A 57,671-nucleotide genomic window follows, 5' to 3' on the forward strand; every position below is an offset into this window, starting at 1 on the left:
TTAAGGGATGGTGTTCATCGTCGAATTCAAGGCTTTGAGCACCTTCCTCTAACTGATAAATTTTCTCATGGTAATTCACGAATTGTTTTCCATCTTTTTCAACGATGTATTCCCCTTCAGTATCATGATGAAATTCGCTAGACATAAAAGTAACTAAACCGTCTTCAGTCCAAAGAATAACAGGTAATGGAAGAGTAAAAGAATTATCACCTTCACCAAAAAAATGCCAACCATGGGAATCTCCAATATGATGCAGGATCATATCTGTTGGATTGAATTTTTCCTCCGTTTCATTGTCAACCGAATCGGCCGAGGCAAAAGCTAAAAAAGGAAGTAAGGCGAAGGCTAGTGTTAACGTCACTATAATCTTAAAAGATTTATGTGCTATCATAGTACCTGTTCTGCTTAAAAATTATGGGCTCTAAATTTCGCTGCAAAGGTATACTTTTAATTTTTATCTGAAAGCTTGGAATATAAAATTTTAAAGCCGGAAACCCATTTTAAGGATTTCATTGAGAGACAACCACTTATTTTAAATTAATTAATTTAACAACAGACATAGTCTCAAAAACCAGAAATAGAAAATAGGGTATGAAAAAAGCCATGATATTAAAGAAAACAGAGGGATTATCACTTAAAATCAGCGGAAGAAGAAAGACCACAGCTGCCAGCATCTTCAAGAGGCTAAGCGCCATAAAGGCAAAGCCGGTCTTATCCTGAAAATTTTGGTGAATCCAAACCAAAACCATGTAAATGATTAATGTAGCTGAAAAATGAAAAAGATAGATTGACCAGATCGGGTTAAACAACTTGCTTTCAAAAACGAATTTCAATAATACATATTGAATCAAAAATAGCACAATGCTAAACGGAATAAAAACTTTTAAAAATCCTATAAATTTATTCATCATCATATTAATCCTCATCGCTAAGGTCCTTTAGACCTCTAAAGACCTGGTAAAGTGCCACAAAAACTCCTAGCAGAGCAAACGAAATCGTAAAGGCAGAATACTTATTCGGAAATTTCTCATCAAGCCAAATTCCTAAGAAAACACCGGCAGCGATTATTATGCCCATTTGAAATGCAATATTCACATAGGCAAGGTACTTATTAGGCTGATTTTTTTTCATCTTTCTGCTTAAGCGATTTCACATCGCCATTCATGTGGCAGGTAGCATTAAAAGTTGCTCCTGGTTCGATGGCCAGTTTTCCTGCGCTTACATCCCCTTCAATGATTGCCGAAGTTCGAAGACTCAAAGTTCCTGTTACCTGCAGGTTTCCATCAATTTTACCCTCAATATCAGCATGTTGACATTCCAGTTTACCTCTCAAAAGGCCACCTTCACTAATTACCACCTTACCTGCGGTTATAAGATTACCTTCTAAGGTGCCTTCAATCCTGAATCCTCCTTTTCCACTTATGTCTCCGGTTATAGTTGTACCTGCAGCAATTCTATTTTGCTCTTTAGTATTTTCGGGTTTGGACTTGGATTTTTTTTGATCTGAAAACATAAGTAGGGTTTTAATTGTTGGAGGGTGAGTAAAGATCTATGTTTTTATGAATTTGTGCAATTCTATAATTTTCAGTGGATATAGCAATGGATTTGTAATTAATTTTAAATTCATCATTTCGAAGTAATTCTTCGAACCCCAAAGCTCTCTCTTTATTATCCAATCCATGAACTACCACAAATATCGTATCTGGATCATAGATGTCTACAGAAACTTCAAGGCTATAACCGAGCTTTTCAATGGCATCCTCAATTTGCTTTTTTAATGCAATTGACTCTTCTTTTTCAGAAGTTTTTAAGGTATAAACTAATTTAAAGTCAGTCTGTAGACTATCCTGTTTGAATTCCTTTCCAGGAAGCTTAGGAATTGTTTTAGTTATTATTTCCCGCGCTTTCTTACCCTCTGGATTTTGTGGATATTTCAAAGCAACATGCTGAAGCGCATCTTTATATGCCTCAAGACCAAGCAATCTTGCGGTGGTCATAGCCTTTAACAACTCGAATTTTGCAAGGATTTCTTCTCCCGAAAATTCATTGATATACTGGTTTGTTTTAAGGAGTACCTGATTATATTTCCCATCTTCAAAATCCCTGTAGGTTTTTGAATACAACGCTTCAGGAGAATTTTCATCTTCAGTGATGGCCTGGGGGTTTAAAATATAGTTAGCAAAGCGGGACCCTCGATAATTACTAAGAATATCCTGCTTAATTTCTTCCTGGTCCCTACTACGACCTAGGATTCCATATATTTCATATAGATTATATTTAGCGGGAAGAATTAGGTCCTTTTTTGTACTGTATTTAAGCAGTGCTTCCAGGTTCTCAGCAGCTCTTTCATATTGCTCGAATTTTTCTTTATAAATTATTCCCAGTTGATAAAGGGCTATATTTCGTTCACTGGTCAGGCTATCCAGTATTTGTGGGTCTACTGGAATCATATCTATGTAAGTATTGGGGTCAAAACGCGGATCATCCTCCATATTTACTTCAGCGTTTTCTCCTTCCACAGTAGTATCGCTCTCTTCAAAACCTAATTCCGCCCATCTCCAATTATCTACCAAAGATCTCCCCCCCCAGATCTCTTTAAAGGTCTGAAATCCTTTTTGCATTCTATTTTCGTTATAAAAATAGAAAGTCCGGGAACCTCCTGGAGATGGTAATGCATCGGGCTCCGGAAATGTAGTTTGTGGAAGATTCTCTACAAAGCTCCCTTCAAGCCTACCAGCATCCGCTTTTTTCCTTAAATTATCTATATGGGCCGTGAAATATTTAAGCTGTTCATCAGGAGGAAGACTACTCAGCCTTAAAATACTGTCATTTCTTGCCAGACTTTCTTCATATAAAATAACATCCTCCAGATTCTCTCGTTTCTTTTTTATCGTCCGATATTCCCTAAGTTGAGGAGACATCACAGCCAGGGTACTATCATAATATTTACTAGCTTCTTTAAACTTAGCATCCTCAAAATTCCTGTCAGCCAGTATCTCATAGTTAACGGATTTCAGGAATTTATCGCTAATTGGAGCTCGTAAGGATTTTTTATAATATTCAACCGCCAGGGGAATGGAATCGATGTTTCGGTAATATTCACCAATCTGAAAATAAATTTTATCCAGGTATGGTCGGTTTTCCCGGTCTTCCTCCAATTTGGCAAGAAGTTCCCTTAATTGATAATTATCGCCCTGATTGTAATCGAAATTCCGTGCTTTTTCAACGTAGGCATTAATCACATACACTCTGGGGGTCTTTCGGTTTAATTCTATAACCTGGTCGAAAGCATTATTAGCCTGATCATGAGAATCAATTCGGTTATATAATTGTCCCAAAATAAAATAATACCTCCCTTTGGCCTCGTTGATATCTGTAATTTCAGCGGCTTTTTCAAGAGGTGCTACAGCGCTATCAAGCATTTGAAGATTTATAAAAGCCTGGGCTAAAGTAGCGTTGGCGTCTGCATAATTCTGATTTTCCAGATTTTCCTGCTTCAGGATATTTTTCAGGTTTTTAATCGCAAGTCGGTTATTATCCAGTCTCATATTTGTTTTCTCACGCCAAATCTGAGCTGGATTTATATTATTACTTGCGGGATATTTGTGTAGAATATAATTGAAGGCATCAAGGGCTGGAATAAATCGTTGATCATAGTATCTTGCCTTTCCTAATAAAAGATAAGCTTCATCTATCTGGGGATTTCGCTCCTTCCCTCCAATAAGCATTGAATGTTTCTGAATAGCTTTTACCGCCTTCTCTTCAGCCCTACCAAAATTTTGATTTCTAATACTATCCGGTAGCAGAATCTGTTCATCAATTTGCATTCGTTCTATTGGAAGTATATCCCAGTAATTATCCTGGTAACTTTCAATGAGTTCCTCCCGGCCTTGATCAAGAGCGAGATTACCATTATAAAGCGTGTTATATTCGGAGGTAATGGCGTGATAGTTCCGGTTGAGAAATTTGTCTTTCTTTCGCGAACAGCCAAGCATACTGCCCACAAGGATAAGAAAGATAAAAAATTTAGAAAAAGTATTCAAAATCAACCGGTTCTAGGTAATATGATTAACTCAACTGCCGCTGTTTTTAGTATGTAAAAATACGCTTCTTTTTACAAACAAAAACCAGTTTTCAAATATTCTCGGGATGCTCCAGCATAGGTCCCCCAGAAAAATAATCTTCTAGCTCCTTCAATGTTGCTTCTGAAGTACGAATGTCTTTCACCACTTCTCCTTTATCCAGCACTACTATACGTTCACAAACTTCGGTAACATGATTCAAATCATGACTAGAGATAAGAAAAGTAGTTTCATTAGTTGCAGCTCTTTCTTTGATGATCTTTTTTAACCGAATTTGAGTAGTTGGATCCAGATTGGCAAAAGGTTCATCTAAAATCACTACGCGCGGATCACCTATAAGTGATGCCACAAGGCCTACTTTTTTCTGGTTTCCTTTTGAAAGATCACGCAAGTATTTTCTACGTCCCAGAATCTCACCATTAAAAAAATCTTCAAATTCATGCAGAAGCATATCAACATCGGCTTTATTTCGATTCCTCAACTCTCCCACGAAATAGAAGTATTCTTCTGGAGTGAGATATCCAATAAGAAAGCTTTCATCAATAAATGAAGCGGTAAAGCTTTTCCACTCTTGGTTTTGACTTACAGTAATTTCATGATTGAAAATATTACCAGTAGTCGGCTCAATAAGATCCAGCAACAAGCTAAAGAATGTTGTTTTTCCTGCTCCATTATTCCCTACAAGTCCAAAATTTTGGCCGTCAGGGATATCCAGATGTTCAATATTAAGAACTGTATTTCCATTATAAACTTTCGTGAGGTTCGTTGCGGTAATCATAAACTCTTTGTTTTATTCTCCTGTTTCCTTAAATCCATTAATCATAGCATATTTTCTTTCCTTATAACGTTTGGCTATACCATTAAGTAGTATAGACCTTAAAAGCAAGCCAATGATCCCAAGGACGGTTAAAATTGCCAGGGCTGATTTCATTCCTAAAAATTTAGCTGTGCTCCAATACACCAATACAGGTAAGATCATAAGGGGCAGACTTACCAGCCATTGCGTGGCTCCGGTTCCCTGATAATTCATAAAGGGACTTTTATCCAGATCTATTCTTCTTTTGTTAAAGGATCCTGAATACAATAAGATGGGAACGTTCACTCCTATATTATAAACTACACATACCATATTTATCATTAGAATTTCCCAGCCAAAGTAAATATAAGGGGTAGACAGAATGCCCAGAACTACCACGCTAAAACTCAAAAGCCCAGCCTTAGAGCTAAGATATTGTTTGATCGGGATGTTCTGAGACATTATCATGGGATAATAAGAGGCATCCCAGGCAGGCACAAACTGTCCGAAATTGATCATGAAAATACCTGTTATAAAAATTCCGACAAAAACATAAAACCACGGCATATCCTGATAAATATCGTTAGGATAAAAGAAAAGTCCATAACCCAGTAACAATATAGACATATAGATAGTGGTTTTAGGCCTTTTATTTCTCCAGATTAATTTCAGATCTAATTGCAAAAATGGAGCAATACTTCCAAACTTTCGCGTCCAGTCAAAATCACGGGTATCTTTACCGGTCTCCCTTCTCTTTAGACCACCATCAAGGAAAAATTTACTTTCCAGGTTATATTGGTTCCATTTAAAAAGCGAGATAAGAAAGACAACAGGTACCACAGCTAAATAGGGGTGAATCAAAACAGCATTCAATAATTTACCAAAATATAAGCTTATTTCAAAGACCTGAAAATATTCTAAGCCTGTTAAAACTACAATGAATAAAACCACTGGAACAAGTGCCTTCAAATTATCAGTAAAGCGTTTTTTAATGATAAAATTCCCGTAATTCACACACAGACTCATTCCTATCATGGCTATCATCCACCCAGAAACTGAAAATAAGGAATATTCATTTTTATAGATATTAAATATCCCAAAAGGGACAATAATAAGTAATGGCAGAAAATTATAGAAAGAATATAAGTTCTTTATAAGCACAAAGTTTACCACTTTACGCTTGGGCAGAGGCAGTAACATAAGTGGTTTAATATCCATCACAGGAAGAGTTTGAAGCATAAACCTCAATCCAAATTCGAATATCAACCATGGCAAAACAAATCTATTAACCAAATGAATCGGATCATCTTCAGGAAACATCTCCTGTAACAGTGGGTATAAGCTCAATCCTAAAAATAAGAAAACAGCAGAAAAATAAAGAGCCAGGAAAATCATCAAAATTCTAAGTCCCAGACTTTTCCCTAAACTTGCTGATCTGAAAAAAGACTTCCACTCCAGAGAGAGAAAACGAGTAAACATAATTGCTTATTTCCAATGTAAGTAATGAAAAATAGTCTTTTGTTACACTATAAAATAGCACATACTTTGTATTTTTGCACTCAAAATTATTTTTTGAATGCAAAAGTTTCATAAATTAAAGATTAAAGAAGTAATAAGGGAGACTCCACAAGCGGTGAGTTTATCCTTTATAATTCCTGAAGATCTAAAAGACGAATTCACGTTTAAGGCTGGGCAGTATATCACCATAAAAACGCAGGTGGATGGTGAAGAGATACGCAGAGCTTATTCCCTGTGTTCAGCACCGGGAAGCGGCGAATTTAAAGTTACCGTGAAGGAGGTTGAAGGAGGAAAATTCTCTGTAATTGCCAATAATAAGCTTCAAGCTGGAGATGAATTAGAAGTTCATCCTCCGGAAGGAAAATTTATCCTGGAACCTGGAGACGAACCTAAAAATTATGCAGCTTTTGCCGCTGGAAGTGGGATTACTCCGGTCCTTTCCATTTTAAAAACTGTATTAGCTGAAGAACCCAGAAGCCGATTTATTCTTACATACGGAAATAAGTCTCCGGAAGAAACAATATTCTTCAAGGAATTATTGGAATTACAGGCTAAATTCCCAAATAGGCTTTTTATCGAATTCGTATACAGCCGTACCCGTGAAGAAAAATCCCATTTTGGCCGTATTGAGACCAGTACGGTGAATTATGTGGTCAAGAATAAATTTAAAGATCACCCTTTTGCAGGCTATTACTTATGTGGCCCTGAGGAGATGATTGATCAGGTAAAAAAGGTTCTTAAAGAAAATGGTGTGTCTGAGGAAAATATTCATTTTGAACTTTTCACCACAGAAGAGACTGGGAGTATTGAAACCAATGTAGATGGACAGACCGAACTTACTGTGTTGGTCGATGATGAAGAAACCACCTTCAGCATGGCTTCTAAGGACACTGTCCTGGATGCTGCGTTAGCGAACGACCTTGATGTGCCCTATTCCTGCCAGGGAGGAATCTGTAGTTCCTGTATCGCAAGGATTAGAGAAGGAAAAGCAGAAATGCGCAAAAACCAAATTCTTACCGATGAGGAAATTGCCGAAGGGCTTATCCTTACTTGCCAGGCCCAACCTTTGACGCCCAAACTTAAGGTTGACTATGACGATGTATGATCGCAAAGAAAGAAGTTAAAGTAAGAAGGTAGCAATTGCTACCTTTTTACTTTAAAAAAGCAGCTCATTTATTTTTTCCAGAATCTGTTCAGGAGAAATTTCCCGGATAGCATCCTCATATCCATCTGGGTATTTTTGTCCGTAAATTGAAGTGGGTATATAAGGATATTTTTCACGACTGGGCAACAAACTATTGCTTTCTGGCTGTTTAAAAGGCCGGAAGCCGGCAAAGGGATGAGTAACCCCCCAAATACTTATTACAGATATGCCGAACATGGCTGCTAAATGTCCATTACCACTATCCATAGAGATCATGCCATCCAAATTAGAGATCAGGGCAAGCTCTTCTTCAAAACTTAACCTTCCGGCTACACTCATAGTATTTTTAAATCGCTTTTCCCAGGTTTCGAGTTGTGTTTTTTCAATTTCTCCACCTCCAAAAAGTAAGATCTTTATTTTTGGATTTTGAGAAAGTTGTTTTAAAACTTCCTCCATGAGATCGAAAGGGTAGGCCTTTGAACTATGTTGTGCGAAAGGAGCAATTCCCAACCATTTAATGGGCTCAGCGCCAACGATTTTTTTAATATTTTCTGAAAGTGGCTTTTTTATTGGAAATTGGTGTGAATCTAAGTCTATGGGGTAACCCAAATTGGAAAATACATCCGCATATCGCTGATGAGTGGATTTTAAGGGTTTAAATATCTTGTTTTTCTCCCGGGTTAGGGCTTTTTTTTCCTTACGCCCTTTATCTATCTGCTCCACTGGAATCCCAAAAAGAAAAAACACTGATTTCAACACATTGCTCCTTAAAACATTATGAAGATCTGCCACTACATCAATACCTTCATCCCGCAAATCTTTCGCCAGGCGGGAAAGCCCCAGAACTCCTTGGTGCACTCCACTCACATCAGCCTCATAAACCGAAACATTCGGTATATCCTGGAACATCGGTTTAAAAAAACTACGGGTCAGCATTGTGACCTTTAAGTCAGGATAAGTTGCAGTTAAAATTCGTAAAATTGGGACTACCATCGCGACATCCCCCATAGCAGAAAGTCTTATTACCAAAATATGGGTCTTTTTTACCTGAGGTATTGAAGCTGTCGTAGTTGTTTTCATTCTGTATTTAATTCCGGTTTGGATTTCCGGAGTGCTAAGCTCCAATTCCCCAGGGCCTACAAATAGGAAAAATGGTATCCGAGCTATTTAGATGAGGATTATTTCCCTCGCAATACGGGGTTAAGTTCATCATCATTATACATTTTCATCTGTTTGTATACTTTCATATATTTATCACCATTGGCAATATCTTCCAAGAGCTGATTGATAGCTGTAGAAAGATCTACTCTTTGGTCCAGTAAAACCTTTAATTTCGCATCGCATTTTAAACGGTGCTCTTTCGAGGCCTCCGCTCGATTAGCTTCCTCATTCATATGATAAATTTTCAAGGCGAGAATTGATAGACGATCAATAGCCCAGGCGGGGCTTTCAGAATTGATTGTAGCATTCTCCTTAGGCTTAACATCTTTAAACTTCTCAAGAAAATAACTGTCTATATATTCGACTGTATCGGTGCGATCCTGGTTTGAAGCATCAATCTGGCGTTTAAGTTTAAGGGCGTCTACGGGGTCTATGTTCCTATCTCTTATAATATCCTCATAATGCCATTGAACAGTGTCGATCCAGCATTTACGATACAGTAAGTGCTCGATCAGTTCATCGGTACTGTCATACGGGTTTGAAAAAGCCTGGTCCACAGTATCTTTTTCGTGATATTTCTCTATTACTTCCTGAAATATTTTGTTCGCTTTATCTGAAAACATAAATCTGCTATTTTCTTTATTGTTCGAGTAAGTAGTTGAACTTTTATTTGGTAGTTCTTTTTTCTACAGGCAAAGGTACCATAATTTGAAATAGTTATAAAGCATAAGCTATACCGCAGTATGGACTTCCAGATTTTTAGCTTAACAGCGGTACAATCAGTGGCATAAGAATGAGAATACCCAGTAAGATCTCTTTAAATGTTTTGTCTTTTTTTCGTTCAAACCAGGTGGAGGCAATAATACTCATGGGAACAAAAAGAAAAATAAGTTCACTTCCATCTTTTGTAGGTGAAAAAATGGCTATAGCAATTGAAGCTATGAGACTAAACAATACCAGGTTAAAGGAGGGACGTTGGCTAATACTGGCTTTTTGTATAAGTTTAAAATAATTCCCCAAGGTCCAAATTAATACTGCAAGGACAAAACTTAAAGGGATTAATAAACTAAGCTCACGATAATTGGTGAAATTAAAATTAATCGGTTCATACCAACGTGTAAATCCATAAACACTTTCATAGATAACTAAATGATAAGTTAGATTGAGAAGGTATACGGCCATGAAGGCAACCAAGGGAATTAACCAGTTCTTAAACTTAGGTAAATAAAAAAGAATTCCTGCAAAGACAACTAATAAATAAAAAATCGACCAGAAATAAAAAATCGAAGCAATAACAATCCAAAAGGTCGCATCAAAGACTTTTTTCTGCATGATTTTTTTCGAACGCAAACTTAGGATACGCCTAAAAGCAAATAATACACATAAATTAGCAAAAATAACCTGGGTGTTATTGAGCAGTTCTATAAAAGAGGTGGTGAAAACTGCAAAAAATAATATTTTATAGGCACTCCGCCGTGTGAGTTCATTTTTCTTGGCAATAAAATTAAGTACATATACACTTAGGAGAAAGGCTAGTAAAACGGCTAGTTTTTCGAAAAACCCGGCTAAGTCGAAAGAATGAATGCGCTCCCTGAAATTGGCGATCACGAAAAGCAACGTCATAAAAAGCGCTACTAAAATTCCGTTAAGTGGTTTTGATTTGCCAAAAAAGCTTGTTAGCATTCCTGTTTTTTATATTTTTGTACTCTAAACTATAACAAAGTTATCATTTGAGGGCCTTTTAGGCCAGAGTTATCAATTGGCCATGCTTTATAAACAGCTAAGCGCCATAAAAATTATTTAAATGAAAGATTTTTTTGAAGGAATCGCATGGCTTTTTGAAGAGGTGTTGTTTATTCCGTTAGACGCGCTTCGTGAATTGGAATTAAACTCCTGGTGGGCAGCCAACGCCGTTAATTTTATTTTTATCCTTATTGGATTTGCTGCTTTTTTCTATTGGATGAAACAGCTGAAAAAATTCAATGATAACAACGAAGAAAACCGGGATCCTTCAGCTCATTCATTTTTAGGTTAAGTCAAAACCTAGATCTTTTCTAAAATACATCCTATCAAAATGTAGTTTTTCTGCATTTTGATAGGATTTTTTTAGGGCCTCTTTATAATCTTTCCCAAAGGAGGTTATTGCTATAACTCTACCTCCACTGGTTACAATTTTCCCTCCTTCTTCTTTGGTTCCGGCATGAAAAACAATGCTTCCCTGAACTTCATCAAATCCGGTAATCTCTTTCCCTTTTTCATAAGCTTCAGGATAACCACCAGATACCAACATTACCGTAGTAGCAGCCTGTTCTTCTATTTCGAGCTCTGCCTGGTCAAGCTTTACCATAGAGACCTTATCCATTAATTCTACAATGTCAGATTTAATTCTAGGCAGGACAACTTCAGTTTCAGGATCACCCATACGCACATTGTATTCTATCACAAAGGGTTCCTCTCCCACTTTGATCAACCCTATAAATATAAAACCTTTATAATCTATATCCTCACTCTGTAGGCCCTTAACTGTAGGTTCTACAATACGCTTTTCAATCTTATTCATCAATTCCTCATCGACAAAAGGCACAGGGGATATTGCTCCCATTCCGCCGGTATTAAGTCCACTATCTCCTTCCCCAATTCGTTTGTAATCCTTGGCGGTGGGTAGAATTTTGTAATTTTTTCCATCAGTAAGTACAAAAACACTGAGCTCGATTCCATCCAGAAATTCTTCAATTACCACTTTAGCACTCGCTTCGCCAAATTTCTTATCAGAAAGCATACTTTCAAGCTCAGCCTTTGCCTCACCCAGATTATCGAGGATCAAAACCCCTTTCCCTGCAGCGAGACCATCTGCCTTAAGAACATATGGTGGTTTTAGACTTTCCAGGAATTTCTTGCCAGCCTCCAAACTTTCAACCGTAAAACTTTCATAGGCTGCAGTAGGGATTCCATGCATTGCCATAAACTCCTTTGCACGTTCTTTACTGCCCTCTAAAAGAGCGCCGCGTTTGGAAGGTCCAATTACCTTGACCGACTTTAATTCTGGATCTTCCGCAAAGAAATCTGTAATACCTTGAACAAGAGGGTCTTCAGGACCAACAATAAGCATTTCAATTTTCTGGTCCACCACAAAATCCTTTATTCTTTCAAAATCGTTAAGCTTTAAATCAACATTTTCTGCAAGGTGAGCGGTTCCCGCATTTCCAGGTGCTACAAAGAGTTTAGAGCATTTTTTACTTTGGGCCACTTTCCAGGCAAAAGTATGTTCACGGCCTCCTGAGCCAAGTATTAAAATTTTCATTTTGAAAGTCTTTTAAATGTTGTCCCAAAAATAATTGTTTGTAAATTGAAGCACCAATTTATTTCGAATAAAAACGCCATTTGCCTTTGAACTGGTTTAAGCTGTCCCTACAACTCAATAAATTTCCCATAAATCGGGCGCAAAAACTTTTGGGCAAGATAAGGGAAATCCCTGAAAACTATTATCAGGATTATCTAGATAGTAAGAAATTCGAGATCTTGGATTTTCATTTAAAACATAATTCGTTTTATCAGGAATTCTGCGAAAAAGATAAGTTTGAAAAATGGGAAGAAGTACCTGTCTTGAAAAAATCCCAGCTTCAACAGAAACTAAAACACCGACTCAGTAAAAATTTCAAAAAACGAAATACTTATATTGGAAAAACATCTGGAAGCAGTGGAGAACCATTTATATTCGCAAAAGATCGATTTTGTCATGCGCTAAGTTGGGCTGGTTTTCAGGATAGATATCAGTGGCATGGTATAGATCTCAATAAAAGTTTACAAGCCCGGTTTTATGGCATACCACTAGATCTTTATGGGAATCTTCAGGAGCGATTTAAAGACAGGATAAGCCTAAGAAGGCGTTTTAATATATTTGACCTTAGTGAGGGAAAGATGGAGATTTTTTTAAAGCGTTTTCAAAAATCTAAATTCGACTATATAAACGGTTACACAAGTGCGATTCTTCTTTTCGCAAAATACCTCAAAAGCAGGGATATTCAATTGAAAGACGTTTGCCCAAGCCTCAAACTTTGCATAGTGACTTCAGAACGCCTTTTTAAGGAGGATAAGGAGCTTATTGAAATGGCAACCGGAGTTCCCGTTGTGAATGAATACGGTGCAAGTGAAGTGGGTCTAATTGCCTTTGAAGACAAGAATAAAAACTGGATTGTAAATTCCGAAGATCTCTTTGTGGAGATTTTAGATGAACACGATAAACCTGTACCTAATGGACAGGAGGGTCGTGTGGTAATTACATCGCTATATAACCTGGCGCATCCTATGATAAGATATGACATTGGCGATACTGGAGTTCTTTCGGAAAAAAGCACTCCAAAAACCCCTGTTCTTCAAAAACTCATCGGGCGTACCAATGATGTAGCAAGGCTGGCAGATGGCAAGCTCGTTCCTGGCCTCACGTTTTACTATGTGACCAAAACTATAATTGAAGATACCGGAAACATCAAGGAGTTCGTAGTGATTCAGACTGCGCCAGATATTTTTAAAATTGACTATGTAAGTGAAAAAGCTTTTTCCGAATCACAAATTGAAAGGATACTCAGAGCAATTGAAAAATATGTTGGAAAAGATCTCAGGGTTCTTTTTGAGAGAAAAGAGGTTTTGGATCGCGATAAAAGCGGAAAACTTAAGCAGTTTAGCTCACGAATCTAACTGCTTCTTAATTGTTTTTTCTTTATGAAAAAATGTTCCTTCAGGAACATTAACATACAACGAAGACTATTGAAAAAACCAAAACCCAGCACTTTATAATATATAATGAAATTATAACGGAGCATTTTGAATTTATTCCTTGAGACTGAATTCTTTCTTAGCCGGTAAATGGCTAAAGGTTCTTTAATACTTTTTGCTATACGAGCCTTTTTTACGGCAGCAAGCCATAATCCCCAATCCTGTCTTTTTCTAATCTCTGGTCCAAAAATTTTACCTAATTCTGCAATATTATAGATTCCGGTAAGGTTACCGATATAATTTGATTTTAATAGTTTCTGATAAGTAACATATGGTAAGGCTTGAACCACCACCCTACGGATCTCTCCATTTTCTGTGATTTGTTCATAACTGGAAAAACAAATTGTAACGTCGTTTTCCTTCATAAAATTCAATTGAGTATGAAGTTTATGTGGCTTCCATAGATCATCAGCGTCCAGAAATGCGATATAATCTCCTTTTGCCTCTTTTATTCCTTTGTTTCTCGAGACCCCTGCACCTTGATTCTTTTCATTAAGGATGATTTTAAATCTTTTATCTTTTGCTGCATAGTCTTTTATTATTTCTAAAGTTTGATCTTCCGAGGCATCATCGATCACAATTAATTCCCAGTTTGAATAGGTTTGTTTGATAACCGATTCTATAGAAGCCTTAATAAATCGTCCGGAATTATAAGCCGGCATTATCACTGAAACCAATACATCCTGATCCATCATCTTCTAATATGTTTCGAAAAATCCTTATGCTCACTTTTTTTCAGATCCTCGGGACTTAGACTCTTGAAGTATTCATAGGTGATCTTCATTCCTATTTCACGTGAGATTTTGGGTTCCCACCCTAAGATGCTCTTAGCCCTGGTAATATCAGGCTGGCGTTGTAGGGGGTCATCTTGCGGAAGCTCTTTATACACAATTTTCTGATCTGTTTTGGTAAGTTTTATAATCTCTTCAGCAAAATTTCTGATGGTGATCTCATCTGGGTTACCAATATTGACCGGTTCGGAATAATCACTTAATAATAGCCTGTAAATTCCTTCTATTTGATCATCTACAAAACAAAAGGAACGTGTTTGAAGTCCATCTCCAAAAACGGTCAAATCCTCACCTCTTAATGCCTGACCGATAAATGCTGGGATTACCCGGCCGTCATTCAGCCGCATCCTTGGTCCATAGGTATTAAATATTCTGGCAATTCTAGTTTCCAGGCCATGAAACCGATGATACGCCATCGTGATAGATTCCATAAAGCGTTTTGCTTCGTCGTATACGCCACGGGGACCTATTGCATTGACATTTCCGTAATAGTCTTCATTTTGAGGATGAACCAGAGGATCACCGTACACTTCAGAAGTTGAGGCAATAAGGATTCTTGCATTTTTTTCTTTGGCTAGACCAAGACAATGCAATGTTCCAAGAGAGCCGACCTTAAGGGTTTGTATTGGAATTTTGAGATAATCTATCGGGCTGGCAGGAGAAGCAAAATGAAGAATGTAATCGAGATTACCCGGCACATGAACGAACCTGGTCACATCATGATGAAGAAACTCAAAATTTTCATTTCCAAAAAGGTGCTCAATATTCTTTAGATCTCCGGTGATAAGATTATCCATTCCAATCACGTGAAACCCTTCTTTTATGAACCTGTCACAGAGATGAGACCCCAGAAAGCCTGCCGCACCAGTGATAAGTATTCGTTTTGCCATATACAATTCCTTTCTTTTGGTAAATCACTTTATCTTCCACACCCTCTCATCGATCAAATTCTCAAGACTCTCGCGCCAGTTAAGTACAGGTATTTTAAAACTCTTGAGTAATTTGTTTTTACTTAACACGCTAAAAGTAGGGCGTTTTGCCCGGGTTTTATAATTCTTGCTTTTGTTTAATTTAATCTCCTTGCCTTTGGCTAAAAATTTAATTATTGCTTTGGCAAAATCATACCAGGTAGCCTCTCCCATATTGCTGAAATGGTATAATCCATAATGGGTTTCCTCTTCCTTGATGAGCTTTAGGACAAATTGAGCAAGATCATTGGCGTTAGTTGGAGTCCCCGTTTGTGAGGTGGTAATGTTTAGGCTAGCTCCTTCTTCTATTTTTTTCAAGATGGTATTAAAGAAGTTATGACCGAATTCAGAATACAACCACGAAGTTCTGAAAATAAAATAGGTGTCCATGCCATCAATAATATACCTCTCTCCTTTTAATTTTGAGGCGCCATACACATTGATGGGGTTAGTCTTATCTGTTTCCTTATAAGGTTCAGTGGTTTTCCCGTCAAAAACGTAATCGGTTGAGAAATGGATCAAAACGGTTCCGGTATTTTTACAGGCTTTAACCAGATTTTTAACTCCATCAGAATTAATTTTAAAGGCCATTTCTGTATCCTCTTCGGCCTTTTCAACATTGGTGTAAGCCGCACAATTAATACAGTAATCTGGTTTTTTTTCTGTAAATACTTCCTGAAGCTTATTTTGATCCGTAATATCAAGCTGCGAAGAATTAAGGAATATAAAATTCACGCCAGGATAATCCGTAGCGATTTTTTGAAAACATTGCCCCAATTGGCCTGAAGCTCCGGTGACTAAAACCCTTTTCATCGAAATACCTCTTTTAAAAGTGGCTGAGCAAGATCCTTATCTGAAAGGATCATTTTTTTCTCGGGAAATTCCCAATCAATATCCAGATCCGGATCATTATAGATAATCCCTCCTTCAGCATCGGGATGATAATACTCATCACACTTATAAGCAAAAACAGAAGTTTCAGACAAGGTTACAAAACCATGTCCAAAACCTTTAGGGATATAAAGCTGATATAAGTTAATATCATCCAAAATAGTTTTAAAAACCTGTTTGAAAGTAGGTGATTCAGGTCTAAGATCTACAACCACATCCAGAACTTTTCCATAAATGGCACGTACCAATTTGGTTTGACCAAAATCTCCATGTTGAAAATGCAAACCTCGCAGAACGCCGTAAGTAGAAATAGACTGATTATCCTGTACGAATTCCTTATTGATCCCCGTGAGATCGATGAATTTCTTTTTATGATAACTTTCTAAAAAAAGCCCTCTATTATCTCTATAAATATCCGGTTTTATGATAAAGCAATCTTTCAAAGGTGTTTTCTCTACCTGCATTTTTTTCTGATTTATTTTTCAAAGATCTGGTCGAGAATCTTTTCGGTTATCAAATAAGTAGGTTTTACACCGGTGGTTCCTAAGCCTCCTGAAGCCAGCGTACTACCGGTTTCAAGGGGATTATCAGATGCATAATAGGCATATCTTACCTTCACATTTTCATTTATGCTTCCGCGCAACTTTGAAGCGGCCTGGATGGCTTTTTGATAATGAGCACCCTCCATTTCGAGGCCGCTCACATTCCAGGTAGAATCATGAAAGAATTTTAGGATATCTTTATTCTGAAGAGAGGTTCCCAGTACCGTGATCATTGCACCGTCTACTATTTTAATACCGTGACCTTCCAAATCCTGTTTTTTCAAATCGTTTTGGAATGGATAATTATCGGCTGTTCCTTCAAAAACATGCGCAGTAGGTATCATGATATCTCCCTTCCCACCATCGAGAATCCCCGCCTTTCCCATAATGGAAATGGAGGATACGTTCATTTTAATTTCATTCCCTTCAAAATTAAAAGGTTTCAATAGCTCATCCATAGTTTCATAAGCCTGTTCCCCAAAAGCATAATCCATAACCACAATGACCGGCTGTTCATCCTTCATACTTCCAGGTTTCTTCCCATCATAACCGTTTGTGAGTTTTGCAGTATCAAACACCTGCACATCTATATTGGTACCGCTTTTATCTTCGATAAAATGCATTCCATTATTTAAAGCAGCTTTCATTACTTTATTTCTAAGTTTTCCATTTCCGCTGTCGCTCAATGCTTCATAAATTTCAAGTACTTTTTTCTTTTTTAGTTCTTCCTTTAAGGCAACAGGGGTAAATAGGGTGTTCATTACACTATGCATATTTGCACTAATAATGTGTACTGGGCGATGCATAAGGTTTTCCTTTAAGAGAAATTGCTTGATATTATCGGCCCAGATCTCTCCATGAATATGGTGACCTAATCTTTCTCTTAAAACAGGACTAAAAGTAATAATCCGCTTTTCATTTTTTATAGTCTCAGAGAGAGCAAGCTTACCAAGATTATAGATAATATGTAGAAAACGTTCGGGTTGACCGGAAGAAGCGAATTTTGGATATAGGGTATATACTTCGTTAAAGGTTCGGCCAAGAATATTTGATGTATGGGTCAGAGCCACTTCTCTTTCTTCTCTGCTGAGTTCGGAATCCTGGAGAACTGCTCTTTCGAGTTTCTCCCAGTCTCTGGTAACATTGCCTTCTTCATCAATAAGTACACGCCTCATTATTTTATGAGATTCTACAAAAAGAAAGGTAAGATGCGTAAGAATATCGTAGATCTCGGATCTTCCCCGTGTAATCTCAATATTCATTTGTTCTTGATCTATCCTATAACAGTTTCTTCTTCGTTTTGGAGGTACGATGGGTTGAAAATGTGAATTTCCATAACCTTCGTCACTGGTTAAATTTATATAGGTGCACTCCTCAATACCAATTGGGAGCCGGTCTACTACATAGAGGAGTCCGTTTAGTTCTACCTTATCTTCAGCGATTGATCCATAAATCTCAGGTCTAAGCGTAAGTAACGCTTCGCGTAAGGTTTCCCCCGATACCCCCATAGGTTTATAAAACCCCCGGTTAAAAAGGTGCCGCATTGTAATGTAAAGCCGCTCTATAGCATGGGTGCTCTCCTGTGCCCGGGTACGGCCTTGTAGTTTTAAATTCACCATATATTATTCTTTTATAATTTCTTCCAGAACACTGGCAATTTTCCTATCGTTAGCAAGTCTTGGAAGCTTATTCTGTCCACCAAGTTTACCAATGGATTTCATATATTTCTGGAATCCATTTAAAGGCACCCGGGTTATTTTCAAGGGTTGGAGTATTTTACCCTCAATAAGATCAAAATAATAAGAATTTTGTTCCTGAAGGGATTTATCAAGAATTTTTCTGAAGGCATTAAGATCCTCAGGTTCCTTTTCAAATTCGATGAACCATTCGTGGTAGGGCAATTCATCCTTTTCAGGCGTAATTTGTGGAGCCACCGTGAATTCACTTATCCGCGCCTTTGTTTGAAGAGTGGCTGTTTGCATGGCCTCCTCTACCTCTTTGGCGATAACGTGTTCCCCAAAGGCTGAGATAAAATGCTTAATCCTACCTGAAACAATCACGCGGTATGGTTTAACTGAAGTAAACTGCACCGTGTCTCCTAGATTATAGGCCCAAAGACCAGCGTTACTTGAGATTAGCATTACATAGTTTATACCAGTTTTTACCTCGCCAATGGTTAATCTTTTTGGATTCTCTTCAAAAAATTCTTCAGTTCTAATGAATTCATAGAACATGCCTGAATCCAATTGCAAGAGCATTCCTTTCTCGTTCTGTTTATCTTGAAAGGCAAAAAAACCTTCCGAAGCAGGATAAAGCTCGATACTATCCACTTTTCTTCCGATAAGATTTTCAAATTTTGCCCTGTAAGGTTCATAATTTACTCCCCCATAAATAAAAAGCTCAAAATTTTTAAAGAGCTCTCCAACTTTTTGTCCTGTTTTTTCTTGAAGGCGTTCGAAATACATTTGTACCCAAGATGGGATGCCGCTTATTACGGTCATATCCGCCTTACGGGTTTCCTCTACAATAGCATCAACTTTGGTTTCCCAATCCTCAATACAATTGGTTTCCCAACTGGGCATCCTGTTTTTCTGAAGATATGAAGGCACATAATGTGCAACAATACCTGAAAGCCTACCTAATTTTACGCCGTTTTTTTCATCGAGTTCAGGACTTCCCTGCAAAAAGATCATTTTTCCATCGACAAAAGAAGCATTCCCGGTCTCCGCGATATAACATAAAATCGCATTACGGGCTGCATTTATATGGGTAGGCATAGAGTCCTTGGTAAGTGGAATGTATTTAGCACCACTAGTAGTACCAGAGGTTTTAGCGTAGTAAAGTGGTTTTCCAGGCCATAAAACATCGGCCTCCCCGGCTACCATTCTATCTACCCAGGGCTTTAACTCCTCGTAGTCCCTTACAGGAACTTGCTTTGAGAAATCACGAAATGTTTTTATGCTCTTGAAATTATGATCATTGCCAAACCGGGTATTCCTAGCCTGGCTAATGAGGTTTTTAAAAACCTTTTCTTGGGTAGCTTCAGGTTTTGAGGCCCAAGCATCAATTTTTCTGCGTATAATTTTGGCAAATATCTTTGCGCCAATAGATTTTAAAGACATATTATTTTAATCAAAATCAATATAATCGGTTGGGTTAACAGGCAATCCTTCGTTCCATAATTCAAAATGCAAGTGTGGCCCACTGGAATATTCTCCTGTTGACCCTGCAGTTGCTATCACTTCACCTGTCTTTACGATATCTCCCTGTTCTTTTGTAAGGGAAGCATTATGTTTATATACTGAAAGAAGACCGTAATTATGTCTCACAATTATGACATAACCGGTTTGTGTGGTCCATTCCGAAAAAATAACTCTTCCGTCTGCCACCGATTTCACTGCTGAATTTTTTGGAACTACAATATCTACTGCAAAATGCCTGTCTTCCAGATTGAAACCTTCAGAAATAGAACCTTTTACTGGTGGAAATAAGGAAAATTCTACATTATCTGCTGCAGAAGCTAAGATATTGTACTTATCCTCCTGTGCTACTTCTTCACGTAAAAGAGAATCTGCCCTAGAAGGCTCAATAGGCTCTATTTCACCCGGGGATTGAGGGCTTTCCATAAGAGAATCCCTGTTAAGAGCATCGGTTTCTGCTTCCCCGGTTAAAACACTTTTAATAGAATTAAGGTATTGATCATTAAGCTTTAAAATTCTTTGTAAAGAATCTGATTTATAAGCGAGATCTACAGCTCTACTCTTTAATTCAGGAGAGGAGTATCCTGGAATATATTCTCGCAAGGGGGTAAAGGCAATTATAATGGTGGTAGCAGCAACTAAAAGAATAGCACTTAGTGTGATCGTTACAAAAACATTTAAACGCGTAAGTTTAAAGGATAGGCGCTCCTCAAAAGTATCTTCATTTAAAATTACCAGGCGGTACTTATGAAGTAGTTTTTTGGCGAACTTCTTTTTATGTTTCTTTTTGGCTGCCATAGATTTTAAAGCTTAGACAAAGATAAATTAAAAATATTCGGTGCCATGGAGATTTAAATACCAAAATGAATACCAAAATACTAAGGATTAACATATAAATTGGAGATCACTGGGTAATGTGCTTAATTGGAATTTCACTTAGAATGAAGCAAATAAAAAAATCTAACAAAATTAATTTGTGTTAATTAAGGTATATTTTAATGAATTCTTGTTAAGTTTGTGATATCTAAATTAAAGTTATGAATGCATTTATTTTACCATTGGCGATAGGAGCACCACAAATAATACTAATTGTAATTGTGGTTCTACTGTTATTTGGAGGTAGAAAAATTCCTGAATTAATGAGAGGATTAGGTAGTGGAATTAAAGAATTCAAGGATGCTTCCAAAGATGAAAATGACGAGAAAAAAATTCCCGAGGAAAAGAAATAACTACCTTAATTCATAAAGAAAAAGCCCAACTTTCCAGCTGGGCTTTTTCTTTATTTAATTTTAGCCGATTGTAAGATGGCATCCAGCTCAAATATATTATCTCGTTTCCCTCGTGCTGGAGAAAAAACAAATCCCTCTATAACTAAATAACGGTTGTTGGCTTCATCCTTAATTGCATAATTTACGAAAGGACCAGCCATAAAAGCATTTTTTACCTCCCAGGTACCTCGAGTTTCGTAGGCAAACTTTCCGTCAATTTGGGTTTCAAAAAGATAAGGGGCATAGGCTTCTTCAGTGATCATATAGCTGCCCTCTACTGGTCCAGGAATATAAGCTTTCCCAATAGAATCTCTCATTTTAATTATATTACCAATGATATTGGTGTCTTTTTCGATTTGGTTGATGGGAACCTCATAAATTAATAGTTCCATATTTCCTTTGGTGATCTCCTTTCTCAGCCAAATAAACCCATCCTCTTCCACTGCATATCGATAAATCGAGGGGAACTTAAGGGAAAGTCCGAACTCATCCTCCAGTTTTTCATCCTTTCCGAGTGATTTCCCAATTCTGCGTTGCTTCTCCTTCATTTCTGTATTTTTAAAAGCGGCAATCGCTTTCTCTGCTCCCTCGTTAATAGCATGAATAATTTCTTCTTCATTAGGTCCTGAAATAATTATCCCTGTTTGAGGACGAGCATACACATTATCCAAGATTTTTATTCCCGCTTCATTGGCCTTTTCTACCTTAATAAAAGATCGGTTCCTTCTAACAAAACCAGTAAAGGTTTCGGGCGGAATTTGTTTAAGGGAAAACATGGGTTCCTCTTGGGGCAAACCATCTACCGTAGCAGCAAAATTATTCCGAAGGGCTTCCCCAACGGGACCTTCCCAGAGATTATTTTCTATTATTAAAGTAATCTGATTGATGTTTCCTGAAGAATCTACCAGGATACGTTCCTGTTTCTCGTTCTGGTCATTACAGGAAATTAAAAAAAATAAGGTTAAAAGGAGAAATAATGATTTTTTCATTTTTGGCTTAATTTGATTTACAAATTTACCCTTTGGAAACTTTCAGTTTCATCCCGGGTTTTAGACTGGACGAGCCCACATCATTCCAAGTCCTCAAATTCTGTACCGTAACTCCGGGAAACTTGCGTGAAATGCTCCATAATGAATCTCCTTTTTTAACTGTATAGATCTTTGTAGCCTTTTTATTCGAATTATCTTGAGATGATGATACTTGGGAAACAGCAGGTTTTCTGGGATAAATGGTAAGGTATTGCCCAATCCTTAAGTTATTGGACCTTAGATTATTCCATCGTTTTATACTGCTTATACCTACACCATAGCGGGCGGCAATTTTCCCCAGGTAATCTCCGCTCTTTACTTTATACCGAATCCGATCTTCAGTTTCGATATATTTTGGTAAATTACTTTCTTTCTTGGCAAGATCTTCAGTTACGTATTCATAGATTTCGTCTTCATTAGCCACAAATGCACCAGATACCGACCTTGGCAGTCTTACGCCATATTCTTTATCTTCAACAAAAGGAATAATATCCAATTTATAGCTTGGATTTAAAAATTGAAGCATTTCTTTTTCTACACCAGTAACCTTGGATATTTGATCAAAAGTAAGCATCTTTTTAACCCTGATAGTATCCGTTTCAAAGAAGGCAACATCGGGTTTTTTAGGCTGAAAATCGTGTTCGTCGGCATATTCAAATATATAAAGTGTAGCCAAGAATGCCGGTACATAACCTGCGGTTTCACGCGGAAGATACCTTCTCAATTGCCAGTAATTGGTGGAGCCACCACTTCTCCTAATGGCTTTTGAAACATTTCCTGGGCCAGAATTATAGGAAGCCAAAACCATGTCCCAGTCACCAAAAGATTTGTAAAGATTGGCCAGGTATTTAGCGGCTGCCTCAGTAGACTTTTCAGGATCCATTCGTTCATCCACATAAGAACTAACCTCCAGATCCAGCATTTTCCCAGTAGGAAACATGAATTGCCATAAACCAGTAGCCCCGACACGGGAGCGAGCACGTGGATTTAAAGTTGATTCCACAATGGCCAGGTATTTAATCTCTAATGGAATATCAAACCTATCCAATTCCTTTTCAAACATGGGAAAATAGTATTCACTTAAGGCCATGAGGTTTTCCATGGCTCTTTTATTGCGTTTTAAATAAGACTTTATAACACTTTCAAGTACTGGATGATATTCAATATTAAATGGCGTTCTGGAATTGAGTTTATTCAACCGGGCTTTAAGGGTATCGGTTGGCAACTCTTTAAAAACTACTTTTGAATAGTCCTGCTCATGAATACTTTTTTGAAAAGTATCATATAAGCTGGTATCAAGAAGTTGCGATCTCCAGATGGAATCTATTTTTGCAGCTTTTGGAAGATCCTGCAGCTTTACTGCTGCAGAATCTTTTATCAGTGCAGATATGGGAAGTTTATTTTTAAATTCTGGGTCGGGCGCAGACAAAATTATCTCTGAGGTGCTGGGCCTTTCAAAAATTTGAACTCTGAAATTGGCTTTTTCAGTTCTCTTTTCAGCCTCTTCCTGCGCCAAAATTCCCATGCTAAAAAACAACAGTAATAATGAGAAAATACTCTTCATCAAATGAGTCATAAATTTTATTACGAGAACGAAATATTCTCAATTTTCGTACCTTATTCCCCTATTGCTTCAATTCCAGGAAGTGATTTCCCTTCTAACATTTCCAGCATTGCTCCTCCTCCGGTAGAAACATAACTCACTTTATTTTCAAAGCCAAATTTCTTGACAGCTGCCACAGAATCTCCACCGCCTACCAGACTAAAAGCTCCATTTTCGGTAGCCTCGGCAATGAATTCACCTAATTTGATGGTTCCTTTGGCGAATTTATCCATTTCGAATACTCCAAGAGGTCCATTCCATAGAATGATTTTGGATTTTTTGATAACCGCCTCGAAATTCTTAAGAGAATCAGGTCCGGCATCCAGTCCCATCCACCCATCAGGTATTTTATCAATACGCTCAACCTGCGTACTGGCTTCTTCAGAAAAGCTATCCGCGATTACCGAATCCACGGGCAGGTGAATTTCTACTCCTTTCTCTTTTGCTTTTTTAAGGATTTCAAGAGCGAGCTCTTGCTTGTCTTCTTCTACCAGAGAATTTCCGGTTTTTCCACCCTGGGCCAATATGAAGGTGTAAGCCATCCCCCCACCTATGATCAGGTGGTCTATTTTATCAAGTATATTTTCAATTACGGTAATTTTGGATGATACCTTTGCACCTCCGAGAACTGCAGTTACAGGTTTTTCCTTGCTGTTGAGCACCTTATCCAGACTTTTAATCTCCTTTGCCAGAAGATAACCAAAACACTTCTCTTCAAAAAACTTAGCAACAATAGTGGTTGAGGCATGAGCACGATGGGCAGTGCCAAAGGCATCATTAACATAAATATCCCCTAATTCGGAAAGTTGCCTTGCAAATTCTTCATCTCCTTCAGTTTCTTCCTCATAAAATCTTAGATTTTCAAGTAAAAGAACTTCTCCTGGTTGCAATTGCTCGGTAGCTTCTTTCACCTTATTCCCTACAGAATCGTCTACAAATTTGGTTTCAACACCAAGGACCTCTGATACTTTGGAAACTATATTTCTAAGAGAGTATTTTTCTTCTTTTCCTTTCGGTCTGCCTAAGTGAGACATGAGAACCACACTACCCCCATCTTCGAGTATTTTTAGGATTGTAGGTCTTGCCGCTTCTATTCGGCTGGCATCCGTTACTTTTAAATCCTTCAAAGGAACGTTAAAATCCACCCTAATTAGTGCCTGTTTATCTTTAAAATTGTAATCGTCTAATGTTTTCATAGTAATGCTTTAATTACAAATATAATTTTTTCCGAAGATATAAAAGTGCATATAAGTTTTATATTTGCTTATGCTTTTTGAAGAAATTATAGGCTTAGCCCACATAAAAAATCATCTAACTACCACTGCCGATAATAACAGAATTCCCCATGCGCAACTTTTTATTGGGAATTCGGGAAGCGGTACCTTACCTATGGCCATAGCATACGCTCAGTATATTTTGTGTAAAAACAATAATGGGGAAAACAATTCAGGCAATGAGGCCTGTAATCTCAGGTTCCAAAACCTTGGTCATCCTGATCTTCATTTCGCCTTTCCTGTTGCCAACAACGAAAAGATTAAAAGCCACGCTGTTTCGGACCACTTTATGGATGAATGGCGCAATTTTGTTATGTCCAATCCTTATGGTAGTTTATTCGACTGGTACCAGGAACTTGGCATTGAGAATAAACAGGGGAAGATAGGAGTAGATGAAGCGCAGGACATTGTTAAATCTCTTTCATTAAAAGCCTATGAAGGTGGCTTTAAAGTTATGCTTATCTGGATGGCGGAAAAGATGAATCGTGAAGCAGCCAACAAATTATTGAAGCTTATCGAGGAACCACCAAATAAAACACTTTTTATCCTTATAGCTGAGGAAGAGGAGCAAATTATTCAGACTATAAGATCGAGATGTCAGAAACTCCATTTCCCACCCCTACCTGAAGTAGAAATTGCAGATTTTCTTATTAAAAGAAAAGCTTGTAACCAGGAGGAGGCATTAAAAATAGCACACCAGGCAAATGGCAGTTACACAAAGGCCCTGCATCTTTTAAATAAAGATGCTGGTGATAAGCAATTTGAAACCTGGTTCGTCAATTGGGTAAGAAGTGCTTTTAAGGCAAAAGGGAATAAATCAACTGTATTGGAGCTAATCGCCTGGAGCGAGGAAATTGCAAAACTTGGCAGAGAAAATCAGAAAAGTTTTCTATTATATTGTTTGGATTTTTTCAGGCAGGCGTTAATGTATAATTATAAAGCAAATAATTTGGTTTATCTGGAACCAAGGACTAATGGTTTTAAAATAAAAAATTTTGCTCCTTATGTGCATGGTGGAAACATCCTGGAAATAACCCAGGCGTTGGAAGAAGCAATATTTCACATTGGTCGAAATGCAAATTCCAAAATTGTTCTAACAAATCTATCCATTAAACTCACGCGATACCTTCATAAAAAACCACAACACTATGATAAACCTCAACAATTATCTCACTGAAGTTCTTATTCTGCTTTTTATTCTGATTACTTTTTTACAATCCGGTTTAGATAAGGCTAGCGATTGGAAAGGAAATATAGGCTGGTTAAAAGAACATTTCAAAGAAACTTTTATGGCAGGAATGGTTCCACTGATGGTAGGGGTTATAATGATTATTGAAATATTAACAGGTTTCCTTGCTATCGTAGGAATAACCTGGATTCTTTTATACAATGATCCTTCTTGGGCCCTCTATTCGTGCATACTAGCGGCTATCACGCTTTTAATGCTTCTTTTTGGACAAAGAGTTGCCAAGGATTATGCCGGAGCATTTACCATAACAGGCTACTTTGTTGTCGTTATCTTTGGTGTTTTTCTCCTTTCTTCATTTTCCTAAGTTTTCAGCACAAAAAAGCCCCTCAAGAAGCTATAACTCCCGGGGGCTCTTACTTTACTTATTTGAAAAATTAATCCTTTTGATATGAAGCATTTAATTCTTCCAGAACCTCTTCGGTGATATCTAAGCCATCTTTTGCATACATTATATTCGCCGATTCATTTGATCCAAAAATATAGGTATAACCCTTTTCCTTTCCATATTCTTCGACATAATTTTTAACTTTATCTACAATAGAATCAATTGCGGCATCACTTTCCTGGCGCAATAAACCACCTCTTTGTTGTTGCTGCTGCTGCAATTGCTGTTGTTTTTGCATAAGCTCCTGTTCTCTTTCCTGACGTTGAGCCTGGGACATCGAATTCATTTCAGACTGATATTCCTGTACTTCGGCCTGAAAAGCATTAGCTACAGAATCAAGCTCTCCTTTAACCGTTTCTGTTTTCTTATTGAATTTTGCTTCTACATCCTTCATCTCCTGATACTCCTGAATAAGTTTAGTGGTATCAACATATGCTGTTTTTTCCTCATTACAGGAGATAAAAAATACGGAGAGAACTGTGATTAAAAATATTTTCTTCATTTTGGTAAGTTTTGTTTGGACAAATGTATAAAACATAAATCTTTAAATTTTGGATTAGTAAACCATATTTAACCTAATATTTAAAAAAGTTATATACCAAAGGGTTTTTATAAAAAACCTTTATTGAAAATAAAGCGATATAATGAATTCTAAGGGAAATATATAAAAGCAGAAAGGTAATATTACTCTAAACCATTAAAAAGCTCTTAAATTGGCTTAAAATAGAAATTAGGTTTGTTTTTTAAAGAAATATACTAGAGATGAATATTCAGTGCTCCTTCTAGCCTGCCAATTTGATTTCCAACCCTGGAAGAATGCTTTTAATGGATTTGAAGTTCCGGTTCTGTTTTTTTCAGAAAGCAAGCTTACATAATAGGCATCAAAAATCAATGGCCGGGTATGGTCTAGAATAAAACCAAATTGAGAAAAGAATTTTTTAATCCCATTTTGTGAGAAATGCCACAAGTGTCGAGGTACATCGTACCCGGCCCAAAATTCCCTGTAATATTGAGCATCATAACTTTTAAAGTTCGGTACCGCAATTACCAGGATTCCATTTTTATCAAGCAGTGCTTTTAACTTAGAAAGCTCCTCTTCCACATTAGAAATGTGTTCCAATACATGCCAAAGACAAATTACATCAAATTTTTTTCCATCATATTTTGACAGATCTTTTCTAACCTCAAGGTTTTTTTCGAGAGCTAAATTTCTGGCAGATTTATTCGGTTCCACCCCGCTGACCTCCCAGCCTCTTTCTTTAGCATTCAAAAGAAAATCTCCAGTTCCCGCGCCAACGTCCAATAGTTTCCCTGGTAACATTAATGACTCGATCCAATTCAATTTCTTGTTTAACATGTATTTCTTAACAAGCCGATAAATTCTATCGGTTATTCCTTTTGAAGAATCTGTGTGAGAAATATAATTTTCACTTTCATAGTAAGATGCTAAATTTTCAGGAACAGGGATAGTTTTTAAAATCTCAAAATCTGCGGAAACAAGTTGAAATTTTTCTTGAGAAACCAAAAAATCCTGGCACTCTATATAAACCTTGTTTCCCATTTCTATTTTCGTATTTCCCAAGATTAAAAGTTAAATGATTTCACTAGCCAAAAATTCCTATTAGAGGTTAATGTTCCACGTGGAACTTTTATTGTTTTTATCTTCCCATGTATACCAATAAAACGGAAACATCATTTGGGCTTACCCCACTAATTCTTGAAGCCTGAGATACGCTTGTAGGTTGAATCTTGTTTAACTTCTCTCTCGCCTCAAAAGACATAGATTTAATCCTGGAATAATCAAAATTCTTTGGGATTTTTACATCTTCCAGCCTGTTAAGTTTATCGGCATTATTTTTTTCCTTGGCGATATAACCCGAGTATTTTACCTGAATCTCGGTTTGTTCAAGCATTTCTGAATTAAGATCATTCTCCTGAATATAATCCTCCACCCCTGGAAAGCACCGAACATCATTCATTTCAATATTCGGTCTAGAAAACACTTTAAATATTTTATCACTTTGTTTCATTGGAGAGGAATTATATTTTTCCAAAACCGGATTTGCATATTCAGGAGTGACACTTTTATTCTTCAAAAAATTAACGAAGTAAAAAGATTTCTCCTTCTTTTCCTCCATTTTTCTCATCCTTTTCTCTGAAGCTAAGCCTAATTGATAAGCCTTTTCAGTTAATCTAAAATCTGCATTATCCTGCCTCAAAAGGGTACGATACTCGGCACGAGAAGTAAACATCCGATATGGTTCTTCAGTACCCTTGGTAATAAGGTCGTCTATTAATACCCCAATATATGCTTCATTTCTTTTTAAAATAAATTCTTCCTTTTCCTGAATTTTAAGGGCGGCGTTTAACCCAGCCATTAATCCCTGCGAGGCGGCCTCCTCATATCCAGTAGTTCCATTAATTTGCCCTGCAAAAAAGAGGTTTTCTACGAGTTTGGTTTCAAGAGTATGCTTCAATTGGGTCGGTGGAAAATAATCGTATTCAATGGCATAACCTGGACGAAAAAATTTTACTTCTTCAAAACCAGCAACAGAGCGCAAAGCTCTAAATTGAACATCTTCCGGAAGTGAGGTAGAAAAACCATTTACATACACTTCAACTGTATGCCATCCTTCAGGTTCTACAAAAAGTTGGTGCCTATCCTTATCGGCAAAACGATTAATTTTATCCTCAATCGAAGGGCAATACCTAGGACCGATACTTTGAATCCTTCCATTAAACATAGGAGACCTTTCAAAACCCTCTTTAAGGATCTCGTGGACCTCATTGGATGTATAGGTCATATAACAAGACCTTTGAGAACTCAATGGTTTTGTATCATCCAAAAATGAAAATTTCGAAGGTTTTTCATCCCCTGGTTGTTCCGTCATTTTAGAATAATCCAAAGACCTACCATCCACCCTTGGGGGAGTTCCGGTTTTCATTCTACCAGCTTCGAAGCCCATTTCCATAAGATCTTTAGTGATTCCGATAGCCGCTCTTTCTCCAGCTCTACCACCCCCAAAATTCTTATCACCAATGTGAATAAGCCCATTTAAAAAAGTACCATTTGTAAGTACAACAGATTTAGCTTTTATCTCAATGCCTAATGAAGTTTTTACACCGATTACTTTTTGGTTCTTAATTATTAAGCCTGCTACCATTTCCTGATAAAAATCTAGATTTGGCGTTTGTTCAAGCCTGATTCTCCAATCCTCAGCAAACCGCATTCTATCACTCTGCACCCTTGGGCTCCACATAGCAGGACCTTTTGACTTATTGAGCATTTTAAATTGAATAGCACTGGTATCACTAACCAGGCCACTATATCCGCCCATAGCATCGATCTCACGAACAATCTGCCCTTTTGCAATTCCACCCATTGCTGGATTGCAGCTCATCTGTGCGATGTTTTGAAGATTCATTGTAACCAAAAGGGTTTTACTCCCCATATTTGCGGCAGCGGCAGCAGCTTCACTTCCTGCGTGACCGGCGCCTACTACTATAACGTCATATTCCTTTTCAAACATAATTTTAACCTTATTGTTCCACGTGGAACATTGCAATTTTTTCGTCTTCTTTCTGTCGCATTAAGAGGCGTTCACTTTCAGTTTTATCCCGGTATCCACAAAAATGAAGGATACCATGAATCAGCACTCTTTTAATTTCTTCCTCGAAGGGGACCCCGAATTCCAAGGCGTTCTCCTCTACTCTTTCAATGCTTATAAAAATATCACCAGCCAATTGATTTCCTAGGGAATGATCAAAGCTTATAATATCAGTAAGTGTGTCGTGATTGAGATACTCCAAGTTTATTTTATGCAGATAATCATCATCGCAAAAAATAAAATTAATCTCTCCAAGGGCTTTTTCTTCCGATTTAATCATCTTTTCTATCCATACCCGATGCGCAGTTGGATTTTTTAAATTAAAATCGGTTTCAGAAAAAAAATTAATTTGTTGGTTTTTTGCGTTCAAAATACTGCTTAACTTTTTGTTGGTAATTTTCGCGCAAAGGTAAGATTTGTCTGTTTAAAATCTCAGTCTGATTAAAATATTCTTTAGCCTTAATATGGTGACCCTTAGAAGAATTGATAAACTTTTCTTTATTGGTTTCACTTTTCCTTTCATCATCTTCACCTTGTTCCAACCTCGCCTTATCAAACTTCATTAATTCATGCATCAGTTGCGTCATTCTTTGGAGGCTTTCCGGACTAAATCCTTTATCTATTAATTGCTCCTCCAATTCTAGCATTTTTTGTCTTAAAAATTCCCCATTAGCATCGCGATCTTCCAGTTCCAATAATTTCTCTAATGCTTGTCGCAATTGATATTGTTCTCTGTAAATCTCAAAAAGATCTCCACTTTCCTGTTCTTTATCATATCCCTTTTCTTGATCTCGGCCTTGATTATCTTTTCTTTTTTGAAAACCTTCCTGAAGTTTTTGTTGTAAATCCTTCTGCTTTTGAATAATATCAGGCAACTGGAAGTCTTCCCCATTCCCACCTTTACCAGGTTGCGGATTCATTTGTTGTTGCATTGAGGATAAAATATTGCTTAACAAATATGCTAGATCATTGGCCCCTGTTACCACATACTGTTGACTGGCTGTTCCCTGGGGAAGCTCGTTTTCTGCAAGCCGCTCTAAAGCTTTATTAATATCGAATTCTACATCAGATAATTTTTCGGTGATTTTTTCCCCTATCATCGGGTTTTTTAAGGCCAGACTATATAAACTATCATCGATATGCCTGAAGTTTTCTTTGAGATCATTTTGTAAATTAAGTTTATCAGCAAACATTGGATCTTCTCTATTAATAACTTTAAAGGATTCCATTAAATCTTCCTGTTGAAAGGAAAATCTTACAAGATTATCGAGGATCTGACGTAAACTCCCAATGTTTGCTTTTAATTGTTCCCCGGATTGTGCCCGCATTTGTTCTTTCATTTTAGCACTCATCTGGAACATTTTTTTTGCAGCATCCTTTTGCTTTTCTTTCGCCCGTTCAGGTTTATTATCCCTCATATTTTTCTCGGCTTCACCAAGATCCTTTTGTATGTTTTCTTCATCTCCCTTATTCCTATTAAGTTCTACAGGTTCGGTAAGACGTTCGTTATCTTTTTCTAGTTCATCCATCTGCTTAAGAAATTGATCAAATTTCTCAGCTATTTTTTTCTGTGACTCTATATCATTTTTTTTATTCTTTTCAAATATCTGCATCTGAGCTCTGGCAATTTCCTCAAGTTCCCTGGCTAACTTTTGATTTCTCTCCTCAACATAATATCTTTTCGTTAGCTCAAGTAATTGTTCCATGCTACGCTGTTGAGCCTGATTACTCTTAGAGAGTTCTTCAAGCTTTTTGCCTAGTTCCTCCCGGTTAATCTTATCAGAAAATTCCTTTAATTCTTCCATTAAAGCTTCATTTTCCTTAAGGCGTCCTTCGTTTTTCTCCAACCTTTTATTTAATTCTTTCTTGTAGGGATCTCCTTTTTGGCTATCCTTTTCTTCCTTCAGACTGTTTTTAAGTTTTTCCGTATAATCTTTCATCATTTCATTCTGCTTCTTTTGCCGTTCCAGGAAATCATGCAACTTTCGTCTTTGGTTATAATCAAGGCTTTTATTCTCCTTTTGTATACGAAAAAAATCATTTAGCTCTTCTTTAGAATATTCCATCTCTTTCAGAGATTTACCAAGATTTTGGATAGATTCTTCCTGTTTGAGCATTTTTTCTTCCTCCACTTCCCGGATGCTCCTTTTTTTAAAGCTAAAAAGATTACTACGACTACTTTTCGAACCGTTCACCGCATCATTATCAAAGACCTGAAAAAAATAAAGGTAATTGACACCTCTTTCCAAAGACAGATCTCCCGGAAAAGTGAAAAGAAAATTGGCAAAGGACTCCTTAGCTATCGGTATTGAAACCCTTTCCAGACTATCAAGAGCACCTTCAGGATAATATACAAGTTGTAATTTTTCCACAGCATAATCGTCAGAGACGTTTCCTAAGAAATAACTAATTTGCTCATCAATACTATCGGATTTTTTTGTTACTTCAATTTCCGGAAAGCGATCTCTGATAATATCAATTTCGTAAGAAACCGGCTCAAAATGCCTGATTTTGGAATTCGAGGAGCTCAAAGAATATTTAAATGGAGAAAAGACCATGGAACGGTGGGTAACTATTCCGGAAGTCGCGTCAAAATCCAGTATGGTATCAGCCAAAGTAAAATGAACCTCTTGGGTTTCCCGGGTTTTGATTCTCCACTTGATCTCGGTACCCTCAGGAACTCGCACGTTCCCTGTACCCCCCACTGAATCATTTTCTCTACCGGTATAATCGGGATAATCCAACCGCATATCAAGATTAACCAGAAAAGGAATCTTTTTCACTTCAATGTTATAAGCCGAAGAAGAAATGCTACTGGAACTTAGTCGAAAATTAAGATCTTCCTTAAGCCGTTTAAAAGTATATTCAAATACTCCTGGTTCCACTTGTTGTAAAAGATAATTCTGGTTGTTATAAGAAATACTCACCTCCTCCGGTCTAACTTCACCGATGGTTTTAACAGTCAAGGTTAAATCACGATTTTCAAGCACTTCTAACTTTTGATTCACAATTACAAAATAAAAAGGTGCAGGGGGTTGAAACTCTGAATTAAAATTCACTACGCGCCCATAAGATTCAGATAAAAAAGATGAATTACCTGTAATAAGAATGGTTAAAAATATAATAACCGGAAAAGCCGCCCATTTCAAATACTTAAGGCTCGTTTTATAATTAACGGCCGAATTAAACGGAATAGGAAACAACATTTTTGCCTTTTGATTAATTCCAGCAATTAGTAAATCCGATTTGTGTTCTGATTTTTTTAACTCAAGGAGATTCAGTAACTTATCTTTTACTTCAGGGAAATGATCACCAATAATCCGAGAGGCATCTTCTTCTGATAAACCTCCTGATAACCTAAATAATTTAAATAAGGGAATGACAATAAAATAGATCAAAAGACCGATTTCGAGAATAAGAAAAAGCCAGAATAGTAATTTCCGACCAGAAGTATCAAGCCATAAAAAATATTCTATGGTAAGTATCAGCAATAAATAAAGCAAGCCAACTGCAGAAAAAAGAATCGTTCCTTTAAGCAGTTTATTTTTATAATATTTGGTTATAAAATCACTTAGCTTGTCTTTTACTTTATAGTAATTATCCATCCCCTGCTTCACTTACAGGTTTAAAAATACAATTTTTATCTGTCTAAAGGAAAAAGGAACTACAGGATGTGGACATTAAAAAAATTAAACCTACCCTGGCAAGTCTTTAGGAATGCTCCTTAAAGCTTGTATCTTTGTTTTAAAATTTTAATTATGAGTGCTAAAGTAAGGGTGCGTTTTGCGCCAAGTCCTACAGGACCTCTTCATATTGGCGGTGTTAGAACTGCATTATATAACTATTTGTTTGCCAAGAAACACGATGGGGATTTTGTCCTTCGCATAGAAGATACGGATCAAAATCGTTATGTCGAAGGTGCAGAACAATATATAATTGATGCACTTAATTGGTGCGATATTCCTTTTGATGAGGGTCCCGGAAAAGAAGGTGATTTTGGTCCTTACCGCCAGAGTGAACGAAAAGATATTTATAAAGAATATGCAATTAAATTGGTAGACACCGGACATGCATATTATGCATTTGATAAAGCAGAAACTTTAGACAAACACAGAAAAGATCATGAGGCAAAAGGCAAAACCTTTATTTATAACTGGCATAACCGCCAAAAACTTGATAATTCCCTAGCGCTCTCGGAAGAAGAATTAAAGCTAAGGCTTGGTGCCGGTGAGGATTACGTTATCAGGTTTAAATCCCCAGAAAGTGAAATTCTGAACCTTCAGGATGAGATCCGGGGTAATATGGAAATCAATACGGAAATTCTCGACGATAAAGTACTCTTTAAAAGTGATGGAATGCCAACCTACCATTTGGCAAATATTGTTGATGATCATTTAATGGAAATTACTCATATCATCCGTGGGGAAGAATGGTTGCCTTCTTTAGCGCTGCATATTATGCTCTATAGGGCTTTTGGTTGGGAGGAACCAAAATTTGCTCATCTACCACTTATTCTAAAACCACAAGGTAAAGGAAAACTTAGCAAACGAGATGGGGACAAACTTGGCTTTCCTGTATTCCCCTTGGAATGGAAAGATCCCAAATCGGGTGAAATATCCGCAGGATACCGCGAAGAGGGATATTTCCCAGTAGCTGTTACCAATATGCTGGCTTTTTTAGGATGGAATCCAGGCACTGAACAGGAATTTTTCAATATTAAAGAATTAATCCAGGCTTTTGAAATCAAGCGGGTGCACAAAGGAGGAGCTAAGTTTGACCCTGAAAAAACAAAATGGTTTCAACAACACTATCTTCAGCAAGCAGATAATGCTTTTCTGGCAAAGGAATTTCAAATTATACTCCAGAAAAAAGGAATTAATTCAGATATTGAATATATCGAAAAGGTAGTTGGAATCGTAAAGGAACGTGCCACATTTGTAAAGGATATTTGGGATCAAGGTTATTATTTCTTTATTTCCCCTACTTCATATGATCCAAAAAATGCCAAAAAGTCTTGGAAAGTGGATTCTCCCGGAATCATGCAGGAGTTAAGCGAAATGCTAAAAGCTCAGGAGGATTTTTCAGCTTCCACACTTGAGGAAAGGGTTAAATCATGGATAAGTGCTAAAGACATAGGTTTTGGGAAAGTTATGCAACCTTTTCGCCTGGCTCTAGTTGGTGCTATGCAAGGAGCTGATCTTTTTATCATTGCTGAAAGTATCGGAAAAGAAGAAACCCTTAAAAGAATAAAAAAAGCTATTTCAACTCTCGGATAGGGAGTTAAATAATTTTAAAACCGGAAGAAAAGATTATTTCTTCCGGTTTTTTTATATCTAAACCGTAGAATATTATTTCCTATCTTGATAGCATTTAAAAAATATAATTTATGAATTACATATTACTTTCCGTTTTCTTGGTTTTTGGATTAGTAGTTTTATTATCGGGTATATTTATCGTCCGACAACAGTCTGCAGCCATAGTAGAACGCTTTGGAAAATTTCAAAGCATCCGTAATTCCGGATTGCATCTAAAAATTCCTATTATTGATAAAATCGCCGGTAGAATTAACTTAAAGGTGCAACAACTCGATGTACTTATTGAAACAAAAACCAAGGACAATGTATTTGTTAAATTAAAAATCTCCGTACAGTTTCAAGTGGTAAAATCAAACGTCTATGATGCTTTCTATAAACTTGAAAGTCCTTCAGATCAAATTACCTCCTATGTTTTTGATGTGGTAAGAGCTGAAGTTCCAAAAATGAGGCTAGATGATGTATTCGAAAGAAAAGATGATATTGCCATTGCTGTTAACAGAGAACTCAACCAGGCAATGCAGGATTATGGCTATGACATAATTAAAACGCTTGTAACAGACATTGACCCCGATGTGGAGGTAAAGGCTGCTATGAACCGAATAAATGCCGCAGAACGCGATAAAGTGGCTGCAGAATACGTTGCGGAAGCTGATAGGATTAAAATAGTGGCTAAAGCACGGGCCGAGGCAGAGAGCAAACGATTACAAGGCCAGGGAATTGCTGATCAGAGAAGGGAAATAGCCAGAGGATTAGAAGAAAGTGTGGATGTTTTAAATAACGTTGGTATAAACTCGCAAGAGGCTTCCGCCTTAATTGTCGTTACCCAGCATTATGATACGCTCCAGGCCATAGGTGAAGAAACCAATAGCAATCTTATTCTTTTACCGAATTCTCCCCAGGCAGGAAGCGATATGTTAAATAATATGGTGGCTTCCTTTTCTGCTTCAAATCAAATTGGTGAGGCGATGAAAAAACAAAATGAGCAGCAAGAACGAGAAAAAAAATTAAAAAAAAGCTCACCCAGAAATAAAACAGAGAATAAAAACAATCAAGAAGACTAACCTTTCAAAAAAACAGCGGTGTAAAGTAAAATGAAAGAAGCGATCATATTCGCAATAAACTTTCATCATTTACACCGCTGCTTGATTTATATATTAATCCTTAACAGTTGCAGTTACTCTTTTAAGTCCGGTTAGTTTCGTTACCGCTTTCAGGACCAGTGCTTTTTCGAGGATTGATCCTACTATACTTCCCGCAATTGAAATAGGAGAAAGACTTTTTTTGGCTTGTTCTATACTGAGTTTGATCTCCTCCTTATCTATTTCAGTCTGAAGTTTTAATATCTTTAAATCCCTATCTATATCTTTAAAAGAACTGTATTCTCTCATAAGTTAGTCATTAAAGAAGATTCTCGAGAATTTCTGTAGCATAAGTTTTTCAATTGGTCTTTTCCCAAATATTAATATCAGAAGGAATAAAAGAATATAAAATCCCGCTACAATAAAATACCCGGAACTTGGTGTTCCAATAGCTTCACTAATTGCAATAGCTATTGCAAATGAAAGTAAAAAAAAGGCTATAACGGTTATAGCACCCAAAATTAAGAACCTTACCAAGGAGGTGGCTCCACTCATCGCCTGCTTAAAGAATTTTAACTTATAATATTCAGAATTTGTATGGGCAAATGCCTGAAGATTCTGGTTTAATTCATCAAGACTGTTGGATAGTTTTTCGAATGCCATAAGCAATTTATACTACTGCTTTTTTTCCTTTAGTTTCAGCTTCCTCGCTTTTTGCGTCCTTTTGAAGCTTTGCGTTTTGCTTTCTCAGTTCTTCAAGTTTGGATTCCATAGCAGAAAGTATATCATCAGCTTTATGGCTTGCAGAGGAAAGAGTTTCACCTAAACGCTCTTCAAAATCCAATCGAGCTTTTTTAGCCTTTTCACTGAGATTGGAGGAAGTTTCATTGTATTTTTTATTAAAACGTTCCTGAGCTTTTTCAGACTCATCCTTAAGTCTTTTTCGGGTCTTTTCTCCACTCTCTGGAGCATATAATAAACCGATACCTGCACCAATAGCAGCTCCTGTAATAAGGGCTAAAAGTGTATTTCCTGTATTTGCCATAATAGTTTTTAGTTTAAATTATTTATACTTCTTCTCAAAGATACAAGATGCTAAGTAGCGCTGCTGTTAATAACCGGTTAATATGTTAATTTTCTTTACTAAAATATTCTTAAAGATACCAGCAAACCTTATTTCCTCTTAGCCCAGGAATCTCGCAGACTTACAGTTCGATTAAACACGGGGTTTCCCTCCGTAGAATCCTTATCAACACAAAAATATCCTATACGTTGAAACTGAAACTTATCCTGAACCCCGGCATTTTTCAAACTGGGTTCCAAATAACCCGTAATAATCTTCAGGGAATCCGGATTAATAAATTCCATAAAATCCTTTTCTTTATCAGCATCTGGAGCTTCCACTAGAAACAGCCTATCATAGAGCCTTATTTCAGCTGGTAGGGCATGTTTTACCGAGACCCAGTGCAAAGTTCCTTTTACTTTCCTAAGGGATTCTTCAGTACCACTGCCACTTTTACTCTTAGGATCATAGGTACAATGAATTTCTGTAATATTGCCTTCAGAATCTTTTACAACTTCTTCGCCTTTTATAATAAAGGCGTTTTTAAGTCGGACTTCTTTACCTAAAGTAAGTCTGAAAAATTTGCGGTTAGCACTTTCCTTAAAATCTTCTCTTTCAATAAATATTTCCCTGGAGAACGGTACTTCTCTTGTTCCCGCACTTTCATCTTCGGGATTATTTTCGGCGGTTAGCCATTCTTCTTTTCCCTCAGGATAATTAGTAATTATTACTTTTACCGGATCGAGAACACCCATAACTCTTGGTGCTGTCATATTAAGATCCTCTCTTGCATGAAATTCAAGATGGGCTACATCTATCATGTTCTCACGCTTCCCAACACCGATAGAATCGGCAAATTTTCTTATTGAATTAGGTGTATATCCCCTTCTTCTCAAACCAGAAATAGTGGGCATTCTTGGGTCATCCCATGAATTTACCACACCTTTTTCAACCAGTTGCATAAGTTTTCTTTTACTCACCACAGTATGGCTCAAATTACGTCGAGCAAATTCCCGTTGTTTGGGTTGCATTTCTCCAGGCTTACTTACTTTGTCCACAAACCAGTTATAGAGTTCACGATGAGGTAAAAACTCCAAAGTACAAAAGGAATGAGAAATTTGTTCTATAAAATCACTTTCTCCATGAGCCCAATCGTAAAGAGGATAAATCATCCAATTATTCCCCGTACGATGATGATTTTTATGTAAACACCTGTACATAACAGGATCTCTCATTATCATATTGGGTGAAGCCATATCTATCCTGGCCCGTAAAACATGTCCTTTCTCTGGGGTATCGCCATTTTTCATTTGCTCAAACAATTTCAGGTTCTCCTCTATAGTACGATCGCGATAGGGACTGTTTTTACCTGGTTCGGTAGGAGTTCCTTTTTGAGAGGCTATTTCTTCAGAAGTCTGACTATCAACATAGGCATAGCCATTTTTAATTAAATCTACTGCCCAGTCATACAGCTGTTGAAAATAATCTGAAGCATAACATTCTTCTGCCCATTTAAAACCTAACCAAAGAATATCCTCCTTTATAGCATCAACATATTCCTGTTCTTCCTTAATAGGATTAGTATCATCAAACCTAAGGTTTACCGGTGCCTTGTAGCGCTCCCCTAACCCAAAATTCAAACAGATGGAAGAAGCATGACCTATATGTAAGTAACCGTTAGGCTCGGGTGGAAACCTGAACTTTAAATCTTTTTGTGAATGTGTAGTTCTAAGATCTTCTTCTATAATTTGCTCAATGAAATTGAGTGACTTTTTTGTTTCTGACATAACCGACTCTTTAAAGGCCCAAAATTACTTAAAATAAGCTGAATCTGAGCTGCATTATCTATTTTGATTCTTTCCACTTCTTCAGGACTTCTTATCTTTGAAAAAAAAATTCAAGTGGGAAAAATTAAACTTAAAAATATTAAGATTTTTGCCTATCACGGTTGTCTGGATGAAGAGGGTAAAATTGGTAGTGATTACCGTGTAGATTTATGCGTTAAAGGAGATCTGTCTAATTCTGCCAAAACCGATTCCTTAGGTGATACTATAGATTATGTACATTTAAACCGAATTGTAAAAGAAGAAATGGCCAAACGGGCCAAACTACTGGAAACAGTTGCTGAAAGAATTTTAAACCGAATTCTTGAAGAAATTATTATGGTTCAAAAAGTTAAAGTGGATGTTTCTAAAATAAACCCCCCAATTGGTGGAAATGTTGCAATGGTCACCGTAAGCAGAAGTAAATCACGTTAATTTTTGGTTTTATAACCTAAAAATTTTATTACATTTGCCAACCCAATAATAGGGCATCGTGGCCGAGTGGCTAGGCAGAGGTCTGCAAAACCTTGTACAGCGGTTCGAATCCGCTCGATGCCTCTAAAAGCTCCTTAATCAAGGGGCTTTTTTATATCCTAAATTGAGAAGCAAAATAGTTATTTAGAAAGACTATCTTCAGGTGTAATTGTCTCTATCTGATCGGTAAAATTATTCACTTTACTGGGAAAAAGTCCTTGACCAATTAGTATTCCCCCGAAAATAATAAGTAGTACACTAATTCCCTTTTTCATGGCGTATATCCGATTAGGAGTGAGTTTTCGGTTAAGTTTTTTAGCTAGTAGAATTTTAAATATATCCAATATTAGATAGGTAGCCAGCACACTTCCGAAAAACACAAGAATACGATTACCTTCCATCTTTAATTTTGGACCGAAAACAATAATAAGACCAAGCCAGAAACCTAAAACACCAATATTTATAAAATTAAGAAGGAAACCTTTTATTGCCAGGCCCATGTAATCGCTTTTTTTAAGCTTTCGTATCTCTGGGGTTTCATCCTCCTGTTGCAAGACTTTTTTGGTTTGGATAAAACTCATTACCCCATAAGTTGCCAGAATTACCCCGCCAAAAATGAATAAGGCAGGATCATCTTTTATACTTGCGAGTAATTTTGTTGTACTTAAATAAGCGATAAAAAGAAAAACTACATCGGCGACTATCACACCTAAATCAAAAGAAAATGCTGCCCTGAATCCTTTAATAGCTGCAGTTTCCAGTAATACAAAAAACACTGGTCCCAGAAGAAAAGCCAGAAAAAAACCAAGAGGGATTGCTGCTAAGACATCTTGAAACATACACCTGTACTATATTACAAATGTAGGATTTTAGTTCTTTCTATTCACTTTACCGCCAAAAAGGGTGTCCTTATCAATAATTTCGGGGTTTCCATAAATATTAACAGTACCCCCTGCTCTAACCTTAGCATCCACTCTCTCGGAGGCGTTTATATCCGCCACCCCACCAGCACTAATACTTATGAAAATATTTTGAGATTCGAGATATCTAGCGTAATACTGACCGCCAGCTCTAATCTTAATATCCTGGACATCAGCCTTTCCTTTAACCTCAATCTCTCCACCCGTGAGACTTTTTATATTTAGATCACGGGCTTCGATTTCTGCATAAATCTTAGCACCTTCAGAGGCTTCCAGGCTAAGTTCTTCCGTGGTGTATAAGCTGGATAATTCTATTACTGAATTTTGTTTTGCATCTATATTGTTAAGATAAGTAAAGTAGAGATCAACTTCCGTATTATCCTCTTTCCAGATGTTATCGATATTCATTTTTATTTTTAAAATTCCGTTTTCATTCTCAAATTCAACCTCTCCACGTTTTGATCCAGTCACTATAGCTTTATTTTCATCAGAATAATGTAAATTTAGCCTAAGGCCATTGTATACCTTTACCTCTGAAAAACTCGCTAAATTATGACTTAGCTCTTCCTGTCCAAAGATTGGACTGGAACAAATAATGCTAAGAATAACAATTAACCTCTTCATCTTAAAATTTTTAAAATTAAGCTTCTTCTATCTCCTTTTTAGATCCCAGAAGTTTAAAATCAAGGTGTCTTTTAACTAAATCAGCATTTTTTACCCCTACGTAAACCTCATCCCCTAATTGATAGGTTTTTTTAGTTTTCCGACCTACAACTGCATAGTTTTCTTCATCGAATTCATAGTGATCATCTCTTAGATCCCTTAGCCGAATCATTCCTTCACATTTATTCTGGATAATTTCTACAAAAATCCCCCAGTCTGTAACTCCTGAAATAACTCCCAGAAATTCTTCATCATTATGGTCCTGCATAAACTTGACCTGCATATATTTTATTGAATCTCGTTCTGCATTTGTAGCAAGGTTTTCCATCTCACTACTATGATGGCATTTTTCGTCATATTCATCCTCTTTTGCAGAAGGCTGCTGGTCAAGATATCTTTGTAATAACCTATGGACCATTACATCTGGGTACCTACGGATTGGGGAGGTAAAATGGGTATAATAAGAAAATGCCAATCCGTAATGACCAATATTTTCTGTACCATAGTATGCTTTGCTCATTGTACGAATAGTAAGGGTATCTACAAGATTTTGTTCTTTGGTTCCCTGGACACTTTCCAATAAGTTATTAAGTGAGGAACTAACAGATTTCTTATCCCTAAGATTAAGTTTATGCCCAAATTTAGCAACCAGATTACTTAATGATGCAAGTTTTGAATCGTCAGGTTCGTCGTGACAACGATAAACAAATGTCTTCTTTTCCTTCTGTTTTCCTATAAATTCAGCCACTTTTCGATTGGCTAGCAACATAAATTCTTCAATGAGTTTATTAGCATCTTTAGAAGTTTTGAAGAAAACTCCCACTGGTTCATTGTGCTGATCCAACTCAAATTTAACTTCCACCTTATCAAAGGAAATAGCACCTTCCTTCATACGTTCGGCACGCATTTTTTTAGCCAGACTATTCATAAGATTAACGGCTTCAACAAGTTCAGTTTTTACCGTATAAGCCTTTTCCTGAATAGAAACCTCCTCAGGAATTTCCCCAGAACCAGTTTCAATTATATGCTGTGCTTCTTCATAAGAAAAACGAGCATCAGAATAGGTTACCGTTCTTCCAAACCATTGTTTTTTAATCTTTGTATTCTGATCGATTTCAAATACTGCTGAAAAGGTATATTTTTCTTCATTTGGTCTCAGGGAACAGGCATTGTTGGAAAGTACTTCCGGTAACATTGGAACCACACGGTCAACTAAATAGACAGAGGTAGCCCTTTCATAAGCCTCTTCATCGAGAATATTCCCAGGTTGCACGTAATGGGCCACATCGGCAATATGAATTCCTATTTCATAATTACCATTGTCCAGCTTTTGGAAACTCAGGGCATCATCAAAATCCTTGGCATCCTCTGGATCTATGGTAAAGGTTAAAACCTCCCGCATATCACGTCGGTTTTTGATTTCTTCATTTTTAATAGAAGTATCAATTTTATTAGCAAATTCCTCCACTTCTGGAGGAAAATCATGAGGTAAACCGTATTGGGCTAAAATAGAGTGAATTTCCGTATGGTGTTCTCCCGGTGTGCCAAGAACTTTATTAATCTTACCAAAGGGAGAATCAGCTTTTTCCGGCCATTCTTCAATTTCAACAACAACCTTATCTCCGTTTTTGGCCTCCCCGAGTTTATTCTTTTGAACAAATACATCGGTATACATTTTGGGATCATCAATAACTACAAAACCAAAATCTTTTTTAAGCTGAAGTACTCCTACAAATTCAGTACGCTTTCTTTTTAGAATTTTAGTTACTTCTCCTTCTGATTTTCTATTTCTCCTACGGTTATAAATATAAATTTCAACTTCGTCTCCATTAAAAGCAGTATTTAAATGGTTAGGGGATATAAAAACATCTTCATCAAGGTCCTCGACTACCACATAAGCATAGCCTTTAGTAGTCATATCAATAATTCCTCGGTAATAATCACGGTGATCATTTATTTTAAATTTACCACGCTCAACCTCTTCAATTTGTTTTTTAGCGGTTAATTGGGAAAGTTTTTTAATGATCTGGTTTCTACTATTGGCATCATTAACACCTAATTTCGCTGCAATTTGTTTATAATTAAAGGCTTGACCACCATTTTTCCGTAATATATCAGTAATGCTTTTGGCCAGGTTCCCTGGTACTTTGGCAGTATTTTTCTTCTTTTTATTCATGTGTTTTATTAAAAATATAAAATTACAGCTTATAAATCACATGCACATTTTTTGAACGTAAAGTTTTGTTAATGGCGAGTTGGATGGAATTTTTAGATTTATTTAACTGATTATCAGTGCGAGGGAAAACCCTTAATTTTAGGATCACATTTTAATTTTGTTATCATAATCTTAAAAATTACTTAAATTAGTTATAACCTAAAAGGAACATTGAAGGACTAAATTTGTTGTAATAATATGCTTAGAAATGTACAATCCTACCAAAATATCTCTTATGTTCTTCCTGATATTTTTTATCGGTGTATTTTTCTATGTAGGTCTTATCAATAAAACGCTGAATAAAAAAACCGAAATAGAAATTTATAACTTTTCTATTTCCCAAGAAGAAGTTTACACCAACCTTACTTTTAAGAAATAGTTTTTAAATATAAAGAAAACCCATACTTCTGTAGAAGCTTATTTTCTTTTAGCCATTTATAATTTAAAGTATTAATATATTGTTATACAAGGATTTATTGAAGAAAAAAGGATTTGTTTTATAAAAAGAATGAAACACTTGCGGGACTATTAGCGTTTTATTCCAATGGCCAGGGAGGAATTCAGTTATTAGTTCACCCAGAAGATTTTAGTAAAGCAAAAAAAGCTTATTGAAGACTTTTAAAAAACAAATCTTCATTTAAAACTAGTATAGTTATTAACCATATATATTATTATTATTTCTTTTTCTTTTTTAAAAAATTAAAAATGGATGTTATTATAGTATGTTAACTTGTAGAACAAATTTCCACCTTAAAATTTGATTTTTCAGTTAAGCTGATTTGATAACATCTTATTAACAGGTTTAATTTTTTATAAGTATCTGGCAATCTTATTATTTTAGGATTTTGTTAACAAACGTTAAAAGTAAAATTTTAATGATGAATGATAATAATATGGGATATCAACTTTGTTCACAACCTGTTTTTGAATGCTGATAACTTGAGAAGAAATAACCGGATAATAATTTGAAATATCCATCTTAAAATTGCTATTGGAATAATAATTAGAAACTCCAAAAAAGGTTCTCAGATTATCATCAAAGGTTATTCACATTCCCCTGTAAATATTAAAGCCTTGTAAATAAACACATTTTAAAAAGTAATTAACAATCTATTTAAGCGGGGTTAATAAGCGCTTTTTTTATCTTTGTTTCTCTAAAATATACAATTATGAAAATTGCAATTGGAAATGATCATGCAGGAACTCAGTATAAGAAAAAGGTAGTAGAACTCCTTAAGCAAAAAGGAATTGAAGTTATTAACTATGGTACTGATACCGATGAGAGTGTAGATTATCCTGATTTCATCCATCCTGTGGCTGATGATGTTGAAAACAAAAAGGTAGCCTTGGGAATTATTATTTGTGGAAGTGGGAATGGTGCAAATATGACAGCAAATAAACACCAGGGTGTTAGATCGGCGCTTTGTTGGAGCAGTGAGATAGCAAAACTTGCCCGCGAGCATAACAATGCAAACATATTAAGTATTCCTGCGAGGTTTGTTTCAGAAAACCAGGCCATGGATATGGTAAAGATTTTTCTTGAAACTGAATTTGAAGGAGGTCGTCACCAGAAAAGGATTGATAAAATTCCTGTTCAAAAGTAATTATATTGGGATAATATTTATTACACGCTAGGTTTGGAATAATATTCTCAATTATACAGCTAAAGGAGGTTTAAAAGACTATTTAAAACAAGATCAAATTTATAGAAAGAACTTTCAATTTAGTTCTTTCTTTTTTAGAACTCAATAAATATTGGAAATTCTAATAAGGACTTTTGAAGAATTGCATTTAGATCAACTTTATCAAATTCTTCAGCTCCGCTCTGAAGTTTTTGTAGTAGAGCAGAATTGCGTTTATCAGGATATTGATGGTAAAGACCAAAAGGCATTACATATTTTAGGTTATAAGGATGATGTACTTGTTGCTTATACCCGATGTTTTGATAAAGGAATTTATTTTGATGATGCCGCTATAGGCAGGGTTATCGTAAAAGAAAAATATAGAAAATACGGTTATGGCCATGAGATTCTTGAAGCCTCAATAAAAGCAATTAAAGAGCATTTTAAAACCCATAATATCACCCTTTCAGCGCAACAGTATCTTATTGATTTTTATGAGTCTCACGGTTTTAAAACCATCGGGGAAGGTTACCTAGAAGATGGGATACCACATATTGCCATGGTCAAAAATTAATTATTTTAAGATTTTCAAATATCGCTCGGAATTATTAAGGATTGCCAAGGATTCCATAATTTCAGGATTATGTTCTACATAATGTTCATATAAACCTTCCTTATAAAAATATCGTTTTATAATTTCATCGGTCAATAGACTTACTATTTCTGGTTTCTTATCTTTTAGTTCTTGTTTTTTTAAAACCTTAAGCCGTTCTGAAATATCTTTATAACTAGGCAGTATATTGGTCTGATAACCTTCATCTTTCGCTGCAATTAATACTTCCTCCAATTCTTTTTCTGTCCTGGTCTGGTAATTGAAATTTATCTTATCAAGAAAATTGCTGAAGTCCCTGAAATCATTATCAGTAAATCTGAAATCCTCAGGCTTTTCCAAATCATGAGTGTAATAATAATTTGTAGCGAAATCAAAAATAGCATCCTCCATTAATAATGCATTGGTAATAGCGCTGTATTCTGAAGTTTCCAGTTTAACATCAGGAAGAATTCCACCCCCGTCAAAAACCTTTCTACCGTTTCGGGTTTTGAACTCATTATATTCGTTAATCTTTACAGCCTCTCCTTTTTCATCTCTGCTTCTATAATCTAAAGCTTGAATGCATCTTCCACTAGGTGTATAATACCGGGAAATAGTTACCTTTAGTTGGGTCCCGTAAGCTAATTCTTTCGGCCTTTGTACCAGCCCTTTTCCAAAGCTTCTGGCACCAACCACCACTCCCCTGTCGAGATCCTGTATGGCGCCTGCCACGATTTCACTTGCAGAGGCGCTTCTACCGTTTAGGATAACCACAAGGGGTATTTGGGTATCCAGAGGTTCATTTTGTGTAAAATATTGTTTATTATATTTTTCTATTACCGATTTTGTAGTGGTAATTAACTCTCCTTTCTGTATAAAAATATTACTAACATTTATCGCTTCGCCTAAAAGTCCACCGGGATTTCCCCTGAGATCCAAAATAATTTTTTCTGCACCCTGGTTTTTTAAATCTTTAAGTGCCCTGGAAGTTTCAGCATATGCTCTGGCATTAAACCGAGATAATACGATATATCCAGTATTGTTCTCCAGGAGTTTGTAAAATGGAACAGCCTTTAGATCAACAGCTCCCCGAACCAAACTAGTGGTTTTAGTTTCGCCCCGACGATTAAAGGTTATTTTAAGCCTGGAATTAGCTGCACCATTTAAAAGTTCTCTTGCATCTTCTTTAAAATCTGAAACCTTTATATTACCAATTTGGATTATTTCATCTCCAGCTTTTAAACCTGCCTTATCAGCAGGATAATCTTTATATGGTTCAATTACCTTAATGTATTCCGGGTTAGCATTTACCAAAGCACCAATTCCAGTATATTCTCCTGATTTATTGATTTTGGCAGCTTCAACATCCTGTTCGTTCCAATAATTGGTATAGGGATCCAAATCTGAGAGCATAGCTTGTATGGCTGTATCCATGAGTTCTGCAGGATTGGTCTCATCAACATAATTCATATTTATCTCCTTAAAAAGCGTTGTGAAAATCTCAATCTGCTTGGCTATTTCAAAGAAATCTGACTTAAAACCAAGCGTGCTGAAAATAAGTCCGGTTCCCAGTATTAGGATACCTGCTCTTTTTAAAATATTCATTTTCATATCAAATTATTTTAAGATCGCCGGGGAGATTTTTTATTTTTCCTCTTCAAGAAAGTTTTGAAGAAGTTTTATCATTGTGCGATTTAAGCTTTTGTAATCAGGTTTTTCCCTGGAAATATAAATAAACATAAAAGCATAAGAACCTGATAGATTGTTGGTTACAAGATACTTATTTTTTCTGAAAACCTCACGCATAAGACGTTTGATCCTGTTTCGCTTCGGAGCAGTTTTAACCAGTTTTTTAGGTACTGAAATTCCGGTTTTTAATTGCGCAACATCTGTGGCGTTAATCGGGATATAAACAAGTTTTAAAGGAAATTTTTTTATCGATTTTCCTTCGATAAAAAGTTTTTCTATCAGCCTTTTACTTTTTAATTTATCCTGTTTTCCAAAACGCTCGTCCATATTCCAAAAGTAAGGATAGGATTTATTCTGAATTACATGAACTGATAAATTATTTTTTTAATAATAAAAAAAGCCCTTCGATTAGGAAGGGCTTTGAATCTAAATAACTGGATTTTATTCCTTTTCAGATTCCTCTGAGGGATAAACATTATTGTTTCTATCTACATCGGCCATAAGATGGGTGTCATCAATTTCAATGCTTTTGATTTCACTTTTAGGTCTATTTATCTTTAACTCATAGGTAGGATAGGCCCAGGCCCAGTCTTTTTCCTGAACCCAATTCTCTGTTTCAGGTTCTTTCTCCCATCGCATCATTTGTAGAGGGATATAATGAATCTGTTGCTCTCCATCTGTATAGTTTATACTCAATTCAATAGGCATTGGCATTTGGCCATTTCTTTGCAAAATGATTTTAGTGGAATTTTCATCGACTTCTTCAACATTTTTAACAGCGTAGTCTATACGATTGGTAGTTTGGGTCCAATCCATTAAATACCAGTCAAGTTCAGCACCGGAAACCTTTTCGGCAACACGAATAAAATCATTTGGTGTCGGATGCTTAAATTTCCAGTCCTTATAGTATCTCTTAAGAGTTTTATCTAGATTTTCTTTTCCTATTACGTAACCTAACTGGGCTAGAAATACGGCACCTTTAGAATATGCTGAAGCACCATAGGCAGCATTGCGTGAGTAGCGGTCCGCATGGGTGGTTTGCGGTTGTTCGATTCCTGAATTTGCAAGCTGAAGGTATCCGCGGTAAGAACCCGTATGTGGATTTTCTGCATTGGTCTGCATAACGCGATTCATCGCTACACTGGAAATGTAGGAGGTAAAACCTTCGTCCATCCATTCATGTTTGCTTTCATTGGTGGCCATAAGATGCTGAAACCAGGCGTGAGCTAACTCGTGAGCCGTTACCCCTACCAAGCTCTGGAATTTTCTCTCTCCGGTTATTAAGGTAAGCATGGCATATTCCATACCTCCATCACCTCCCTGGGCAACAGTATATTGATCCCACGGGTAGGGTCCAATCTTTTCATTAAAAAACATTAATAATTCTTCTGTTTTAGACTGAAGGTTTTTCCAGTTTTCTTTAATTTCTTCATTGTCTTTGTAGAAAAAATGAAGTTCAGTACCATCTTCGGCTATTCTTGTATCGTGAATATATTCAGGATCTGCAGCCCAGGAAAAATCATGAACTTTGGGAGCAACAAAGTGCCAGGTATGGGTATCCTCTTGAGTATCTACTTCTTCTTCACTATAACCATGCCCTATTTCATCAGCATTCTGGAGGTATCCGGTTGCGGCTACCGTGTAATTTTTATCAATAGTGAGTTTAACATCGAAATCACCCCATACTCCGTGAAATTCCCGACCGATATAAGGATCAGCGTGCCAACCTTCAAAATCATATTCGGCTAATTTAGGATACCATTGGGTCATAGAGAGGGCAATATCTTCAGAACTGTTTCTTCCTGATCTTCTGATCTGTTGAGGAACCTGCCCGTTAAATTCCATTTTAAAAACGGTTTTTTCTCCAGGAAGGATAGGCTCCGAAAGGTTTACCTCTAGGATTGTTCCAACTTCTTCATAATTAAGGTTTATACCATTTTGAGTCAGACTAGATACTTTTAAAAAACCTTGTTGTTCAGGAGCTAATTTTGAAATTCGGTCTCCAACCCTTCTATCCGGATCCTGGATAGTTCTTGAACGTACGTCCATTTCGCTACCCGGTTGAAAGGCATTGAAAAACAGGTGATAAAACACCCGGTTCAAAGTATCGGGAGAATTATTGGTATATTCGAGTTCCTGGGTTCCGCTATATTGGAAGTTTTCAACATTCATATTTACTTCCATCTTGTAGTCAACATGTTGTTGCCAGTAAGCAGTATTGTTCTGGCTAAACATTAAAGAGGTTGCTAATAGGGTTAAACTTAGAAATATTTTCTTCATAAAATTGTCTATTTAGTTTGTGATGCTAATATTAAGGCGTTATAAAGGTTTACCATTTTTCCTGATACAGAAAGCTCATTAAATTGTTGAGTATTGCTACCCTCTTCTCCAACTAATACGCTGGTTTTAGTACTAATTCCACTATCCATAATAATTTGTTTTACCTGAGCAGCGGATAGTTTGGGATAAAATGATCGTATTAATGCTGCTACCCCGGAAACGGCTGGTGCTGCCATAGAGGTCCCCTGCATATATTCATATTCATTATTGGGCGTGGTAGACCATATCTTTGTTCCTGGAGCAAACACATCTACATTTAATTTTCCATAATTGGAAAAACCAGCTACTAACCGGGATCCATAATCAAAATTGAGAGCCCCAACACTTAAAACATTATTAGAAATCTCGTCAGGGTTTTCAGGAGTCTGATCATTGGGATAAACTCTTTTTTCATCAAGATTTATGCCTTCATTCCCGGCTGCATTTACGATAAGTACATCGTTTTTAGCAGCATATTGTATGGCTTCTTCTACCCATTCTGGATTAGGGGAAAAGTACTTACCAAAACTGGTATTGATAATTTTAGCACCATTATCCACGGCATACCGAATTCCTAGAGCGATATCTTTATCATATTCGTCACCATCTGGTACAGCTCTTATCACCATTATTTCTACATTATTAGCGATACCTTTTATTCCAATGTCATTTTCCCGGTTGGCAGCGATAATTCCGGCTACATGAGTACCGTGTTTTGCATCTTCCTTTTTTGGATCCGGACCAGCAACTTTATTATTTCCGTAATCGGTATCATTTATATTATAAGGATCGTCTCCTACCGGTGACCTTCCATCCAATTCAAGATTAAAATGAGTATCAATCCTTCCAGCATAATATTCAATGGCTTCATCGAGTTCTTCCAAGGCCTCTGGAATGTTTTCATTAACATTATCCTGAATTTGGAGTAACATAGCCTTATATTGAGTCAATTGTTGATCTGTGGTTTCCAATGCTCTTAACTCTTCATTGGTATAATCTTCCTTCCCAAGTTGAGAGGATACAGCCGCATGGGCGGCTACCAGTTGTTTTTTAATGGCTTCATACTGGTTTTTATTCTGAAGGGTTTCGTTATATTCCTTTTCGTATTCAGCCTTTGCTTCCTGGTAGTATATATATTCAGCCCGATCTGCCGTACTAATAGAACTGGCTGGTTTTCCTTCATATTTAGGACCAAGCCTTTTCATAATACGCGTATATTCCATATTTTCCTCCACGGCATCACCCAGGAAGTTCCAACCGTGAATATCGTCGATGTAGCCATTTTTATCATCATCTTTTCCATTGTTGGGAATTTCATCACGATTAACCCAAACCACACTTCGCAAATCTTCATGAGCAATGTCTACCCCGCTATCTAACACTGCTACTATAACTTTTTGACCCTCATTGTTTTTAATGATTTCCTGGTAAGCTCGATTTACGCTCATTCCAGGGATAGTATCGGACATTAGATCTGCACCGCCCCAACCTTTTAATTCAGTTTCAGACAGGTCAGTAATTTTTAATGGGATAGAATCAATATTAGCAATTGGTGTAGAGATTATTTTTGGTGCCGTACTGCTACATCCTGTAATTAATACGGCACTTGCCATTATAAGTACCTGTTGTAAAAAAGGTATTTTCATAGTTTTTTAATTAAAAAGTTCGTTAAAAGTAAAAGTTTCATTTAGTCTAACACCTTTTTCGGTGTTTTTAAGTGTGATGATTTCATTGTGGGCATCGTGTTCCAGGAAAAGATAGAAATTTTCATTGGCAGCCTGCTTGAGGAATCTATCTTTTTCGGATAAGGTGAGCAATGGACGGGTATCATAGCCCATTACGTAAGGTAAAGGAATATGTCCTGCTGTAGGAAGAAGATCCGCCATAAAAACCAGGGTTTTCTCTTTATAAGATATATGTGGAATCATCTGTTTATCAGTATGACCGTCTACAAATAATACATCAAATGGAAAGTTATTACACTGTTTATATCTTTCAGAATCTTTTCTCTCCAGAAAATGAAGTTGCCCACTTTGTTCCATGGGAATAATATTTTCTTTTAAAAATGAAGCTTTTTCCCGGGCATTTGGTTGGGTCGCCCACAACCAGTGCTCTTTATTACTCCAGAATTGAGCGTTTTTGAAAGCGGGTTCGTAACCCGTGCGGTCTTTATTCCATTGTATACTCCCTCCACAATGGTCAAAATGTAGGTGGGTCATAAAAACATCAGTAATATCATCTCGGTGAAAACCATATTTTTTAAGGGATTTATCAATAGAATGATCTCCCCAGCGATAATAATAACTGAAGAATTTTTCACTTTGCTTTTCGCCCATTCCTGTATCGATAAGTATAAGTCTGTCTTCATCCTCAATTAAGAGACAACGAGCAGCCATATCAATCATATTATTTTCATCGGCAGGATTTGTTCGGTTCCAAAGGGTTTTGGGAACAACCCCAAACATGGCACCACCATCTAGTTTGAAATTTCCGGATTCTATAGGATATAATTTCATAAATATTGATTTTTTCCCCTGCAAATTACTAAAAGCATCATACATGATTAAGCAATAAGTAAACCAGGGAATATTTTTTAACAGGAAATTCAGAATTCAGGAGAGATATAGCACCTTTTCTCCTGGAAGAATAATATCATTGTAATGAAATGGACGCTTCTGACCTTCAGTATTAATAATAACTACAGGTAGAAAATCAGCCTTTTTTTGCTGATGCGCTTTAACCCATTCCCGGGTAGTTATCTCTTCTTCTACCTCTTGTTGAATTTCTTGAAAATTGCCCGAGAATATTCGATTTGACCAGGGTTCGAGTTCGGTTTTATCCGCAAACATCGAGGTAGCATCAACCTTATCCAGAAGCTCTACATCGGCGCCGTTTTCATTGGGAGAAACCAATACAATCTTATTGGGAATAAAAAATGCATCATCAGCAAGTTGAGCCGCAAGTAGATTTATTTCACTATTTCCTGTAAGACCTATAAAGGTGCCTTTTTCTAAGGCTTTAGCATCTTCCATTGTTTCCTCCTTAAGAATATTGCCATGGATAGCCTTAAAACCTTGTTTTTTAGCCTCTGCAATAAGCTCCCGGTTTCCATCTATGATCACCATCTCTTGGTCTCCCTTTAATTTACTGGCCACAAACAGACCCAGAGGATTTGCACCCAGAATAATATATCCCGACTTTGATTCCTGGGTAACAAGTTCACCCCTATTTCTAAGCCATTTTGTTGTCCAGGTTAACATAACCGGCACGCTTAAAGTGGTGAAAATCGCCATAAAAACCAGGATGGAAAAGATCTCTGAAGTTATGATCCCCATTTGCAAGCCAATTCCCGCAATAATAATCTCTACGGCACCTCTCCCGTTCATTCCTGTTCCCACAGTTATTCCCTCTCTCCAGCCATAACCACTGGGAAGATAAAACACGGCGGTACCCACTATTTTACCAACCATGGCTACAGCAGTAACCACAATTAGCATCCAAAGATCAGTTTGGAACACTTCTAAGGTAACATTGAATCCGGCGGAGACAAAGAAAATAGGAGCAAGAAACCCCACTGAGACATCGTGGAATATATGATTGATATCTTTAGAAATCTGGCGTTGGAAAACACCATCTCTAATAAATAAACCAGCCATAAAAGCCCCTAGAATACTATGGAGACCTGCAAGTTCAGCGAGTTCAGAAAAGCCTAATACAATAATTAATATAAGAGTGAAATGCAGGGTACGGCTGGTAATATTGGCTTTATAAAGATATTTTCCAAGCAGTGGCAGAAGATAAATTCCAGCAAGGGCAGTAAAGATAAAGAATAGGATAGCTTTGCCCGCAACCCAGGTTAACCCCAAGCTATCAATACTTCCGGCGTCCACATAACTAATTATTCCGGCAAAGATCACAAGGGCAAGAGTATCCGAAATAAGAGCTCCAGCCATTAATACATAAGCTATACGGGTATTGAGTAATTTAAGATCAACCAGGATTCGACTTTTGGTTGCCAAAGAGGTTACTCCAACAGCGATAGCTACAAATATTGCCGCCATTTGTGTGCCGCCGAAGAAAATGATCGTATAATAACCCAATATAAAAGGCACAATGAATCCTCCAACTGCAGCAAGTAATCCTGCCCAGGATGCTTTACCCAGATCCCTGAAGTTGATTTCCATCCCTATGTATACCATCAGAAGAATAATACCAACTTCTGCCAAAACATTGATCATCTCTGAGGTTTCTAGCAGACCGAATAGCGCAGGACCCAGAAGAATTCCTATTAAAAGTTCACCTAGAATAGCAGGATAACCAATTTTCTTGGCTAAAGAACCACCTATCCATGCACTTGAGAGTATGATTAAAAGATTAAGGATATTTAATTCTTCCATAGCGTCTAGCTGTTTTTAACTTTTAAATGACCTACAAAATATTAATTATTTTTAACCTAAAATTTAATATTTCAACTTGAATGCAATTAAAAATGATTAAAAGCAGTTTTTCTTTTAATAAAACGAGAAAATTCCTCAAATTCATTTTTAAATCGGGTTATTTTTGTAAATAGCAATATTCCGCTTAAATAAATGAAGCATGTTAGAACTTGCAAGTCTTGTTATACTTGGAATTTTGGCTCAATGGTTGGCCTGGAAAATTAAAACCCCTGCAATTCTCCCTTTAATTCTTATAGGGCTTTTAGTTGGTCCTATTTCTACATTTTTTACAGAGGATGGTACAAAGTGGCTGGAACCCATTTGGAATGGCAGTGAAGGCGTGTTTCCTGGAGAAAGTTTGTTTTATTTTGTATCCCTTGCGATTTCAATTATCCTTTTTGAAGGTGGGTTAACCTTACGTAAGAGTGAAATAGGAAATATTGGTCCTGTTATTTTAAAGCTCATTAGTGTTGGAACCCTCGTTACTTTTGTAGGGGCCGGTTTGGCTGCACATTTTATATTTGGTTTAACCTGGCAAATCTCCTTTCTTTTCTCAGCGCTGATTATTGTCACCGGGCCGACTGTAATTTCACCTATTTTAAGAAATATTCCGCTGAAAAAACATGTTTCCTCTATCCTCAAGTGGGAAGGAATTCTTATAGATCCCATCGGTGCTCTTATTTCTGTTTTGATGTTTGAATTTATAAGGGTAGAAGGAGGCCAGGATTTTACCCAAACTGCTCTGATAGAATTTGGAAAAATTTTGCTATTCGGATTCACTTTTGGATTTACTTTCGCCAATCTCCTGGCTTTTCTTATCAAAAAAAATGTTATCCCTCATTATCTCCTAAATGTATTTATCCTGGCAACGGTTTTGGGGGTTTTTGTACTGGCTGATACTTTTGCTCATGAAAGTGGATTACTGGCTGTGGTTATAATGGGAATGGTCATGGGAAACAAAAAGCTTCCCAATATTAAAGAACTTCTTTATTTCAAGGAATCATTAAGTGTTTTGCTAATTTCAATTCTTTTCATTCTTCTTGCTGCTAACATCGAAATGGAGGAAATGCTATTGGTGTATAACTGGCAATCGCTTATTCTTTTTGGGATAGTGGTTTTGCTTGTAAGACCTTTAGGGGTAATTCTAAGTTCATTGGGATCTGGCCTTAAGGTAAATGAAATTTCCTTTATTAGCTGGGTAGGTCCACGTGGTATTGTTGCTGCAGGGATCGCTTCGCTCTTTGGTCTTAGGCTGGCCCGAGAAGGAATAGAAGATGCCGAATATATAACGCCTCTGGTATTTATGATTGTGCTCTTTTCTGTGCTACTGAATGCTGCTACGGCGAGGTTTTTTGCAAAAATAGTTGGGGTCTTTATTAAGGAATCTGAAGGAATATTAATTATCGGGGCCTCTTCTATTGCAAGGTTAATTGGAAAATACCTGCAGGATAACAAACGTCATGTGGTTTTACTCGATAGTAACAGGGATAATGTAAAAAAAGCGAAAGGTCTTGGACTGGATGCTATTGAAGGTAGCGTTTACGAGGATAATCTTCTAAATAACATTGAGTTAAATGATATCGGATATTTAATGGCAATGACTGGCAATAGTGATATCAATAAAACAGCAATTAATAAATTCAAAAAGCAGTTTGGAGAAAATGGTTCTTTTAGAGTAATTACTTCAGATGAGATGACTAACCCTGAACTCAATCCAGAAGAGGGGCTGTTTTCTCATACCGATGATTATATCAAGCTTACTGAACTCGCCAGAGAATACCCGGAAATCCATGAAAAAGAGCTCAATAGTAAAGAACATTATGAAGGACTGATCGAAATTACTAAATCGAATCCGGAAATAGTTCCTGTATTTGTGAAGAACAAAGAGGGCAAATTTACCATTATCCCTTCCAACAGTTCACAAGTTGAAATCGAAGAAGGTTTCGCACTGGTTTATCTTGGTAAAGTATTGGAAAGTGAACAAAATGCAGGAAAGAATACCAAAGAGGAACCGGCTACTTCATAAAATCCACCTCCAGTGAACAACAATAATCTTTAAGGAGCAAGCATCTGACACTGTTGTTTTTCCTATTTTTATAGGAATCAAACAGGAACCAGATGAATGAGTTTTTAGATATCCTGAAGCATGAATTTGAATTACCCTTCAGCAATCCGGTATTAGTATTTTCTCTTATCCTGGTTATTATCCTGGTATCTCCTATAATTTTTAAAAGAATTAATATTCCTGGAATTATCGTGTTGATTATTTCTGGAATCATTATAGGGCCTTATGGTTTCGGAATCCTGGAGCAGAATGCTGCAATAGATCTTTTTTCCAAAATTGGTCTTCTATATATCATGTTTATTGCAGGACTTGAATTAGACATGAATCAGTTTAAAGTAAATCGAAACAAAAGTTTGCTCTTTGGTTTTTTTACTTTTATTCTACCGCTGGTTATCGGTTTTCCGGTATGCTATTACCTTTTAGGTTATGACTTTAATGCAAGCTTTCTTACCGCGAGTATGTTTGCTACTCATACGCTGATTGCTTATCCCATAGTAAGTAAAATGGGGGTAGCAAAAAATGAAGCTATTGCCATAACGGTGGGAGGAACTATTTTAACTGATACCGCAGTACTAATTATTCTTGCAGTGATAATGGGGAATGCTCAGGAAGGTGGACTTACTGTCGATTTTTGGATAAGGTTGGTTATTTCCCTGAGTATTTTTATTGCTATCATGTTCTTTTTGGTTCCAAGACTGGCTAAATGGTTTTTTACACGCATGGAAAAAGAAAAACATGCCCACTATATCTTTGTACTTGCCATAGTGTTTCTTGCCGCTTTTTTGGCTGAACTTGCGGGGGTGGAGGATATTATTGGAGCCTTTCTTGCCGGGCTGGCATTAAACCGATTAATTCCTCATTCCTCCGCGCTTATGAACCGGATAGAATTCATGGGGAACTCCCTTTTTATTCCCTTTTTCCTTATTAGTGTAGGAATGCTAGTGGATATCAGTGTGATTTTAAGTGGGTATATGGCTATTATAGTGGCCCTAACCCTTTCAGTGGTGGCCCTAGCTGGGAAATGGCTCGCAGCATTTTTTACCCAGCTGGTTTTTAAGTACTCCAATGCCCAACGTAAGGTTATATTCGGACTAAGTAGTGGTCATGCTGCTGCT

51 protein-coding genes and 1 tRNA gene (2 of these 52 cut by a window edge) are annotated in these 57,671 nt (G+C 36.8%); 14 read left to right on the forward strand and 38 right to left on the reverse strand.

Going from position 1 to position 57,671, the window contains the following annotated elements; all coding sequences use genetic code 11:
• From atpB to ACW6NC_RS12515, 6 genes are all read right to left on the reverse strand, one after another.
• Positions 1-391, reverse strand: the beginning of a protein-coding gene (gene atpB / locus ACW6NC_RS12490; RefSeq protein ID WP_457866484.1) for a F0F1 ATP synthase subunit A. It extends 698 nt beyond the left edge of the window; 391 of the gene's 1,089 nt are visible here — the first part of the coding sequence; the start codon lies at positions 389-391; the stop codon falls past the left edge of the window.
• A 524-nt stretch (positions 392-915) separates the two neighbouring features.
• Entirely contained in the window at positions 916-1,131 is a 216-nt protein-coding gene (locus tag ACW6NC_RS12495; RefSeq protein WP_457866486.1) for an AtpZ/AtpI family protein, read from the reverse strand.
• Positions 1,112-1,513, reverse strand: a complete 402-nt coding sequence (locus tag ACW6NC_RS12500; protein WP_457866487.1) for a bactofilin family protein — start codon at positions 1,511-1,513, stop codon at positions 1,112-1,114. Before ACW6NC_RS12500 ends, ACW6NC_RS12495 begins: the two co-directional genes overlap by 20 nt.
• 10 nt (positions 1,514-1,523) lie before the next feature.
• Positions 1,524-4,043: a type IX secretion system periplasmic lipoprotein PorW/SprE gene (porW, locus tag ACW6NC_RS12505; protein WP_457866489.1), complete on the reverse strand. Its 2,520-nt coding sequence runs from the start codon at positions 4,041-4,043 to the stop codon at positions 1,524-1,526.
• A gap of 91 nt (positions 4,044-4,134) precedes the next feature.
• Positions 4,135-4,860: an ABC transporter ATP-binding protein gene (locus ACW6NC_RS12510; protein ID WP_457866490.1), complete on the reverse strand. Its 726-nt coding sequence runs from the start codon at positions 4,858-4,860 to the stop codon at positions 4,135-4,137.
• Positions 4,861-4,872: 12 nt separating this feature from the next.
• Complete coding sequence (locus ACW6NC_RS12515) at positions 4,873-6,357, reverse strand: DUF5687 family protein (RefSeq protein ID WP_457866492.1); 1,485 nt, start codon at positions 6,355-6,357, stop codon at positions 4,873-4,875.
• Positions 6,358-6,454: 97 nt separating this feature from the next.
• Between ACW6NC_RS12515 and ACW6NC_RS12520 the strand changes: the two genes are divergently transcribed.
• Positions 6,455-7,501, forward strand: coding sequence for a 2Fe-2S iron-sulfur cluster-binding protein (locus tag ACW6NC_RS12520; protein WP_457866494.1), 1,047 nt, complete (start codon positions 6,455-6,457; stop codon positions 7,499-7,501).
• Positions 7,502-7,552: 51 nt separating this feature from the next.
• Here ACW6NC_RS12520 and ACW6NC_RS12525 read toward each other — a convergent pair whose 3' ends face one another.
• The 3 genes from ACW6NC_RS12525 to ACW6NC_RS12535 all read right to left on the reverse strand — a co-directional run bounded on the left by ACW6NC_RS12525 (position 7,553) and on the right by ACW6NC_RS12535 (position 10,384).
• On the reverse strand, positions 7,553-8,620 hold the full coding sequence (locus ACW6NC_RS12525) for a glycosyltransferase family 9 protein (protein WP_457866496.1): 1,068 nt from the start codon (positions 8,618-8,620) through the stop codon (positions 7,553-7,555).
• Between the two features lie 98 nt (positions 8,621-8,718).
• Positions 8,719-9,324, reverse strand: a complete 606-nt coding sequence (locus ACW6NC_RS12530) for a DUF4254 domain-containing protein (RefSeq protein WP_457866497.1) — start codon at positions 9,322-9,324, stop codon at positions 8,719-8,721.
• Positions 9,325-9,460: 136 nt separating this feature from the next.
• On the reverse strand, positions 9,461-10,384 hold the full coding sequence (locus tag ACW6NC_RS12535; RefSeq protein WP_457866499.1) for a DUF6427 family protein: 924 nt from the start codon (positions 10,382-10,384) through the stop codon (positions 9,461-9,463).
• Positions 10,385-10,505: 121 nt separating this feature from the next.
• Between ACW6NC_RS12535 and ACW6NC_RS12540 the strand changes: the two genes are divergently transcribed.
• On the forward strand, positions 10,506-10,736 hold the full coding sequence (locus tag ACW6NC_RS12540) for a DUF6341 family protein (protein ID WP_457866501.1): 231 nt from the start codon (positions 10,506-10,508) through the stop codon (positions 10,734-10,736).
• Here the strand turns inward: ACW6NC_RS12540 and purD are convergent.
• Entirely contained in the window at positions 10,728-12,002 is a 1,275-nt protein-coding gene (gene purD, locus ACW6NC_RS12545) for a phosphoribosylamine--glycine ligase (protein ID WP_457866502.1), read from the reverse strand. The two genes, ACW6NC_RS12540 and purD, sit on opposite strands and share 9 nt — an antisense overlap.
• Positions 12,003-12,088: 86 nt before the next feature.
• On the opposite strand from purD, the gene ACW6NC_RS12550 reads away from it, so the two are divergent.
• Positions 12,089-13,396, forward strand: a complete 1,308-nt coding sequence (locus ACW6NC_RS12550) for a phenylacetate--CoA ligase family protein (RefSeq protein ID WP_457866504.1) — start codon at positions 12,089-12,091, stop codon at positions 13,394-13,396.
• Here ACW6NC_RS12550 and ACW6NC_RS12555 read toward each other — a convergent pair.
• Genes ACW6NC_RS12555 through ACW6NC_RS12585 form a run of 7 tightly spaced genes read right to left on the reverse strand, consistent with a single transcriptional unit; the run spans position 13,393 to position 20,664 of the window.
• The gene (locus ACW6NC_RS12555; RefSeq protein WP_457866506.1) at positions 13,393-14,169 is read right to left on the reverse strand and encodes a glycosyltransferase family 2 protein; all 777 of its coding nucleotides are present in this window, start codon (positions 14,167-14,169) and stop codon (positions 13,393-13,395) included. The genes ACW6NC_RS12550 and ACW6NC_RS12555 overlap by 4 nt on opposite strands.
• Positions 14,166-15,155 (reverse strand): UDP-glucuronic acid decarboxylase family protein, encoded by a 990-nt coding sequence (locus ACW6NC_RS12560; protein WP_457866508.1) that lies wholly within the window; start codon positions 15,153-15,155, stop codon positions 14,166-14,168. The genes ACW6NC_RS12555 and ACW6NC_RS12560 overlap by 4 nt, the downstream gene beginning before the upstream one ends.
• Positions 15,156-15,179: 24 nt before the next feature.
• Positions 15,180-16,046, reverse strand: coding sequence for a dTDP-4-dehydrorhamnose reductase (gene rfbD, locus ACW6NC_RS12565; RefSeq protein ID WP_457866510.1), 867 nt, complete (start codon positions 16,044-16,046; stop codon positions 15,180-15,182).
• Positions 16,043-16,588 (reverse strand): dTDP-4-dehydrorhamnose 3,5-epimerase, encoded by a 546-nt coding sequence (gene rfbC / locus ACW6NC_RS12570; RefSeq protein ID WP_457866511.1) that lies wholly within the window; start codon positions 16,586-16,588, stop codon positions 16,043-16,045. The genes rfbD and rfbC overlap by 4 nt, the downstream gene beginning before the upstream one ends.
• 11 nt (positions 16,589-16,599) lie before the next feature.
• Positions 16,600-18,285 (reverse strand): DUF6909 family protein, encoded by a 1,686-nt coding sequence (locus ACW6NC_RS12575; protein WP_457866512.1) that lies wholly within the window; start codon positions 18,283-18,285, stop codon positions 16,600-16,602.
• Between the two features lie 3 nt (positions 18,286-18,288).
• On the reverse strand, positions 18,289-19,788 hold the full coding sequence (locus tag ACW6NC_RS12580; RefSeq protein WP_457866514.1) for a GH3 auxin-responsive promoter family protein: 1,500 nt from the start codon (positions 19,786-19,788) through the stop codon (positions 18,289-18,291).
• A 6-nt stretch (positions 19,789-19,794) separates the two neighbouring features.
• On the reverse strand, positions 19,795-20,664 hold the full coding sequence (locus ACW6NC_RS12585; RefSeq protein WP_457866516.1) for a M23 family metallopeptidase: 870 nt from the start codon (positions 20,662-20,664) through the stop codon (positions 19,795-19,797).
• 239 nt (positions 20,665-20,903) lie between these two features.
• Here ACW6NC_RS12585 and tatA point away from each other — a divergent pair, with 239 nt between their 5' ends.
• Entirely contained in the window at positions 20,904-21,095 is a 192-nt protein-coding gene (gene tatA / locus ACW6NC_RS12590) for a twin-arginine translocase TatA/TatE family subunit (RefSeq protein WP_457866517.1), read from the forward strand.
• A gap of 50 nt (positions 21,096-21,145) precedes the next feature.
• On the opposite strand, the gene ACW6NC_RS12595 is transcribed toward tatA, so the two are convergent.
• From ACW6NC_RS12595 to ACW6NC_RS12605, 3 genes are read right to left on the reverse strand one after another with little or no spacing between them, the layout of a single operon-like run.
• Positions 21,146-22,123, reverse strand: coding sequence for a DUF4837 family protein (locus tag ACW6NC_RS12595; RefSeq protein WP_457866519.1), 978 nt, complete (start codon positions 22,121-22,123; stop codon positions 21,146-21,148).
• Positions 22,124-22,148: 25 nt separating this feature from the next.
• Entirely contained in the window at positions 22,149-23,726 is a 1,578-nt protein-coding gene (locus ACW6NC_RS12600; RefSeq protein ID WP_457866521.1) for a LysM peptidoglycan-binding domain-containing protein, read from the reverse strand.
• Positions 23,727-23,779: 53 nt separating this feature from the next.
• Positions 23,780-24,961, reverse strand: a complete 1,182-nt coding sequence (locus ACW6NC_RS12605; RefSeq protein ID WP_457866522.1) for a phosphoglycerate kinase — start codon at positions 24,959-24,961, stop codon at positions 23,780-23,782.
• A 70-nt stretch (positions 24,962-25,031) separates the two neighbouring features.
• On the opposite strand from ACW6NC_RS12605, the gene ACW6NC_RS12610 reads away from it, so the two are divergent.
• Together ACW6NC_RS12610 and ACW6NC_RS12615 are read left to right on the forward strand one after the other, a co-directional pair.
• A complete protein-coding gene (locus tag ACW6NC_RS12610; RefSeq protein ID WP_457866523.1) occupies positions 25,032-26,216 on the forward strand; it encodes a DNA polymerase III subunit in 1,185 nt (394 codons plus the stop codon).
• Complete coding sequence (locus ACW6NC_RS12615) at positions 26,188-26,592, forward strand: DoxX family protein (protein WP_457866525.1); 405 nt, start codon at positions 26,188-26,190, stop codon at positions 26,590-26,592. The genes ACW6NC_RS12610 and ACW6NC_RS12615 overlap by 29 nt, the downstream gene beginning before the upstream one ends.
• A 70-nt stretch (positions 26,593-26,662) precedes the next feature.
• Here ACW6NC_RS12615 and ACW6NC_RS12620 read toward each other — a convergent pair whose 3' ends face one another.
• The 5 genes from ACW6NC_RS12620 to ACW6NC_RS12640 all read right to left on the reverse strand — a co-directional run bounded on the left by ACW6NC_RS12620 (position 26,663) and on the right by ACW6NC_RS12640 (position 33,886).
• A complete protein-coding gene (locus ACW6NC_RS12620) occupies positions 26,663-27,175 on the reverse strand; it encodes an OmpH family outer membrane protein (protein WP_457866527.1) in 513 nt (170 codons plus the stop codon).
• 228 nt (positions 27,176-27,403) lie between these two features.
• Positions 27,404-28,234 (reverse strand): class I SAM-dependent methyltransferase, encoded by an 831-nt coding sequence (locus ACW6NC_RS12625; RefSeq protein ID WP_457866529.1) that lies wholly within the window; start codon positions 28,232-28,234, stop codon positions 27,404-27,406.
• A gap of 97 nt (positions 28,235-28,331) precedes the next feature.
• A complete protein-coding gene (mnmG, locus tag ACW6NC_RS12630) occupies positions 28,332-30,203 on the reverse strand; it encodes a tRNA uridine-5-carboxymethylaminomethyl(34) synthesis enzyme MnmG (protein WP_457866531.1) in 1,872 nt (623 codons plus the stop codon).
• 10 nt (positions 30,204-30,213) lie between these two features.
• On the reverse strand, positions 30,214-30,651 hold the full coding sequence (gene ybeY, locus ACW6NC_RS12635; RefSeq protein ID WP_457866532.1) for an rRNA maturation RNase YbeY: 438 nt from the start codon (positions 30,649-30,651) through the stop codon (positions 30,214-30,216).
• Positions 30,626-33,886 carry a hypothetical protein gene (locus ACW6NC_RS12640; protein WP_457866533.1) on the reverse strand — a complete coding sequence of 1,087 codons (3,261 nt, stop codon included), beginning with the start codon at positions 33,884-33,886 and terminating at the stop codon, positions 30,626-30,628. The genes ybeY and ACW6NC_RS12640 overlap by 26 nt, the downstream gene beginning before the upstream one ends.
• Before the next feature lie 153 nt (positions 33,887-34,039).
• Here ACW6NC_RS12640 and gltX point away from each other — a divergent pair, with 153 nt between their 5' ends.
• On the forward strand, positions 34,040-35,557 hold the full coding sequence (gltX, locus tag ACW6NC_RS12645) for a glutamate--tRNA ligase (RefSeq protein WP_457866535.1): 1,518 nt from the start codon (positions 34,040-34,042) through the stop codon (positions 35,555-35,557).
• Between the two features lie 110 nt (positions 35,558-35,667).
• Positions 35,668-36,657, forward strand: a complete 990-nt coding sequence (locus tag ACW6NC_RS12650) for an SPFH domain-containing protein (protein WP_457866536.1) — start codon at positions 35,668-35,670, stop codon at positions 36,655-36,657.
• 93 nt (positions 36,658-36,750) lie between these two features.
• On the opposite strand, the gene ACW6NC_RS12655 is transcribed toward ACW6NC_RS12650, so the two are convergent.
• The 4 genes from ACW6NC_RS12655 to ACW6NC_RS12670 form a co-directional block, all read right to left on the reverse strand.
• Positions 36,751-36,984, reverse strand: coding sequence for a DUF6327 family protein (locus ACW6NC_RS12655; protein ID WP_457866537.1), 234 nt, complete (start codon positions 36,982-36,984; stop codon positions 36,751-36,753).
• A 3-nt stretch (positions 36,985-36,987) separates the two neighbouring features.
• Complete coding sequence (locus ACW6NC_RS12660) at positions 36,988-37,338, reverse strand: phage holin family protein (protein WP_457866538.1); 351 nt, start codon at positions 37,336-37,338, stop codon at positions 36,988-36,990.
• 7 nt (positions 37,339-37,345) lie between these two features.
• A complete protein-coding gene (locus tag ACW6NC_RS12665) occupies positions 37,346-37,720 on the reverse strand; it encodes a YtxH domain-containing protein (protein WP_457866540.1) in 375 nt (124 codons plus the stop codon).
• 128 nt (positions 37,721-37,848) lie between these two features.
• Positions 37,849-39,525, reverse strand: a complete 1,677-nt coding sequence (locus tag ACW6NC_RS12670) for a glutamine--tRNA ligase/YqeY domain fusion protein (RefSeq protein ID WP_457866541.1) — start codon at positions 39,523-39,525, stop codon at positions 37,849-37,851.
• A 114-nt stretch (positions 39,526-39,639) separates the two neighbouring features.
• On the opposite strand from ACW6NC_RS12670, the gene folB reads away from it, so the two are divergent.
• Both folB and ACW6NC_RS12680 read left to right on the forward strand, forming a co-directional pair.
• The gene (gene folB / locus ACW6NC_RS12675) at positions 39,640-39,996 is read left to right on the forward strand and encodes a dihydroneopterin aldolase (protein WP_457866543.1); all 357 of its coding nucleotides are present in this window, start codon (positions 39,640-39,642) and stop codon (positions 39,994-39,996) included.
• Positions 39,997-40,048: 52 nt separating this feature from the next.
• A tRNA-Cys gene (locus ACW6NC_RS12680) sits at positions 40,049-40,119 on the forward strand.
• A gap of 56 nt (positions 40,120-40,175) precedes the next feature.
• Here ACW6NC_RS12680 and ACW6NC_RS12685 read toward each other — a convergent pair.
• The 3 genes from ACW6NC_RS12685 to rnr are packed head-to-tail and all read right to left on the reverse strand — an operon-like array spanning position 40,176 to position 43,794.
• Positions 40,176-40,874, reverse strand: coding sequence for a LysE family translocator (locus tag ACW6NC_RS12685; protein ID WP_457866545.1), 699 nt, complete (start codon positions 40,872-40,874; stop codon positions 40,176-40,178).
• A gap of 30 nt (positions 40,875-40,904) precedes the next feature.
• Positions 40,905-41,579 (reverse strand): head GIN domain-containing protein, encoded by a 675-nt coding sequence (locus ACW6NC_RS12690; protein WP_457866546.1) that lies wholly within the window; start codon positions 41,577-41,579, stop codon positions 40,905-40,907.
• A 16-nt stretch (positions 41,580-41,595) separates the two neighbouring features.
• Positions 41,596-43,794, reverse strand: a complete 2,199-nt coding sequence (rnr, locus tag ACW6NC_RS12695; protein ID WP_457866548.1) for a ribonuclease R — start codon at positions 43,792-43,794, stop codon at positions 41,596-41,598.
• A 1,208-nt stretch (positions 43,795-45,002) separates the two neighbouring features.
• Here rnr and rpiB point away from each other — a divergent pair.
• Together rpiB and ACW6NC_RS12705 are read left to right on the forward strand one after the other, a co-directional pair.
• Positions 45,003-45,437, forward strand: a complete 435-nt coding sequence (gene rpiB, locus ACW6NC_RS12700) for a ribose 5-phosphate isomerase B (RefSeq protein WP_457866550.1) — start codon at positions 45,003-45,005, stop codon at positions 45,435-45,437.
• Between the two features lie 151 nt (positions 45,438-45,588).
• Complete coding sequence (locus ACW6NC_RS12705; RefSeq protein WP_457866551.1) at positions 45,589-46,029, forward strand: GNAT family N-acetyltransferase; 441 nt, start codon at positions 45,589-45,591, stop codon at positions 46,027-46,029.
• On the opposite strand, the gene ACW6NC_RS12710 is transcribed toward ACW6NC_RS12705, so the two are convergent.
• From ACW6NC_RS12710 to ACW6NC_RS12735, 6 genes are all read right to left on the reverse strand, one after another.
• Complete coding sequence (locus ACW6NC_RS12710) at positions 46,030-47,658, reverse strand: S41 family peptidase (protein WP_457866553.1); 1,629 nt, start codon at positions 47,656-47,658, stop codon at positions 46,030-46,032. It abuts the gene before it with no gap.
• 33 nt (positions 47,659-47,691) lie between these two features.
• Positions 47,692-48,063, reverse strand: a complete 372-nt coding sequence (gene rnpA, locus ACW6NC_RS12715) for a ribonuclease P protein component (RefSeq protein ID WP_457866555.1) — start codon at positions 48,061-48,063, stop codon at positions 47,692-47,694.
• A 114-nt stretch (positions 48,064-48,177) separates the two neighbouring features.
• Positions 48,178-50,016 carry a M1 family metallopeptidase gene (locus ACW6NC_RS12720; RefSeq protein ID WP_457866556.1) on the reverse strand — a complete coding sequence of 613 codons (1,839 nt, stop codon included), beginning with the start codon at positions 50,014-50,016 and terminating at the stop codon, positions 48,178-48,180.
• Positions 50,017-50,024: 8 nt separating this feature from the next.
• Positions 50,025-51,701: a S8 family serine peptidase gene (locus ACW6NC_RS12725; RefSeq protein ID WP_457866557.1), complete on the reverse strand. Its 1,677-nt coding sequence runs from the start codon at positions 51,699-51,701 to the stop codon at positions 50,025-50,027.
• Between the two features lie 6 nt (positions 51,702-51,707).
• Complete coding sequence (locus ACW6NC_RS12730) at positions 51,708-52,571, reverse strand: MBL fold metallo-hydrolase (protein ID WP_457866559.1); 864 nt, start codon at positions 52,569-52,571, stop codon at positions 51,708-51,710.
• A gap of 96 nt (positions 52,572-52,667) precedes the next feature.
• Positions 52,668-54,452 (reverse strand): cation:proton antiporter, encoded by a 1,785-nt coding sequence (locus ACW6NC_RS12735; protein ID WP_457866560.1) that lies wholly within the window; start codon positions 54,450-54,452, stop codon positions 52,668-52,670.
• Between the two features lie 199 nt (positions 54,453-54,651).
• Between ACW6NC_RS12735 and ACW6NC_RS12740 the strand changes: the two genes are divergently transcribed.
• Positions 54,652-56,517 carry a cation:proton antiporter gene (locus ACW6NC_RS12740; RefSeq protein WP_457866561.1) on the forward strand — a complete coding sequence of 622 codons (1,866 nt, stop codon included), beginning with the start codon at positions 54,652-54,654 and terminating at the stop codon, positions 56,515-56,517.
• Positions 56,518-56,609: 92 nt separating this feature from the next.
• Positions 56,610-57,671: the 5' portion of a cation:proton antiporter gene (locus ACW6NC_RS12745; RefSeq protein WP_457866563.1), read on the forward strand. 969 nt of this gene lie beyond the right edge of the window; only the first 1,062 of its 2,031 coding nucleotides appear in the window; its start codon is at positions 56,610-56,612; its stop codon lies beyond the right edge, outside the window.

The organism is Salegentibacter profundi, assembly GCF_054121475.1.

Bases quoted from the DNA above. Each gene is read 5' to 3' on its own strand.
- ACW6NC_RS12495 (WP_457866486.1), bottom strand. From the start codon at position 1,131: ATGAAAAAAAATCAGCCTAATAAGTACCTTGCCTATGTGAATATTGCA.
- ACW6NC_RS12500 (WP_457866487.1), bottom strand. From the start codon at position 1,513: ATGTTTTCAGATCAAAAAAAATCCAAGTCCAAACCCGAAAATACTAAA.
- ACW6NC_RS12510 (WP_457866490.1), bottom strand. From the start codon at position 4,860: ATGATTACCGCAACGAACCTCACGAAAGTTTATAATGGAAATACAGTT.
- ACW6NC_RS12515 (WP_457866492.1), bottom strand. From the start codon at position 6,357: ATGTTTACTCGTTTTCTCTCTCTGGAGTGGAAGTCTTTTTTCAGATCA.
- ACW6NC_RS12520 (WP_457866494.1), top strand. From the start codon at position 6,455: ATGCAAAAGTTTCATAAATTAAAGATTAAAGAAGTAATAAGGGAGACT.
- ACW6NC_RS12525 (WP_457866496.1), bottom strand. From the start codon at position 8,620: ATGAAAACAACTACGACAGCTTCAATACCTCAGGTAAAAAAGACCCAT.
- ACW6NC_RS12530 (WP_457866497.1), bottom strand. From the start codon at position 9,324: ATGTTTTCAGATAAAGCGAACAAAATATTTCAGGAAGTAATAGAGAAA.
- ACW6NC_RS12535 (WP_457866499.1), bottom strand. From the start codon at position 10,384: ATGCTAACAAGCTTTTTTGGCAAATCAAAACCACTTAACGGAATTTTA.
- ACW6NC_RS12540 (WP_457866501.1), top strand. From the start codon at position 10,506: ATGAAAGATTTTTTTGAAGGAATCGCATGGCTTTTTGAAGAGGTGTTG.
- purD (WP_457866502.1), bottom strand. From the start codon at position 12,002: ATGAAAATTTTAATACTTGGCTCAGGAGGCCGTGAACATACTTTTGCC.
- ACW6NC_RS12555 (WP_457866506.1), bottom strand. From the start codon at position 14,169: ATGATGGATCAGGATGTATTGGTTTCAGTGATAATGCCGGCTTATAAT.
- ACW6NC_RS12560 (WP_457866508.1), bottom strand. From the start codon at position 15,155: ATGGCAAAACGAATACTTATCACTGGTGCGGCAGGCTTTCTGGGGTCT.
- rfbD (WP_457866510.1), bottom strand. From the start codon at position 16,046: ATGAAAAGGGTTTTAGTCACCGGAGCTTCAGGCCAATTGGGGCAATGT.
- rfbC (WP_457866511.1), bottom strand. From the start codon at position 16,588: ATGCAGGTAGAGAAAACACCTTTGAAAGATTGCTTTATCATAAAACCG.
- ACW6NC_RS12575 (WP_457866512.1), bottom strand. From the start codon at position 18,285: ATGGTGAATTTAAAACTACAAGGCCGTACCCGGGCACAGGAGAGCACC.
- ACW6NC_RS12580 (WP_457866514.1), bottom strand. From the start codon at position 19,788: ATGTCTTTAAAATCTATTGGCGCAAAGATATTTGCCAAAATTATACGC.
- ACW6NC_RS12585 (WP_457866516.1), bottom strand. From the start codon at position 20,664: ATGGCAGCCAAAAAGAAACATAAAAAGAAGTTCGCCAAAAAACTACTT.
- tatA (WP_457866517.1), top strand. From the start codon at position 20,904: ATGAATGCATTTATTTTACCATTGGCGATAGGAGCACCACAAATAATA.
- ACW6NC_RS12595 (WP_457866519.1), bottom strand. From the start codon at position 22,123: ATGAAAAAATCATTATTTCTCCTTTTAACCTTATTTTTTTTAATTTCC.
- ACW6NC_RS12600 (WP_457866521.1), bottom strand. From the start codon at position 23,726: ATGAAGAGTATTTTCTCATTATTACTGTTGTTTTTTAGCATGGGAATT.
- ACW6NC_RS12605 (WP_457866522.1), bottom strand. From the start codon at position 24,961: ATGAAAACATTAGACGATTACAATTTTAAAGATAAACAGGCACTAATT.
- ACW6NC_RS12610 (WP_457866523.1), top strand. From the start codon at position 25,032: ATGCTTTTTGAAGAAATTATAGGCTTAGCCCACATAAAAAATCATCTA.
- ACW6NC_RS12615 (WP_457866525.1), top strand. From the start codon at position 26,188: ATGATAAACCTCAACAATTATCTCACTGAAGTTCTTATTCTGCTTTTT.
- ACW6NC_RS12620 (WP_457866527.1), bottom strand. From the start codon at position 27,175: ATGAAGAAAATATTTTTAATCACAGTTCTCTCCGTATTTTTTATCTCC.
- ACW6NC_RS12625 (WP_457866529.1), bottom strand. From the start codon at position 28,234: ATGGGAAACAAGGTTTATATAGAGTGCCAGGATTTTTTGGTTTCTCAA.
- mnmG (WP_457866531.1), bottom strand. From the start codon at position 30,203: ATGTTTGAAAAGGAATATGACGTTATAGTAGTAGGCGCCGGTCACGCA.
- ACW6NC_RS12640 (WP_457866533.1), bottom strand. From the start codon at position 33,886: ATGGATAATTACTATAAAGTAAAAGACAAGCTAAGTGATTTTATAACC.
- gltX (WP_457866535.1), top strand. From the start codon at position 34,040: ATGAGTGCTAAAGTAAGGGTGCGTTTTGCGCCAAGTCCTACAGGACCT.
- ACW6NC_RS12650 (WP_457866536.1), top strand. From the start codon at position 35,668: ATGAATTACATATTACTTTCCGTTTTCTTGGTTTTTGGATTAGTAGTT.
- ACW6NC_RS12655 (WP_457866537.1), bottom strand. From the start codon at position 36,984: ATGAGAGAATACAGTTCTTTTAAAGATATAGATAGGGATTTAAAGATA.
- ACW6NC_RS12660 (WP_457866538.1), bottom strand. From the start codon at position 37,338: ATGGCATTCGAAAAACTATCCAACAGTCTTGATGAATTAAACCAGAAT.
- ACW6NC_RS12665 (WP_457866540.1), bottom strand. From the start codon at position 37,720: ATGGCAAATACAGGAAATACACTTTTAGCCCTTATTACAGGAGCTGCT.
- ACW6NC_RS12670 (WP_457866541.1), bottom strand. From the start codon at position 39,525: ATGTCAGAAACAAAAAAGTCACTCAATTTCATTGAGCAAATTATAGAA.
- ACW6NC_RS12685 (WP_457866545.1), bottom strand. From the start codon at position 40,874: ATGTTTCAAGATGTCTTAGCAGCAATCCCTCTTGGTTTTTTTCTGGCT.
- ACW6NC_RS12690 (WP_457866546.1), bottom strand. From the start codon at position 41,579: ATGAAGAGGTTAATTGTTATTCTTAGCATTATTTGTTCCAGTCCAATC.
- rnr (WP_457866548.1), bottom strand. From the start codon at position 43,794: ATGAATAAAAAGAAGAAAAATACTGCCAAAGTACCAGGGAACCTGGCC.
- rpiB (WP_457866550.1), top strand. From the start codon at position 45,003: ATGAAAATTGCAATTGGAAATGATCATGCAGGAACTCAGTATAAGAAA.
- ACW6NC_RS12710 (WP_457866553.1), bottom strand. From the start codon at position 47,658: ATGAAAATGAATATTTTAAAAAGAGCAGGTATCCTAATACTGGGAACC.
- rnpA (WP_457866555.1), bottom strand. From the start codon at position 48,063: ATGGACGAGCGTTTTGGAAAACAGGATAAATTAAAAAGTAAAAGGCTG.
- ACW6NC_RS12720 (WP_457866556.1), bottom strand. From the start codon at position 50,016: ATGAAGAAAATATTTCTAAGTTTAACCCTATTAGCAACCTCTTTAATG.
- ACW6NC_RS12725 (WP_457866557.1), bottom strand. From the start codon at position 51,701: ATGAAAATACCTTTTTTACAACAGGTACTTATAATGGCAAGTGCCGTA.
- ACW6NC_RS12730 (WP_457866559.1), bottom strand. From the start codon at position 52,571: ATGAAATTATATCCTATAGAATCCGGAAATTTCAAACTAGATGGTGGT.
- ACW6NC_RS12735 (WP_457866560.1), bottom strand. From the start codon at position 54,452: ATGGAAGAATTAAATATCCTTAATCTTTTAATCATACTCTCAAGTGCA.
- ACW6NC_RS12740 (WP_457866561.1), top strand. From the start codon at position 54,652: ATGTTAGAACTTGCAAGTCTTGTTATACTTGGAATTTTGGCTCAATGG.